General features: G+C 67.9%; 48 protein-coding genes, 1 tRNA gene and 2 pseudogenes (1 of these 51 running past the window's edge). 34 read left to right on the forward strand and 17 right to left on the reverse strand.

The window, feature by feature from the left end; translation table 11 throughout:
- On the reverse strand, positions 1 to 434 hold the 5' portion of the coding sequence (gene gspG, locus SAZ01S_RS03705; protein ID WP_245824576.1) for a type II secretion system major pseudopilin GspG. The gene continues 37 nt to the left of window position 1, outside the view; the window shows 434 of its 471 coding nt (coding positions 1-434); its start codon is at positions 432 to 434; its stop codon lies off the left edge, out of view.
- 45 nt (positions 435 to 479) lie between these two features.
- Between gspG and gspL the strand changes: the two genes are divergently transcribed.
- The 5 genes from gspL (at position 480) to SAZ01S_RS03730 (ending at position 5397) form a co-directional block, all read left to right on the forward strand.
- Complete coding sequence (gspL, locus tag SAZ01S_RS03710) at positions 480 to 1595, forward strand: type II secretion system protein GspL (RefSeq protein ID WP_084580189.1); 1116 nt, start codon at positions 480 to 482, stop codon at positions 1593 to 1595.
- Positions 1592 to 2092, forward strand: a complete 501-nt coding sequence (locus SAZ01S_RS03715) for a type II secretion system protein M (RefSeq protein ID WP_084580191.1) — start codon at positions 1592 to 1594, stop codon at positions 2090 to 2092. The genes gspL and SAZ01S_RS03715 overlap by 4 nt, the downstream gene beginning before the upstream one ends.
- Positions 2089 to 3555 carry a GspE/PulE family protein gene (locus tag SAZ01S_RS03720; protein WP_084580193.1) on the forward strand — a complete coding sequence of 489 codons (1467 nt, stop codon included), beginning with the start codon at positions 2089 to 2091 and terminating at the stop codon, positions 3553 to 3555. The genes SAZ01S_RS03715 and SAZ01S_RS03720 overlap by 4 nt, the downstream gene beginning before the upstream one ends.
- Before the next feature lie 151 nt (positions 3556 to 3706).
- Positions 3707 to 4933, forward strand: a complete 1227-nt coding sequence (locus SAZ01S_RS03725) for a type II secretion system F family protein (protein WP_084580195.1) — start codon at positions 3707 to 3709, stop codon at positions 4931 to 4933.
- A 65-nt stretch (positions 4934 to 4998) separates the two neighbouring features.
- Entirely contained in the window at positions 4999 to 5397 is a 399-nt protein-coding gene (locus SAZ01S_RS03730) for an endonuclease domain-containing protein (protein WP_084580197.1), read from the forward strand.
- 16 nt (positions 5398 to 5413) lie between these two features.
- Here SAZ01S_RS03730 and gspN read toward each other — a convergent pair whose 3' ends face one another.
- Positions 5414 to 6046 (reverse strand): type II secretion system protein N, encoded by a 633-nt coding sequence (gspN, locus tag SAZ01S_RS03735; protein ID WP_084580199.1) that lies wholly within the window; start codon positions 6044 to 6046, stop codon positions 5414 to 5416.
- A gap of 83 nt (positions 6047 to 6129) precedes the next feature.
- On the opposite strand from gspN, the gene SAZ01S_RS03740 reads away from it, so the two are divergent.
- The 4 genes from SAZ01S_RS03740 (at position 6130) to SAZ01S_RS03755 (ending at position 9299) form a co-directional block, all read left to right on the forward strand.
- A complete protein-coding gene (locus SAZ01S_RS03740; RefSeq protein ID WP_084580201.1) occupies positions 6130 to 7164 on the forward strand; it encodes an ABC transporter substrate-binding protein in 1035 nt (344 codons plus the stop codon).
- Positions 7161 to 7718 (forward strand): type II secretion system protein GspJ, encoded by a 558-nt coding sequence (locus tag SAZ01S_RS03745; protein WP_084580203.1) that lies wholly within the window; start codon positions 7161 to 7163, stop codon positions 7716 to 7718. Before SAZ01S_RS03740 ends, SAZ01S_RS03745 begins: the two co-directional genes overlap by 4 nt.
- The gene (locus SAZ01S_RS03750) at positions 7715 to 8599 is read left to right on the forward strand and encodes a type II secretion system minor pseudopilin (RefSeq protein ID WP_084580205.1); all 885 of its coding nucleotides are present in this window, start codon (positions 7715 to 7717) and stop codon (positions 8597 to 8599) included. Before SAZ01S_RS03745 ends, SAZ01S_RS03750 begins: the two co-directional genes overlap by 4 nt.
- A 103-nt stretch (positions 8600 to 8702) precedes the next feature.
- Positions 8703 to 9299, forward strand: coding sequence for a hypothetical protein (locus SAZ01S_RS03755; protein ID WP_084580207.1), 597 nt, complete (start codon positions 8703 to 8705; stop codon positions 9297 to 9299).
- A gap of 3 nt (positions 9300 to 9302) precedes the next feature.
- Here SAZ01S_RS03755 and ybaK read toward each other — a convergent pair whose 3' ends face one another.
- Positions 9303 to 9776, reverse strand: coding sequence for a Cys-tRNA(Pro) deacylase (gene ybaK / locus SAZ01S_RS03760; protein WP_084580208.1), 474 nt, complete (start codon positions 9774 to 9776; stop codon positions 9303 to 9305).
- 139 nt (positions 9777 to 9915) lie between these two features.
- Here ybaK and SAZ01S_RS03765 point away from each other — a divergent pair, with 139 nt between their 5' ends.
- The 4 genes from SAZ01S_RS03765 (at position 9916) to SAZ01S_RS03780 (ending at position 14077) form a co-directional block, all read left to right on the forward strand.
- Positions 9916 to 10638, forward strand: coding sequence for a S8 family peptidase (locus tag SAZ01S_RS03765; RefSeq protein WP_084580210.1), 723 nt, complete (start codon positions 9916 to 9918; stop codon positions 10636 to 10638).
- A 146-nt stretch (positions 10639 to 10784) separates the two neighbouring features.
- Entirely contained in the window at positions 10785 to 11192 is a 408-nt protein-coding gene (locus tag SAZ01S_RS03770; RefSeq protein ID WP_439951212.1) for a DUF2147 domain-containing protein, read from the forward strand.
- A 50-nt stretch (positions 11193 to 11242) separates the two neighbouring features.
- Positions 11243 to 12532: an OmpP1/FadL family transporter gene (locus SAZ01S_RS03775; RefSeq protein WP_084580212.1), complete on the forward strand. Its 1290-nt coding sequence runs from the start codon at positions 11243 to 11245 to the stop codon at positions 12530 to 12532.
- A 174-nt stretch (positions 12533 to 12706) separates the two neighbouring features.
- On the forward strand, positions 12707 to 14077 hold the full coding sequence (locus tag SAZ01S_RS03780; protein WP_084580214.1) for a protein arginine N-methyltransferase: 1371 nt from the start codon (positions 12707 to 12709) through the stop codon (positions 14075 to 14077).
- A gap of 129 nt (positions 14078 to 14206) precedes the next feature.
- Here the strand turns inward: SAZ01S_RS03780 and SAZ01S_RS03785 are convergent, their stop codons facing one another.
- Positions 14207 to 16705 (reverse strand): TonB-dependent receptor, encoded by a 2499-nt coding sequence (locus tag SAZ01S_RS03785; RefSeq protein WP_245824578.1) that lies wholly within the window; start codon positions 16703 to 16705, stop codon positions 14207 to 14209.
- 150 nt (positions 16706 to 16855) lie between these two features.
- Between SAZ01S_RS03785 and SAZ01S_RS03790 the strand changes: the two genes are divergently transcribed.
- Positions 16856 to 17578: a response regulator gene (locus SAZ01S_RS03790; protein ID WP_084580218.1), complete on the forward strand. Its 723-nt coding sequence runs from the start codon at positions 16856 to 16858 to the stop codon at positions 17576 to 17578.
- Positions 17579 to 17625: 47 nt separating this feature from the next.
- The gene (locus tag SAZ01S_RS03795; RefSeq protein ID WP_245824581.1) at positions 17626 to 18942 is read left to right on the forward strand and encodes a sensor histidine kinase; all 1317 of its coding nucleotides are present in this window, start codon (positions 17626 to 17628) and stop codon (positions 18940 to 18942) included.
- A gap of 170 nt (positions 18943 to 19112) precedes the next feature.
- Here the strand turns inward: SAZ01S_RS03795 and SAZ01S_RS03800 are convergent.
- Positions 19113 to 19189 (reverse strand) — tRNA-Pro (locus tag SAZ01S_RS03800).
- Positions 19190 to 19374: 185 nt separating this feature from the next.
- Here SAZ01S_RS03800 and pnuC point away from each other — a divergent pair.
- The 3 genes from pnuC to SAZ01S_RS03815 all read left to right on the forward strand — a co-directional run bounded on the left by pnuC (position 19375) and on the right by SAZ01S_RS03815 (position 22922).
- Positions 19375 to 19929 (forward strand): nicotinamide riboside transporter PnuC, encoded by a 555-nt coding sequence (gene pnuC, locus SAZ01S_RS03805; protein WP_084580222.1) that lies wholly within the window; start codon positions 19375 to 19377, stop codon positions 19927 to 19929.
- Entirely contained in the window at positions 19926 to 20450 is a 525-nt protein-coding gene (locus tag SAZ01S_RS03810; protein ID WP_084580224.1) for an AAA family ATPase, read from the forward strand. Before pnuC ends, SAZ01S_RS03810 begins: the two co-directional genes overlap by 4 nt.
- 174 nt (positions 20451 to 20624) lie before the next feature.
- The gene (locus SAZ01S_RS03815; protein ID WP_084580226.1) at positions 20625 to 22922 is read left to right on the forward strand and encodes a TonB-dependent receptor; all 2298 of its coding nucleotides are present in this window, start codon (positions 20625 to 20627) and stop codon (positions 22920 to 22922) included.
- 99 nt (positions 22923 to 23021) lie between these two features.
- Here SAZ01S_RS03815 and SAZ01S_RS03820 read toward each other — a convergent pair whose 3' ends face one another.
- A complete protein-coding gene (locus tag SAZ01S_RS03820; protein WP_139809922.1) occupies positions 23022 to 23984 on the reverse strand; it encodes a CsgG/HfaB family protein in 963 nt (320 codons plus the stop codon).
- A gap of 162 nt (positions 23985 to 24146) precedes the next feature.
- Here SAZ01S_RS03820 and lepA point away from each other — a divergent pair, with 162 nt between their 5' ends.
- Positions 24147 to 25955, forward strand: coding sequence for a translation elongation factor 4 (lepA, locus tag SAZ01S_RS03825; protein ID WP_084580227.1), 1809 nt, complete (start codon positions 24147 to 24149; stop codon positions 25953 to 25955).
- A gap of 416 nt (positions 25956 to 26371) precedes the next feature.
- On the opposite strand, the gene SAZ01S_RS03830 is transcribed toward lepA, so the two are convergent.
- Positions 26372 to 27388 (reverse strand): hypothetical protein, encoded by a 1017-nt coding sequence (locus SAZ01S_RS03830; RefSeq protein WP_084580229.1) that lies wholly within the window; start codon positions 27386 to 27388, stop codon positions 26372 to 26374.
- 431 nt (positions 27389 to 27819) lie between these two features.
- Between SAZ01S_RS03830 and SAZ01S_RS03835 the strand changes: the two genes are divergently transcribed.
- Entirely contained in the window at positions 27820 to 28851 is a 1032-nt protein-coding gene (locus SAZ01S_RS03835; protein WP_084580231.1) for a PIN domain-containing protein, read from the forward strand.
- Positions 28852 to 29105: 254 nt separating this feature from the next.
- Here the strand turns inward: SAZ01S_RS03835 and SAZ01S_RS03840 are convergent, their stop codons facing one another.
- The gene (locus SAZ01S_RS03840; protein ID WP_084580233.1) at positions 29106 to 29306 is read right to left on the reverse strand and encodes a hypothetical protein; all 201 of its coding nucleotides are present in this window, start codon (positions 29304 to 29306) and stop codon (positions 29106 to 29108) included.
- 140 nt (positions 29307 to 29446) lie between these two features.
- Between SAZ01S_RS03840 and SAZ01S_RS03845 the strand changes: the two genes are divergently transcribed.
- From SAZ01S_RS03845 to SAZ01S_RS03855, 3 genes are all read left to right on the forward strand, one after another.
- Positions 29447 to 30046 (forward strand): hypothetical protein, encoded by a 600-nt coding sequence (locus SAZ01S_RS03845; RefSeq protein WP_245824583.1) that lies wholly within the window; start codon positions 29447 to 29449, stop codon positions 30044 to 30046.
- A 139-nt stretch (positions 30047 to 30185) separates the two neighbouring features.
- Positions 30186 to 30515 (forward strand): hypothetical protein, encoded by a 330-nt coding sequence (locus SAZ01S_RS03850; RefSeq protein ID WP_084580236.1) that lies wholly within the window; start codon positions 30186 to 30188, stop codon positions 30513 to 30515.
- An 86-nt stretch (positions 30516 to 30601) separates the two neighbouring features.
- Complete coding sequence (locus SAZ01S_RS03855; protein WP_084580398.1) at positions 30602 to 31357, forward strand: hypothetical protein; 756 nt, start codon at positions 30602 to 30604, stop codon at positions 31355 to 31357.
- A gap of 56 nt (positions 31358 to 31413) precedes the next feature.
- Here SAZ01S_RS03855 and SAZ01S_RS03860 read toward each other — a convergent pair whose 3' ends face one another.
- On the reverse strand, positions 31414 to 33888 hold the full coding sequence (locus SAZ01S_RS03860; RefSeq protein ID WP_084580238.1) for a TonB-dependent receptor domain-containing protein: 2475 nt from the start codon (positions 33886 to 33888) through the stop codon (positions 31414 to 31416).
- A 427-nt stretch (positions 33889 to 34315) separates the two neighbouring features.
- Between SAZ01S_RS03860 and SAZ01S_RS03865 the strand changes: the two genes are divergently transcribed.
- The 3 genes from SAZ01S_RS03865 (at position 34316) to SAZ01S_RS03875 (ending at position 39779) form a co-directional block, all read left to right on the forward strand.
- A complete protein-coding gene (locus SAZ01S_RS03865) occupies positions 34316 to 36826 on the forward strand; it encodes a DegT/DnrJ/EryC1/StrS family aminotransferase (RefSeq protein WP_084580240.1) in 2511 nt (836 codons plus the stop codon).
- The gene (locus SAZ01S_RS03870; RefSeq protein ID WP_084580242.1) at positions 36823 to 37866 is read left to right on the forward strand and encodes a glycosyltransferase family 2 protein; all 1044 of its coding nucleotides are present in this window, start codon (positions 36823 to 36825) and stop codon (positions 37864 to 37866) included. The genes SAZ01S_RS03865 and SAZ01S_RS03870 overlap by 4 nt, the downstream gene beginning before the upstream one ends.
- A 140-nt stretch (positions 37867 to 38006) precedes the next feature.
- Positions 38007 to 39779 (forward strand): HupA family protein, encoded by a 1773-nt coding sequence (locus tag SAZ01S_RS03875; protein WP_084580244.1) that lies wholly within the window; start codon positions 38007 to 38009, stop codon positions 39777 to 39779.
- A gap of 56 nt (positions 39780 to 39835) precedes the next feature.
- Here the strand turns inward: SAZ01S_RS03875 and SAZ01S_RS03880 are convergent, their stop codons facing one another.
- From SAZ01S_RS03880 to SAZ01S_RS03890, 3 genes are read right to left on the reverse strand one after another with little or no spacing between them, the layout of a single operon-like run.
- Positions 39836 to 40432, reverse strand: a complete 597-nt coding sequence (locus SAZ01S_RS03880) for a hypothetical protein (protein WP_084580246.1) — start codon at positions 40430 to 40432, stop codon at positions 39836 to 39838.
- A complete protein-coding gene (locus SAZ01S_RS03885) occupies positions 40429 to 41625 on the reverse strand; it encodes a M48 family metallopeptidase (protein ID WP_084580248.1) in 1197 nt (398 codons plus the stop codon). The genes SAZ01S_RS03880 and SAZ01S_RS03885 overlap by 4 nt, the downstream gene beginning before the upstream one ends.
- Positions 41622 to 42398 carry a hypothetical protein gene (locus SAZ01S_RS03890; RefSeq protein ID WP_084580250.1) on the reverse strand — a complete coding sequence of 259 codons (777 nt, stop codon included), beginning with the start codon at positions 42396 to 42398 and terminating at the stop codon, positions 41622 to 41624. Before SAZ01S_RS03890 ends, SAZ01S_RS03885 begins: the two co-directional genes overlap by 4 nt.
- 247 nt (positions 42399 to 42645) lie before the next feature.
- On the opposite strand from SAZ01S_RS03890, the gene modA reads away from it, so the two are divergent.
- Positions 42646 to 43422: a molybdate ABC transporter substrate-binding protein gene (modA, locus tag SAZ01S_RS03895; RefSeq protein WP_084580252.1), complete on the forward strand. Its 777-nt coding sequence runs from the start codon at positions 42646 to 42648 to the stop codon at positions 43420 to 43422.
- Here modA and SAZ01S_RS24370 read toward each other — a convergent pair.
- A complete protein-coding gene (locus SAZ01S_RS24370; RefSeq protein WP_084580254.1) occupies positions 43409 to 44119 on the reverse strand; it encodes a PEPxxWA-CTERM sorting domain-containing protein in 711 nt (236 codons plus the stop codon). The two genes, modA and SAZ01S_RS24370, sit on opposite strands and share 14 nt — an antisense overlap.
- A gap of 238 nt (positions 44120 to 44357) precedes the next feature.
- Here SAZ01S_RS24370 and modB point away from each other — a divergent pair, with 238 nt between their 5' ends.
- The 5 genes from modB (at position 44358) to SAZ01S_RS03925 (ending at position 50341) form a co-directional block, all read left to right on the forward strand.
- Positions 44358 to 45047 (forward strand): molybdate ABC transporter permease subunit, encoded by a 690-nt coding sequence (gene modB, locus SAZ01S_RS03905; protein WP_084580256.1) that lies wholly within the window; start codon positions 44358 to 44360, stop codon positions 45045 to 45047.
- On the forward strand, positions 45037 to 45648 hold the full coding sequence (locus SAZ01S_RS03910; RefSeq protein WP_084580258.1) for an ATP-binding cassette domain-containing protein: 612 nt from the start codon (positions 45037 to 45039) through the stop codon (positions 45646 to 45648). The genes modB and SAZ01S_RS03910 overlap by 11 nt, the downstream gene beginning before the upstream one ends.
- A gap of 71 nt (positions 45649 to 45719) precedes the next feature.
- Positions 45720 to 47423, forward strand: coding sequence for an Hsp70 family protein (locus tag SAZ01S_RS03915; protein WP_084580400.1), 1704 nt, complete (start codon positions 45720 to 45722; stop codon positions 47421 to 47423).
- Entirely contained in the window at positions 47420 to 49123 is a 1704-nt protein-coding gene (locus tag SAZ01S_RS03920; RefSeq protein ID WP_084580260.1) for a hypothetical protein, read from the forward strand. The genes SAZ01S_RS03915 and SAZ01S_RS03920 overlap by 4 nt, the downstream gene beginning before the upstream one ends.
- Before the next feature lie 204 nt (positions 49124 to 49327).
- Entirely contained in the window at positions 49328 to 50341 is a 1014-nt protein-coding gene (locus SAZ01S_RS03925; protein WP_084580262.1) for an IS30 family transposase, read from the forward strand.
- 41 nt (positions 50342 to 50382) lie between these two features.
- Here SAZ01S_RS03925 and SAZ01S_RS03930 read toward each other — a convergent pair whose 3' ends face one another.
- On the reverse strand, positions 50383 to 52107 hold the full coding sequence (locus SAZ01S_RS03930; protein WP_139809923.1) for a methyl-accepting chemotaxis protein: 1725 nt from the start codon (positions 52105 to 52107) through the stop codon (positions 50383 to 50385).
- A gap of 288 nt (positions 52108 to 52395) precedes the next feature.
- On the opposite strand from SAZ01S_RS03930, the gene SAZ01S_RS03935 reads away from it, so the two are divergent.
- On the forward strand, positions 52396 to 53463 hold the full coding sequence (locus SAZ01S_RS03935; protein ID WP_245824585.1) for a carbohydrate porin: 1068 nt from the start codon (positions 52396 to 52398) through the stop codon (positions 53461 to 53463).
- A gap of 242 nt (positions 53464 to 53705) precedes the next feature.
- Here SAZ01S_RS03935 and SAZ01S_RS03940 read toward each other — a convergent pair whose 3' ends face one another.
- The 3 genes and pseudogenes from SAZ01S_RS03940 to SAZ01S_RS24710 all read right to left on the reverse strand — a co-directional run.
- On the reverse strand, positions 53706 to 54482 hold the full coding sequence (locus tag SAZ01S_RS03940) for a GGDEF domain-containing protein (RefSeq protein ID WP_167693060.1): 777 nt from the start codon (positions 54480 to 54482) through the stop codon (positions 53706 to 53708).
- A 120-nt stretch (positions 54483 to 54602) separates the two neighbouring features.
- Positions 54603 to 54719 (reverse strand): annotated as a pseudogene (locus SAZ01S_RS24705) (PEPxxWA-CTERM sorting domain-containing protein); the annotation flags it as partial.
- A gap of 513 nt (positions 54720 to 55232) precedes the next feature.
- Positions 55233 to 55715, reverse strand: a pseudogene (locus tag SAZ01S_RS24710) (nidogen-like domain-containing protein); the annotation flags it as partial.
- Between SAZ01S_RS24710 and SAZ01S_RS24270 the strand changes: the two are divergent.
- Complete coding sequence (locus SAZ01S_RS24270; RefSeq protein WP_218018016.1) at positions 55608 to 55829, forward strand: hypothetical protein; 222 nt, start codon at positions 55608 to 55610, stop codon at positions 55827 to 55829. The pseudogene SAZ01S_RS24710 and the gene SAZ01S_RS24270 overlap by 108 nt on opposite strands.
- The last annotated feature ends 324 nt before the right edge of the window (positions 55830 to 56153 follow it).

Below are 56153 nucleotides of genomic sequence, written 5' to 3' on the forward strand. Positions count from 1 at the left end.
CCGCCGGGCTTGCCGTCCTTGCCGAACGAGCGAATGGTGAAGCCACCGCCCGAAGACTTGTACTCGTACGGCTTGCCCCAGGCGTCGAGCGGCGGCGCGGAAAGATAGCCGCCCTGCGCCCAGTTTGCCGGAACCGGCGGGACGGTGGGCTTTTCCACCAGCGCCTTCAGGCCCTGCTCGGTAGTGGGGTAATCGCCATTGTCGAGGCGGTACATCTTCAGCGCGCCTTCGATGCTGGAGATGTTGCCCTTGGTGGTGGTCACCCGCGCCTCGTCGGGGCGGTTGATCACATTGGCGGTGATGAGGCCCGCGACCACGGCGATGATCACGAGGACGATGAGCATCTCGATCAGCGTCAGCCCGGCTTCATGCTCGCCGATCTGGCGGACCTTGCGCGGGGCGCGCTGCGATGCGATGTCACAAAATGGTTTCAAACTTATGCGCATCCCTGCCTCATGCGTCCACCCCATGAAGCTTCTATGACACGCGGCGTCCGAACGCCGGACCTGCCGCCGCCGCACGCCGGGGGTGTGTGGACGCTGGCGGGCGACCGGCTGATCATAGTCTCCGCCGAGGGACCCGCAACCATCCTCGTGCCGACCGAGCGCGTGCGGCTGCTTGCCGTCGACCTGCCGTTGCCGAATCGCGCCCGCCGGCTGGCCGCGCTGCCGTTCGCGATCGAGGACCAGGTGGCGGAGCCGGTCGAACTGCTCCATCTCGCGCTCGGCGGCCGCACCGACCCTGCCGACGCGCCGAACCGCTATCTGGTGGGCGTGGTCCGGGCCGAGACCATGGCCGAATGGGCGGCACTCGCCGAGGAACAGGGGCTTGCTGCCGCGCCGATGGTGCCCGACGTCCTGCTGCTGCCGCGCCCGGCGGAAGGCTGGACGGTCGAGGTGCGGCAAGGCCGTGCGCTGGTGCTCGCCGCCGACGGCACCGGCTTCGCCATGCCGGCCGCCCTGCTCGGCGCCGCGTGGGAGGCAGCGGGGCGGCCGCGAATCCATCATCTCGGCGAGCCGCTGGGCGGTGACCTGCAGGTGCAGGCGACGACACCCGATCTGCGCGATGCCGAGGCGCGTGCCGAGATCGCGACGGCGGCGCTCGATCTTCGTCAGGGCGCGTTCGCCGCGCGGCAGGCGCGGGTGGCTAATGGCTGGCGGCGCCTTGGCTGGATTCTCGGCATCGGCGCGGCCGCGCATATCCTGATCGCAGGCGGGGATGCGCTGATGCTGCGGGTGATCGCCGATCGACGTGCCGCAGAAACGCGGGCGCTGGTCTCGACCGCCGCACCGGGCACCGATCTGAGCGGCGACCTCAAGGCGAAGGTCACCGATTTGCTGCCGACCGGGGCCGCCCGCGCGCCCGATCGCTTCGTGCCGCTGCTGGCGCGGGTGTCGACGGCGCTGACCCCGCTCGCCGGCAGCATCGCGGTGCGGGCGGTGCGCTACGAGGGGAGCGTGCTCACGCTCGACTGTGATCCCGGCGCACCCGATCTTGCCGCGCGGATCGCCGAGGCGCTGCGCACCGGCCGCATCCAGGGGCAGGCAACGGCCTCGCCAGACGGCTCGATCCGCATTACGGCGAGCGCGGCATGAGCGATTTTCTCCGCACCCAGCTGCCGACGCTCGACGCCGGCCTCTCGCGCGCCGGCACTTGGTGGCACGCGCGCAGCGCGCGTGAGCGGGGGATGCTCGCGGCGATGGCGGTGCTGCTCGGCGCGGTGGCGCTCGTCTACGGCGTGGTGAAGCCGATCCAGGGCGCCCGGGCGGCGGCGCTGGCCGATATCCGTACCTACGAGACGCTCAATGCGCGCATCCGCGCGGCGGGTACGCTCAGTGCGGTTCGGCCGCAGCGGCGCACCGGCGCGCCCGAGGTGATCGCGACTCAGTCGGCCGGCGGCTTCGGCGTGGCGCTGACCACCACGCCGATCCCCGACGGAGTTCGGGCAAGCGTGGCGGATGCGAGCTATGATTCGCTGGTCCAGTGGCTGGCCGATGTGACGACGACCAGTGACTTGCGGGTCCGCCGCGTCACCTTGCAGCGACTTGGGTCTCCGGGCCATGTCTCGGCCACCGTGGAACTCGGCCAATGATCCTCGACGTGCCGACCTTGCCCTACAGCTTCGCCCGCCGCCACGGCGTGCTGCTGCGCGAGACCCCGCAGGGGATCGAGTGCGTCCACCGCGCCGATGCGCCGCTCGACGGGCTTCTCGAAGTCCAGCGGTTGGCCCCCGGCGCGCGCTTCGTGCGGCTGGAAGGCGCGGCCTTCGATACCGCGCTGGGCGAGGCCTATGGCGGGGCAGGGGGCGCCGCCGCCGATATCGACCTGGGCGACATGGACCTGGCGGCGCTGGCCGACAGCGCGGCCAGCGTCGACGACCTGCTCGATACGCGCGACGACGCGCCGGTGATCCGCCTGATCAACGCGCTGCTGCTGGAAGCGGTGAAGGAAGGCGCGTCCGACGTGCATGTCGAGACGCAGGAGAAGCGGCTCGTCGTCCGCTTCCGCATCGACGGCGTGCTGCGCGACATGATCGAGCCGCCGCGTGCGCTGGCGCCGCTGCTGGTGAGCCGCATCAAGGTGATGGCGAAGCTCGACATCGCCGAGCGGCGCGTGCCGCAGGACGGCCGCGTGACGCTGCGCATCGGCGGGCATGATGTCGACGCGCGCGTCTCGACCATCCCGACCCAGCATGGCGAGCGGGTCGTGCTGCGCCTGCTCGAGAAGGGCTCGCTCAAGCTGGATCTGTCGGGCCTCGGCATGAGTGACCGCGACCAGGCGGTGTTCGGGCGGCTGCTCGAACGGCCGCACGGCATCCTGCTCGTCACCGGCCCGACCGGCTCGGGCAAGACAACCACGCTCTACACCGCGCTCACTCGCCTCAACGACCGCAAGCGCAACGTGATGACGGTCGAGGACCCGATCGAGTACGAGTTGCCGGGCGTCGCGCAGACCCAGGTCAACCCGCGCACCGACATGACCTTCGCCCGCGGCCTGCGTGCGATCCTGCGCCAGGACCCCGACGTGATCATGGTCGGCGAGATCCGCGACCAGGAAACCGCGCAGGTGGCGGTGCGCTCCGCGATGACCGGGCATTTCGTGCTGTCGACGCTGCACACCAACAGCGCGGTGGGATCGGTCACCCGGCTGATCGACATGGGCGTCGAGCGCTATCTGCTCGCGCCGATGGTTGTCGGGCTCTGCGCGCAGCGGCTGGTGCGGCGGCTGTGCCCGAGCTGCCGGCGCGAGGACGTGGCGAGCGAAGCGGATTCGCTGCTGCTCGGTGGCGTGTTGCCGGTGGGGGCGCCGGTGTGGCGCGCGGTCGGCTGCGACCAGTGCCATGACGAAGGCTATCGCGGCCGGGCAGGGCTGTACGAGGTCGTCGCGGTCGACGACACGTTCCAGAAGCTGATCCATGACGGCGCCAGCGAGGCGGAGATCGAACGGCATGCGCGGGCGGACAATCCCAGCCTGCTCGACGACGGCGTGGCCAAGCTTCAGGCCGGGGTAACCACGGTGGAAGAAGTCGCCCGCGTCGTGAGGGACGAGGCGTGAGTGCTTCCACCCGCGTTCCCCTTCCGCTTGCGGGAGGGGTTAGGGGAGGGGCTGAAACCCCACAGCGCTTCTTCCACGTCGATCCCTCCCCCAACCCCTCCCGCAAGCGGGAGGGGAGCGCAAACTGCGACGCACTGCAGGGGAGGATCTGATGCCCGCCTTCGCCTATCGCGCGGCCGACCGCACCGGTGCCGCCAGGCGCGGCGTGATCGAGGCCTCCAGCCCGGCCGCCGCCCGCGCGCTGCTCCGCGAGCAGGCGCTGCTGCCGCTCTCGGTCGAACCCGCGGCCGAGCGCGGCCGCTCGATCGGATCGATCACCCTCCCGCGTTTCGGCCGCAGCGGAGTGAGCGCCCGCGCGCTCGCCACCGTCACTCGGCAGATTTCCACACTGGTCGGCTCGGATATCGCGATCGAGGAGGCGCTACGCCTTGTCGCCAGCCAGTCCGAGCAGCCGGCGGTGAGTTCGCTGCTGCTCGACGTGCGCGGCGCGATCCTCGACGGGCGCAGCTTCGCCGCCGCGCTGGCGCAGCACCCCAAGGCGTTCCCCGAATTCTACCGTGCCTCGGTGGCGGCGGGCGAAGCCTCGGGCCGGCTGACCGACGTGCTCAACCACCTCGCCGAGTTCGTCGAAAATCGGCAGGCCAACGGCCAGAAGCTGCAGCTCGCGCTGCTCTATCCGGCGCTGCTCGCGCTCGTGTCGTTCGGCATGATGGTGTTGCTGATGGTCTATGTCGTGCCGGACATCGTCAAGGTGTTCGTCTCGCGCGGTGCTGACCTGCCGTTGCTCACCCGCGCGCTCATCGCGATCAGTGCCTTCTTGCAGGGCTTTGGGCTATATCTGCTGATCGCGATCGGGCTCGGCATCGCCGGGTTCGGGCGCTGGTTGCGGGTGCCGGCCAACCGGTTGCGCGTCCACCGCTTCTTCGCCGAGCGTCGCCCGTTCCGACGGTTCAGCCGCCAGATGAACGCCGCACGCTTCGCGGGCAGCCTCGCCACGCTGGTGGGGAGCGCCGTGCCGCTCGTCGAGGCGCTGCATGCAGCCGCCGCAGTGACGCCCAACCATTTCGTCCGCGAGAAGGCGTTGGGCGTGGCGATGCGGGTGCGAGAAGGGATCAGCTTGCGCGCAGCGATGCAGGAGGCGGATGTTTTCCCCTCGATGCTGGTCGCGATCGTCGCCTCGGGCGAGAGCTCGGGCAAGCTCGCCCCCGCGCTGGGTCGCGCCTCGGGCGAACTGGAGCGCGAACTGGATGCGCTGGTCTCGACACTGGTCGCGCTGGTCGAGCCCCTGGTGCTGCTGGTGATGGGCGGTCTGGTCCTGCTGATGGTGCTCGCGATCCTGCTACCGATCATCAACCTGAACAACCTGGTGGGGGTGTAAGCCAAAGGCCCTCTCCCGCCTGCGGGAGAGGGTTGGGTGAGGGTGCTAGGGGGAAGCGACGCGAGATGCCTGCAATTCGTCCGACGAACCCGCATGCGAGGACACTCCGCCGTGAAGCCACCGATGCGGAACGCGCGCTATGGGCGCGGGTGCGGAACCGGCAGGTGGACGGGCACAAGATCCGCTTCCAGGCGACGCTGGGCCCGTATGTGGTCGACTTCCTCTGCGCGGCGAAGGGGCTGGTGATCGAGCTCGACGGCAGCCAGCATGGTGAGGAGGCGGATCGTAGCCGGACGGCGTGGCTGGAAGGGCAGGGGTATCGGGTGATGCGGTTCTCGAACGTCGATGTGCTCCAGAATCTCGAGGGCGTGCTGGAGGCGATCCGGCTGCAACTGGCGTCACTGCCCGACGTGCACGACTCACCCTCACCCAACCCTCTCCCGCAGGCGGGAGAGGGCTTTTAAGAAGAGGGCTTTTAGCTCACATCTTCCCCTGAATTCTCGCGCCGCCGGGCAGGCCGACGAACGGCAGTGCCGCCGCGCCGTCCTTGCTCATGCCGAGGTCCAGCGTCCCGTCCTCGCCCAATACCGCGTCCAGCAACACCTGCCGCCGCTGCGTCGCCGGGGTCAGCCGGATCGTCGTGCGCGGGCCGACATGCTCTGCCGTCAGCAGCAGCGCCGGTACCGCCGTCGGGCCGCCGCCCGCCTTGGGGCGGCAACTACCGGGATCGGTCGTCACCTTGCCGTCCATCATCTGGCTGCCCCCGCGCACCGCGATCCGCGCCATCTCCACCTGCATCACCAGCTGGCAGGTGAAGGGCAGGTCGGGCTGGATCGCCTGGAGCAAACTGGCATCCGCCGCGCCGCTGACATGGTCGAGCACCGTCCGCCCGCCGAGGTGCACCAGCGCGCGGCCGCCCAGATCGGTATCCGGACCGGTCGCCTTCCAGTCCGCCGCCAGCCCCAGGCTGGTCAGCGAACGCAGCGGCGCCAGCTGCCATTCGAGCTTGCTGCCCCCGGCGACGCCGACTTCGCCGTTCCAGATCGTCCCCGCCACGCCGCTGCGCCAGGGCACGTTGCGGACGAGCAGGCTCGCCGGTGCGGTGGCCAGCATCGCCAGTGCATAGGCCCCTATGCCCAGCCCGGCGAAGACGATAAGACGCCGCCGTGCCTCATTCGTTGAATCCGGAGTTTGCAATGGACCGTCGGTCCCTGCTGCGGCTGCTGCCCTCGGGCCTCGTCCTATCCGCGGCATCGCTTTCCTCCAACGCATGGGCGGGCGAGAAGAAGGACAAGCGCCCCATCGCCCTGTTGCTCCCGCTCAACGGACCGCGAGCGGACCTGGGCCGTAGCATGCAGCAAGCGGCCTTGCTCGCGGAAAACGCCGAATATGTACTGGCGTTCGATACCGGCGGCACCGCCGAGGGCGCGGCGCGCGCCGCCGGCGAGGCACTGCGCCGCCACCCCGCGCTGATCCTGGGCCCGCTCACCGCCACCGAAGTGCCGGCGGTCGGCAGCACGGTCGCCAATCGCGTGCCGGTGATTTCGTTCAGCAACGATACGGTGCTGCGCCAGCCGGGCGTTTGGATCTTCGGGATCACCGCTGCGCAGGTGACGAGCGCGGTACTGCGCTATGCGCGGACGCGGGGCGTGCGATCGGTGGTGATGATCGACGACGGCTCGCCCTGGTGCGCGGCGTCCAGCCTCGCGGCGGGGCGGATGGAGAGCGAGATCGGCCTGAGCCTGCGCGTGCTGCAGGTGAAGCCCGGCCAGCCGCTGCCGCAGGCGGGCGACGCACCGGACGCCGTTCTGCTGCCCGGCAGCGGCGAGGGCGTGCTCGCGGCGGCGCGGGCGCTGAAGGGCAGCGGGGTGCAACTGCTCGGCACGCTGCAGGGGCTCGACAACCGGCCGGAATCGCTGGAGGCACTCGACGGCGCCTGGCTCGCCTGTCCCGATCCGGCCGCCTTCGCCTCGTTCGCACAGGCCTTTGCCGCGAAGAATGGCGGCGACCCGGGGACGATCACCGCGCTCGCCTATGACGCGGCGGGCGTCGCCAACAAGCTGCGCGAGGCCAATGCGCTCAACATGAACGGGCTGGTCGACGCCAAGGGGTTTCACGGCGTCACCGGGCCGGTGCGGTTCCGCACCGACGGGTCGGTCGCGCGCGACTTCGCGATCGTCGTCGCCTCGCGCGACGGCTATGCCAGCGTCGCGGTGAGTTCGGGGTCGTGATCGAGCGCCGCGAAGCCGGCGAGACCGGCTTCACGCTGATCGAGCTGATGATCTCGCTGGGGCTGTTCGCGCTGATCGCGGTGGCGGGGCTGGCGCTGGTCGACGGGATCCTGCGCGTCAACGGGCGCACCGAGGCGCGGCTCGATCGGCTGGCGGCGCTCCAGCGGACGATGTTCGTGCTGACCAGCGACCTCGACCAGATTTCGAACGGCCCGATCGAGGGGCGGGCGGACCGCCTGTCCTTCGCGCGGACGGCGCCCGGCATCGGCGGGACGGCGATGCCGGTGCGCTATGCCGTCGCCGCCGGCGTGCTGGTTCGCGCGGCACCTGCGCCGCAATTGCTGCTGCCGGGCGTGCTCGCTGCCCGGTGGCGCTTCTGGGACGGCGGCTGGCGCGATCGCTGGCCGGTCGACGACAGCGCCGAGGCCAAGGCGCGCTGGCCGCGGGCGATCGCGCTCGACGTGCAGGCGGCGGGCCCCGGCGGCGCGCCGGTGACGCTGCGGCGCGTCGTGACGCTGCCGACCCGCGCACAACAGGAGCAGCAGCCGCAATGACACGCCAGCGCGAGCCCGGCGCGGCGGAGCAGGGCATGATCCTGGTCAACGTGCTGATGTTCGTCGCGATCGCCAGCGGGCTGGTACTGCTGATGATCGATCGCGAGGAATTGGCGCTCGATCGCGGCCTCCGGATGCGCGAGGCGGCGCGGGCGCAGGCGATCGTGCGCGGCGGCGAGCTGTCGGCGGTGGTGGCGCTGCGGCGCGACGGCGAGGTCGCCGGCGACGTCGATCACGCCCGCGAGCCCTGGGCCAAGCTCGCGACCACCGCCGCGCCGATCGAGGGCGGCACCTTCGACCTCGCGATCGGCGATGCCGAGGGGCGCTTCAACATCAATTCGGTGCGCAACGGCGAAGCGGGCGCGGTGGTGCTGCTCCAGCAGATCGCCAACGATATCGACATGCCGCCCGAGCAGGTGATCGCGGCGATCCAGTATGTCCGGCTGCAAGGGCCCGTGACAGATCTGCGCCCGTTGCGCCTGGCGGGGCTCGAACCAAAGGTCGCCGATCGGCTGGAAAAGGTGGTGACCGCGCTGCCGGGCATCACTGCCATCAACCTCAATGCCGCCGAGCCCGAACTGCTGCGTATCCTGTTCCAGGATCCGCTGGTGGCAAGCCGGCTGGTGCAGGTCCGCGCGCGGCAGGGCTTCCTGACCCTCAAGGATCTCGACGACCAGCATGTCACGCTGCCCTGGGGATGCTCGTTCAAGTCGAGCAGCTTCTGGGTGCGTACGCGCGCCACCATCGGCGGCACCACGCAGCAGGAGGCGACTCTGATCCAGCGGCGCCGCACGCGGGACGGCAAGCTGGAGACCGTGCCGGTCGAGCGCTGGCGCAACGCTGCCGTGCCGCCGGGGGTGCCGGCATTCGGCACGCTTTGACGTGGTCTTGCCAGCGGCACGCGGCCGTGCTCGCGCAATAGAGTGTTGAGGCGCGGCGGAAACTCTGGTGTGATCGGGTGCCAGGACAAGGCGGAGCGGCACGTTGGACTTTCTACCGTTTTTTGGCCGCCGCGACGTTCGCCGCTGGCGCGACCTGCATGTGGCGATGGCCCGTGCGGTGTTGCAGCAGGCTGCGGCCGATCTGGTCGAGGCGTTCGATGCCGACCTTTCCCAGGCCGATTGGCAGGACGGGCTGATCGAGCAGACCCGCTTCGTCGCCACCCGCATCGCCCCGGTCGTCCGCCAGGTGGCCGAACCGCTGGCGCGCCGCGTGATAGAGGAGGCGGATCGCGCGCTGCAGCCGATCGCCTATCACCATCTGCAATGGCAGCCGCTGCCGATCGATGCGAGCCTGATGCGCGACATGATGGAGGAACTGGGCGACTGGGCCGCCGCGGGCGGCACTGCGCTCACCGGGCTGGTGCGCGGTGCGGCGACGACCCTGCCGATCGCCGGCGGGCTGGGCAAGGTCGCCGCCTCGGGGGACTGGATGCGGCTGCGGGCCGAGGCGCGGCTGCGTGCGAAGGTGCAGGCCTATATCCAGGCGACGGTGGTGCAGGGGCCGAACGGTCGTCCGGCGCTGCTCGAACATGTCATCGGCCTATTGCGGGACGCGGCCCGGCACGCCCGGCCGCTATGACATTCAGGCGCTGATAGCGGTTACCGTCGCCTCCAGAACGCGCACCGCATCGGCCGGCGAAAGCCGCAGCTGCAAGCCGCGTTGTCCTGCGTTGATAAACACATAGGGCTCGCTGACAGCGGTTTCCTCGATCACCGCGGGGAGCGTGCGCATCTGCCCGAACGGGCTGATGCCGCCGACCTTGTAGCCGGAGAGGCGCTCGGCATCCACCGGCTTCATCATCTCCGCCGATTTGCCCCCGAGCGCCGCCGCCAGCTTCTTCATCGCCACCTGCCGGTCCGAGGGCAGGATGGCGAGCACCGGCTTGCCGTCGACCTTGGCCATCAGTGTCTTGAGAACGCGCGCGGGCGGTTCGCCCAGCGCTTCGGCCGCTTGCAGCCCGATCGCGTCGGCATCGGGGTCATAGGCATAGGCGTGCACCGTGAACGCGATCTTGGCCGCTTCGAGCATCCGCGTGGCGCGGGTAGCCTTCGACATGGTTGCACTTCCCCTTCCAGGGCATGCCCCGTGGCATGCGTCGCACCTCCGTGCAAGCCCGCATGCCCGGGGAAGTACCTGTTAACCCTGCTGTTCTAGCATCCGCGAGATCTCCCTTGGGGGGAGGCGGAGTCCCGATATGTCCTTGCTCGGAATGGCGCTGTTCGCTCTGGTTGCGGGAAGTTCGCCCGTCGCAACGCCGCGGGTCGCGATCATCGACAGCGGGGTGGCGGAAACCCCCGAACTGCGCGGAAAGCTGATCGCCGAATATGACCTTGCCGGCAACGGGCGAGCGCCGTTCCGGCCGCGCTACGACCATGGCACGATGGTGGCGACGATCCTTACCCGGGCGGCGGCGGGGCAGGTCGCGATCGTGTCCCTGCGGATCGACGACCCGGCGGGTTGCCGGCCCGGCGCCAATCCGCCCTGCCAGCCCAGCGCGACGCCGATCGTCGCGGCGATCCGGAAGGCGATCGACCTGCGCGTCGATGCGATCAACATCTCGCTGGCACTGGCCGATGATCCCGCGATCACCAGCGCCGTGCACGACGCCGCCACGGCCGGTATCTTGGTGGTGCTCGCCGCCGGCAACAACGGCCTGCCACACCCCGGCAACCTGTCGATGGCGCGGCGGGGCTATCCGAATGCGGTGCTGGTCGGCGCGCTCGATCCGGCGGGCAAGCCCTGGGCCGGCACCAACCGACCGGACGCGGACCGGCGGGATTACGTCTATGTCTGGCAGCGCGGGGTCGACGTGCCGACCAGCCTCGCCGACGGGCGCGCGGCGACCGGCACCGGGACGTCCTTCGCGGCCCCGATCGAGACCGCACGGCGCATTGCCCATCGCCGGCACACGGCCTGAAATTTTCGGAAACATCCCTGGCATTGCGGAACTTTGAGGAATGGGTATGGTTCCAGCCCAGGAGAGGCTGCAGCGTAAACATACGACATGCCTGTCCTCGTTTCGGCTTTGCCGGAACGGGAACATGAGACAATGGAAAAACAAGTATGTGGATGAGTTTGCTTGTCGCGATGCTGGCAGCAGCACCGCAAGCCGGAGAGGGTGTCGAAGGTCGCTGGAAGACCCAAACGCGCAACGCGATCGTCGAGATCCAGCGCTGCGGGCCATCGATCTGTGGCCGGATCCTGACCTCGGATGCGCTGCGCACCAACCCCGATCTGCGCGATGCCAATAATTCGAATGCGCAGCTCCGCACCCGACCGCTGAAGGGGCTGCAGATCCTGAACGGCTTTACCCCGTCGGGCACCAACTGGAGTGGCGGCAAGATCTACAACGCCGAGGATGGCAAGACCTACAGCGCCGACATCACGCTGGCGGGCCCCGATCAGCTGAAGCTGCGCGGCTGCGTGTTCAAGCCGTTCTGCCGTACCCAGACCTGGACCCGGGTTCGCTGACGCGGCGCTTCGGCGCCGTTTCGCGACACCCCAGTAGCGTGAGAAACATCATGAAAAAGCTTAACCTCCTCCTCCTCGCCGGCAGCACGCTGGCGACCGGTACCGGCTTTGCGGGCGTTGCCCATGGCCAGGCCTTCTATCTCCAGGAACAGTCGGCGCGTGGCGCCGGGCGCGCCTTTTCGGGCGAGGTCGCCGATACCGGCGCGGCCTCGCTGTGGTGGAACCCCGCCGCGATCGCCGATGCCGAGCGCATCGAGGTCAACCTCAACGCGGCGGCGATCCTGCCGCGCGGCGAGGTGGTCGATACCGGCACGCTGATCCGCCGCCCCGGCGGCCAGCCGTTCGCGCCGATCGGCGGCGACAGGACCAGCCGCAATCCGATCAACAACGGCGTGCTGCCGTCGGGTGCGGTCGCCGTGCCGCTCGGCCACCGGGTGGCGCTCGGCCTGGCGGTGACCTCGCCCTACAGCTTCACGACCGATTATGCGTCGAGCAGCTGGGCCCGCTACAGCGCCGACAAGACCCGGCTGCGCACCGTCGATATCCAGCCCTCGATCGCGGTATCGGTGACCGACTGGCTGCGCGTCGGTGCCGCGGCCAATGTCGAATATACCGATGCCAGCCTCAGCAATGCGCTGCCCAACCTGGTCGCCAGCCTGCCCGATGGCCGGCAGGAACTGAAGGGCGATGGCTGGGATGTGGGCTGGAGCGCCGGCTTCCAGATGCACAGCGACCGGGTGACCGCGGGCTTCAGCTACAAGTCTGCCATCCGCCACAAGCTGAAGGGTGACCTGACGGTGAGCGGGCTAGTCGGGCCGCTCCAGACCGGCAACCTCGCCCTGTCGAACGTGCAGGCGGACTTCTACACGCCCGCCCAGCAGATCGCGGGCGTGCGCTGGCGCGCCACCAACAAGCTGACGCTCAACGGCCAGGTGGTGCATTATAACTGGGACAAGTTCGATGCGATCCGCCTCGGTGCGCCGGTCAATACGGCGATCCCCGAAAACTATCGCGAGAGCTGGAGCTATGCCGGCGGCGTCGACTATATGGTCACGCCCGCGCTGACCCTGCGCGCCGGCGTGCAGCGCGCCACCACGCCGACGCAGAACGGGCAGCGCGACGCCCGTGTGCCCGATTCCAACCGCTGGAATTTCGGTGCCGGCGGCTCCTATGCGGTCACGCGCAACATCGTGCTCGACGCGGCAGCCAATTATGTCGACTTCGCCAATGCCCCGATCGACCGCGCGACGATCGCGGCGGGATCGACTATCCTGACGCAGGGGCAGTTGCGCAACGCCCGGGCATTCGTGTTCTCGCTGGGTGGTCGCGTGCATTTCTGAGGCGACTTGAACGGAACGATTGCGACGCCGTCGGCCCCACGGGTCGGCGGCGTTTCGCTTTCTCAGCCTTTATCCGAAGGGGAGGGCTTAAGGGCAAACGCGGGACTATCGCGCGAGACCGCGAGCACCTATCCGGAACGACCGGTATCTACACCAAGTCTTAAGGATGTTCCCGTGACCGACCTCGAGTCCCCCGATCGCCTGAGCGAGGCCCGCACCGCACTGGCGCAGGCGATGGCGCTGCACGAGCAAGGGGATCTGGCGGCGGCGGAGGTGCGCTACCGCGCGACCCTCGCATATGGCTATCGACCGGTGGAGGTACTGCCGCTGCTGGCGGGCCTGCTCGGGCGGCTGTCGCGGCCCGAAGATGCGCTGGCGGCCTGGGACGAGTTGCTGGCGATCGAACCCGATCATGTTGTCGCGCTGCACGAGAAGGGGCTGACGCTGCACTGGCTCGGCCGCAGCGATCAGGCCATCGCGCCGCTGGAGCGGGCCTGCGCGCTCGATCCCGGCAATCCCACGGCGCTGGGCAACCTGGCCGTCGTGCTCGCCGATGTCGGGCGCACTCTGGAGGCGTTGACGCTGTTCCGGCGCGCGCTGGCGCTGCAGCCGGACAATCTGCACCTGCGGCACCAGGCCCGGCGGCTCGGCGCGGCATCGGTGCCCTTCTGGCATATCCCCATGATGAACGACACGCCGCGCAACGACGCGTTCGAGGCGGCGATCCGGGCGGCGATCGCGGTTGCCGGGCCTGAAGCGGGCGTGCTCGATATCGGCGCCGGCAGCGGGCTGCTCTCGCTGATGGCGGCGCGGGCGGGCGCGCGCAAGGTCGTCGCCTGCGAGATGGAGCCGATGATCGCGGAAATGGCCGCGCAAATCGTCGCGCGAAACGGCTATGCCGATCGTATCACCGTGCACGCCATGCCGTCGACCGAGCTCGCGGTGGGCAAGGAACTCGACGCGCCGGCCAAGATCCTGGTCTCCGAGATCCTGTCGAGCGACCTGTTGACCGAGAAGGTGCTCGACACGTTCGAGGACGCGCACCGCCGCCTGCTCGCGCCCGATGCCATCGTCATCCCGCGCGCCGCCAGCGCGATCGGATGCCTGGTCGCGAGCGAGACGCTGGCGGACTATGCGTTCGTCGGCGAGGTTTCCGGTTTCGATCTTTCACCGTTCAGCGATTTCGCGCCGCAGCGCCTGCCGATCCACGGGACGATGACGGGGTGGCAGCGTCTGTCCGACGATGTGGAACTGGTGCGGCTGAACCTGACCGAGAAGAAGCACGACGCGACGCTCGCCCGGCTGCGCATTCCGGTTACCGCCAGCGGTCGTGCGATCGGCATCGTGCAATGGATGCACATCGATCTCGCCGAGGGGATCGTCTTCGACAACCATCCAGACGGCTATCAGGATGGCGGCTGGCTGCAGGTGCTGCACAGCTTCCCGGCACCGATCGACGTGCAGGCGGGCGACACGCTCGACATTGCCGTGGGCCATGATCGCATCACCCTGATCCTGTGGCCGTTGTCGGCGACGCGCGACTAGGTGTCTGGTTCGAGCGCCCGAGAACACAGGCCTGATGGGGATCCAGGATCGCCTGACGCGATGCCATCCAGGGATGAACGGTCAGGTCTGGGCAATCGTCAGACCCCATCAAAAGCCGGGACGAAACACCTAGAATAGCTTGCGCAGCGTGAAGCTCAGCGTTCGGCCCAGCGGATCGAGATACGCCGGCTGATAGCTGAGCGGCGTGTTCCCCGCCTGGTCGCGGACGGACGGCCGCGTGTTGAACAGGTTGGTGATGCCGAGGGTGGCGCGCGCACCTTTCAGCCATTTGGGCGCTCGCGCGCCACCCAGGCGCTCGGCGAGGTTCGCGAACAGGGTGAGGTTCACCACGGCGATGTCGTCGAAGTGCAGATCGCCCTCGGCACTGCCCCACCCGCGTATCTCCGTCCCGCTCTGCCAGTTGACGGTCATGCGGGCGCCGAGCCCGCGCTTGAAGGCACCAGCCTGGAACTCGACCTCGTGGCGACGGCGGCCGCCGCGCACATCCACCGCGCCGCCGTCCAGCAGGTCGAGTCGAGGTACGCCCGCCCGCGGCAGGATGGAGTCCTCGAAATACCAGTTGTGATAGAGGCTGAGGAACAGCCGGCTGGAAAGATTGCCGACGCTGCGCGCCGCGGCGCTCCCCGGATCGGGATGGGCGAACACGGCGCCCGGAAACGCGCGGCGCGCTTCCGCCTCGCTTCCGAACACCCGGACGCCGGCATTCTGCAGGCCGGCCGGAACGTGGCCGAGCGGCCGGGCAAAGTTCACGCCCCAGCGCAGCTGCTTCTGCCGGGCATCGGCGAAGTTCAACGGCCGCCCGTCGATCGCGGACAGGACCCCGTCCGCGCTGCGGGTGAACCGGTCGGGGAATGCATCCTCGAGCTGCGGCGTCAGGATCGGAAACGCCGCAATGGGCCTGTCGGTGCGCGACGCCACATAGTCGATGCTCAGGATGAGGTCGGTCCGCCGGATCGGACGGAGGGTCATGCCCAGCTTGAAGAGATGCCGATCCTCCGCGCGCAGCCCAGCATTGCCTCCGGAGGTCCGCGTGACATCGACGACATCCTGCCGAACCAGGTCGAAGGTGCGGACGTTCGGCGTCACCAGCAGCGGGGCGCCGAGCTGCTCCAGCGTCGGCGCGGTCTGCTCGTCGGCCGCGGAGATGAGGACGCCGATGGCCGAGGACGGGCTCCAGCGTAGCCCATAGCCGAAGCTCCGCAGGCTCCCCGCATCGGAAAGTCGCTCCAGCGCGAGGTTCATATTGGCCGAGAGATTGCCGAGCGCCGCCCCGTGTCTGTCGCCGCGGTGTAAGATCGGCAGGTCGAGATCCAGTTGCGCCGTCCCGCGCTGGCGCGAGGGGGCAACCTGCCCGGCAGAGGCACCGCGGTCCCAGCGACTGTCGAACGTCGAGAACTCCACGGCCGCGTGCGCGCTGGCGGACAAGGGGCCCGCCGGCAGTTGCACGATCGGGCCGTTGAGCAGCAGGTCCGCCAGGGTGCGCGCGTCCGTCGATCGTGCCTGCTCCCTTCCTGCGGCGCCGTCGTCCAGATCGGTGCGGGTGTTGCTGGTCGAGCGATCGTGGCTGGCGGTTACGGTCCAGAGCCAGGGGCCGCGGCGCCCGCCGAGAGTCGTGCCGAGATGGGCGACGCCTCGCTCGCTATGGCGGCGCAGCGGACGGGTGCCCACCGCGCCCAGCAGGCTTTCGGTTCGCGTCGCCTCGAAACGGCCGTTCAGCGTCGCGGCGATGTCCCCAGGGATCTGCCCGCTCACCCCGCCTTCGAGTGCGGCCTGGTCGCTGCTGGGCAACAGCGTGCGAAATCGCCCAAGCTCGGGCGTGGCGGCAAACTGCCGCAGGTCGCGTTCGCTCTCCAGCAGCGACGCGGCGCGGGTGTAGGTCGCGCCCAGCGAAAGCCGGGTATCGCCGCGGATCGCGAGATAGTCGACCTTGCCCGTGCCGCTCTCTCGCCCGCCTTCGGTCGGCGCAACCAGGCTCAGCTGGCCGATCCGGGACCGGAAGCGCTCCAGCGTCACTATGTTCACGACCTTCTGGTCGGCGCGATAGCCATAGCGGAGCGCCAGTTCCTCGGGAAACACCTCCAGCCGCTCGATCGCTTCGGAAGGGATCCGCGCGACCTCCAAAAGGCTGGAGACGCGCCGCCCGTTCAACAGCACGACAGGGCCGCCATCCTCCCGCCCACGGGCGCTGGCCAACTGCGGTCCCAGTATCTCGAGCAGCGCACCGATATTATCAGCACCCAGCGCGCGGACATCGAGCCGGCCGAGCGTTCTTTCCGGGGGCACGTCGCCCACCACGGCACCGCGCGCCTGGCGGGTCGTGACCAGAATATCGCCTCCGGCGCCGGCCTGTTGCCGCGCGTTCGGTCCCCCCAGCAGCGCGGAGGGGTTGCTGCGAAGCTGCGCTTCCAGCTTGCGCTGGATCTCCGGCGGCAGCGGCTTGCCGTCCGCCCCCCGGAACTGGATGGTGGCGGGGCCGCCCTGCTCTGGCTTCGCGGCCTCGACGGGCTGCTTCGCCGGGGCGGATTGCGCCGTGCCAGGCTCCGGCGGTGCGACACCCGCCGGGGCTGCCTGCTGCGCCACTACCATGCCGGGGGCGACACTCGCCATCACACCGACAAGCCGTCTGATCGTCCGCCCCATGTACACCTCCCGCACCTGTGTTGGCCGGGGTTGCAGCAGAGGGGCGTAGCCTGGGGATGGCCGCTCGGTAGCGCGCGCTGTTACGCAAATGCTACAATGCGCTGCTACCCACGGAGCATGCATGCAGAGGTGATCGCCACGAACACGGTCCTCATCGTCGACGACGACGCCAGTATTCGCGACGCGCTCGCCGATTTCCTGCGCGGCAATGGCTATGCCGTGCGAACCGCCGCCAACGCCGCCGCCTGCGACCGCGCGCTCGCCCAGGCGCCCGCCGATCTGATCGTGCTGGACGTGATGATGCCCGGCGAGGACGGGCTGTCGCTCTGTCGCCGCCTGTCGAGCGCAAGCACGCCCATCCTGATGCTCAGCGCGCTCGACGCCGTTACCGACCGGATCGTCGGCCTGGAAGTCGGCGCCTGGGACTATCTGACCAAGCCGTTCGAACCGCGCGAGCTGCTGGCGCGGGTGCGGGCGCTGCTGCGGCGGCCGTCGCCCACACGGGACGAGCAGCGACCACCCCGCGGCGGCGTGACCTTCGCGGGGTGGTGGCTCGATCTGGAGGAGCGGCGCTTGCGCGATCCTGCCGGGCGCGCCGTCTCGCTCAGCGAGGGCGAACACGCGCTCCTCGCCGCCTTCGTCCAGCGTGCTGGGCGGATTCTGACGCGCGATGCCCTGCTCGATCTGGCACGGGGCCTGGACGCCGCCTCCTATGACCGCGCCATCGACGTGGCGGTCAGCCGCTTGCGCCGCAAGCTCGCCGAAGCAGACCCGATGCCGTTGATCGAAACAGTCCGTGGCGTCGGCTACCGCTTCCTGCCGACGGTGCGCGCGGCGTGAAGCGGGCGCCCAGCGCGCTCGTCGCGATCGGCAACTTCGGCGTGGCGGTGGCGACGCTGAGCGTGGCGACCACCGCCGCCATCGTGCTTCTTGCCCCGCAGCCCCCAGCCGTCCGTGTCAGCGCCGCCGAAGCGATCGCCGCGCTGCGCAAGCCGATGCCGGGCTTCGAGCGCCGGATCGTTTCCGAGCCGCTGCCCGGGCCGCGCACGATGGTGCTGGAAGCGATCATCGCCGCCGAACTGCGGCGGCCGATCGAAGAGGTTCGGGTCGTATCGTCCGGCACCAGGCCGCTGACCGACAAGGCCGCAAGCGTCGTGGGGACCGTGCTGCGCGCCGACAAGACCGATGCTCCCCCGTCCTTTGTCCTGGTGCAGCGGGGCCGCCGTCGTTTCGAAATGGTGGCACCCGGCACGGTGAGCAGCACCATCCGCAATGCCATGATCGGCCTGCCGGTCCCCGCCTTCACGGCAAGCGTGCGGCAGGCGGACGGCCGCTGGCTGAGCGTGGCGCCTGTCCGGCCGTTCTTCGCGCGGTGGCAGGTGAACATTCTCATCGCGCTGGCCGTCAGCCTGATGCTGCTGGCACCGATCGCCTGGATCTTCGCGCGCCGACTGACCCAACCGTTCCGCACCCTTGCCGACGCGCTCGATTCCGGTGGCGCGGTGCATATCCCGGAGGAGGGGCCGCGCGAGTTGCGCGAAGCCGCGGCGGCGATCGCCGCGATGCAGGCGCGGCTTGCGGCGGAAGCGGCCGAGCGGGCGCGCATGCTCACCGCCATCGCCCATGACCTGCGCACGCCGCTGACCGGCCTGCGGCTCCGGATCGAGAGCACGCCCGAGCCACAGCGTGGGCGGATGGTCGCCGATGTCGAGCGCATGCAGGCGATGATCGGCGAGGTACTGGCCTTCGCACGCGCTGCAGCGACACCGCCAGAAGTGCTCGACGTGCGCGCGCAATTGCATGCGATCGTGGAGGCCCTGGGCGAACGTAGCGCTGCGATACGGCTGCTGCCCGGCGACGAGGCCCGCATCTGTGCGCCCGAACCCGCCTTCCGCCGCGCCATCGAGAACCTGCTGCGCAATGCCATCGACTATGCCGATGGCGGGGAGGTCTGCGTGCAGAGGGTCGAGGATCGGGTGCGCATCTCGGTGACCGATGCAGGGCCGGGGGTTCCCGCCGCAGATCGCGAACGTCTGCTGCTGCCATTCGAGCGGGGCGAGGCCTCACGAAGCCGCGAAACGGGCGGGGCGGGTCTGGGCCTGAGCATCGTCCGGGATTTCGCGGTCCAATGGGGCGGGGACTTTTCCTTGGGTGAAGCCCGCGGCGGCGGCACTGCTGCGAACCTGTTGTTGCCCATCGCTTAATTCTACGCGCGCCGCGGATGGCGGAATTCAGGACTTCGAGGCGTGGCCGCCAAGGCCGCGATCCGGCGTGGGAGCGCTGGAGGTTCGATCTGCGCCTTCAACCCTGTCGTTCAGACGCAGATCTCCGCCGCCGAAGCGGCGGATTTCTGCAGATTTCCAATGTGGAAATATGGTCGGGGAGAGAGGATTCGAACCTCCGGCCCCTGCCTCCCGAAGACAGTGCTCTACCAGGCTGAGCTACTCCCCGACGGAGTCCGGTCTACGATGCTTTCGGGAGCAGACCGGCTTGAGCTTGGAGGCGCGCCTATAAGGGTGGGTTGGCCGAGCCGTCAAGCGCTTCGTTGCAACAAAAAGACGCTCCCTGCATTTTTTCCCATTCGCCCGGACGGCACCGCTCGACCGGCCCCGCTCGGCGCGATAAGCCTGCGCCCCGTGTCGCCCATCGAAGCCGTCGCAACCCTGTTGGGGATCGCCAATGTCACGCTCGTCGTGCGGCGGAGCCTGTGGAACTACCCCTTCGCACTGGCGATGGTGTCGCTCTACGCGTGGATCTTCCTGCGCGAGCGGCTGTACAGCGATGCGCTCCTCCAGGGCTTCTATTTCGTCGTAAACGGCTATGGCTGGTGGAACTGGCGGCAGGCAAAGGCCTCGTCGGGCGAGGTACCCGTCACCCGGCTGGGCGCGCGGGCGCGGCTGATCTGGGGCATCGGCATGGCGCTGGCGGCGCTCGCCTGGGGCGCGCTGATGTACCGCGTGACCGATGCCGCCTATCCCTGGTGGGATGGCACCATCGCCGTCATCAGCATCACGGCCCAGCTTCTCCAGTCGCGCCGAGCCTGGGAATGCTGGCCGTTATGGATCGCTGTCGACCTGCTGGCGATCCCGCTGTTCGCGGTGAAGGGGCTGTGGCTCACCGCTGGCCTCTATTGCCTTTTCCTCGCGCTTTCGGTGTGGGGCGCCATCGACTGGAACAGGGCCCGCGCATGATTCCCCGAACCATCTGCCTGCATGGCCCCGAAAGCACGGGCAAGACCACGGTCGCCGCGCGGCTGGCGACGGCGCTGGGCGGCACGGTGCTCGACGAATATGGCCGCGAATATGCGGAGACCCGCGGCACCGACTTCACGATGGCCGATCTTGTCGAGATCGCGAAGACGCACGATGCGGGTACCCGGATGATGCTGGAGACCACCGCGCCGCCGCTGATCCTCGACACCGATCCGCTGATGACGGCGGTATGGGCCGACATGCTGTTCGGGACCCGCGACCCCTGGTTCGACGCATGGGACGGCACCGCGGATTTCTACCTGCTGTTCGACATCGATCTGCCCTGGGTGGCCGACGGCACCCGGCTGTTCGGCACGCGCGAGGCGCGGCAGCGCTTCTTCGATCTTTCCCGCGCCGAACTCGAGCGCCGCGGCGTTCCCTGGGCGCTGGTGCGCGGCGAGGGCGAGGCGCGGACGGCTGCTGCCCTGGCGGCAATTGCGGCTTTCGCGCAACAGGTTTGAGGAACCGGCGCCCGCCCGATTTGCGTCACAGGAAGTTCACAATCGAGGCCTAGCGCCGCCGCGACGGTAACGGGGAAGCTTCACAACAAGTCCTTGCAGCAGACGGTGAATTGCCGCGCTGCATGTCCGCGCGCCGTTCAAACACAAGACCAAACATCCAAACGGGGAATTCCAATGCTGCATCTCGCGCGCGACAAGCGCAGCCTGCTGATCGGCGCCGCCTTGGGCGCGCTGCTCCTGTCCGATACCGCCTCCGCTCAGGATACGCAGAGCAACGACGGGCTTGCGGAGATCGTCGTCACCGCCGAGCGTCGTCCGGAAAACCAGCAGGACGTGCCGGTGTCGGTGGCCGTGCTGCCCGCCGCGCAGGCCCGTGACTATACCGCCGGCGGCGACGATACGCTGCTCGCGCTCTCCGGCAAGGTGCCGGGCCTCTATGTCGAATCCTCGACCGGCCGCATCTTCCCGCGCTTCTACATTCGCGGTCTCGGCAACGTCGATTTCTACCTCGGCGCGTCGCAGCCGGTCTCGATCATCCAGGACGACATCGTCCTCGAGCACGTCGTGATGAAGTCGAACCCGGTGTTCGACGTCAACCAGATCGAAGTGCTGCGCGGTCCGCAGGGCTCGCTGTTCGGCCGCAACACCACCGCCGGCATCATCAAGTTCGACTCGATCCGCCCGACGCAGCAGTTCGAGGGCCGTGCGACGGCGAGCTATGGCAGCTATAACAGCGTCAATGTCGACGCGGGCGTCGGCGGTCCGATCATCCAGGACAAGCTCGCCTTCCGCATCTCGGGGCTCTACCAGCACCGCGACGACTATATCGACAACACCTATACGGGCCCGACCTTCGACGGCACCCGCGTCGGCCGCAAGGATGCCGCCGGCGGCTTCAACGAGCGCGACGTGCGCCTGCAACTGCTCGCGACGCCGAACGAGAGCCTGTCGATCCTCGCCTCGGGCCATGCCCGCTGGTATGACGGCACCGCCACCGTGTTCCGCCGCGGTGCGCTGCCGCTCGGTTCGAACCAGATCACCGGCGTGCAGTTCACCCGCGCGCGTTGGGACGAAGGCGCCGACAACCCGCAGAACTACAAGACCGCAGGCGGCTCGGTGCATGTCAACTGGGACCTGGGCCCGGTCACGCTGACCTCGATCACCGGTTACGAGACGCTCTCGGGCTATAGCCGCGGCGACACCGATGGCGGCGCGGCGGCCGACTTCAACAACGCCGGCTATGGCGAATCGATGGGCCGCGTGCGCGGCCTCGACCAGTGGACCGAGGAATTCCGTGTCGCCAGCAACGGCGAGGGCCCGCTCAAGTGGCAGGTCGGCGCGATGTATTTCGATTCGCGCGACATCACCGAATTCTATCAGCGCGCCTACTTCCTCACGCCGCCGGCCAACAACCCGAACAACTGGGTGCGCCTGCACAACCAGAACACTAGCTGGGCGGGCTTCGGCCAGGTGAGCTACGAGGTCGCGCCGAAGCTGACGATCACCGCCGGCGGCCGGGTGACGAAGGATACCAAGACCACCGATCTGCTGAAGACGGCCGACAGCGCGGCGGGGCTCGTCACCTATGGTGGCCGTCGCCACGTGCGCCTCTCGGATACCCAGCCGAGTTGGGATCTGAGCGCGCGCTATGAATTGAACCCGGACGTCAGCGTCTATGCCCGTGTCGCCAAGGGCTTCCGTGGCCCGACCATCCAGGGTCGCTCGGCGGTGTTCAACTCGGACTTCACAACCGCGAATTCCGAGAAGATCCTGTCATGGGAAGCTGGTGTGAAGACCCAGATGGGCCGCACGCTGCGCTTCAACCTGACCGGCTTTTATTACACGGTCGATGATATCCAGTTGAACGGCAACGACATCAACGGCAATGGGGTACTGCTCAACGCCAACAAGGCACGCGCCTATGGTCTGGAGGCCGATGCCGATTGGCGTCCGGTGCGCAACCTTTCGATCCAGGCGGGCTTCAGCCTGCTGCGCAGCAAGATCCAGGACAAGAATGTCCAGGTGCAGACCTGCTTCTTCGCGGGGGTGATGCCCTGCACACTTCTGCAGCCGACCGTGGCAGTGAAGAACAAGGCTGGGGCCACCACCGCGTTTCTTGCCAATATCGACGGCAACCCGCTGCCGAACGCTCCCGACTATAGCTTCAACATCAACGCGCGCTACGACATCCCGATGGACATCGGTGGCAAACTGTTCCTCCAGACGGACTGGAATGTGCAGGGCTACACCAACTTCGTGCTGTACCGGACGAAGGAGTTCACCGCAGACGGCAACTTCGAAGGCGGCCTCAAGATCGGCTACACCGCCGAGAACGACGCCTGGGAAGTCGCTGGCTTCATCCGTAACCTGACCGGCGAGAAGAACCTGAAGGGCGTGATCGAGAACTATCGCGCCGCCGTGCTCAACGAGCCGCGGGTGTTCGGCCTCTCGCTGAGCGGCAAGTTCAAGTAAGCCAAACCGGCTGCACCTCTCTTTCGGGAGGTGCAGCGGGCTAAAGAAAAGGGCCGCCGCGGGGATCTCCGCGGCGGCCCTCTTTCTGCCTGCGTCCGATCAGTTCGACGGGGCCAGCTTGGTGTTCAGCACCCAGCCGACATTGTCGTTCTCGTCGGCGACTTCCCACCACAGGCCGTCCTTCTTGCCGGTGGGATAGACGATCGCGCCAACGGGCAGCGTGCGGATCACCTTGCCGGCGGCCGCGGGGGTGGCGTGCATCGCCACCGGCGCCTGCGCGGTGAAGGTCTTGGTCGGCGCCGCCTGCGCGGTGCCCTCGTCGCCCGGCCGCACCAGCCCGAGTTCGTTGACCATCTTCGAATAGGCGTCGATGAACGCAAGCGTCACGATCCGGCCGATATCGGTGTTGTCATAGCCGCCGCCGACCGCGCCGAGACCACCGCCGATGAAGCCGACGCCACCGCCGGCACCCCAGGACACGCTGTTCTTGGAGGCATAGCCTTCCTGCGTCGCGATCGTCTCGGTGGTGCGCACGTTGGTGAGCGACAGGACGGTGTTCGCCTCCATCTTGCGCGTCTTGATGCCGCCCAGCAGGCCGCCGATCGACCCGCCGATCACGCTGCCGGCCGCCCCTGCGACGGCGCTGCCGCCAGCGTTGCGGTTCGATGCCTGCACCTCGGCGACGAGGACATAGTCCGCCGCCTTGATCTGGCCCTGGCCGACATTCGCGCCGCGCTGGTGGCCGAGATCGCCACCGATGTTCCGCTCCAACTGCGCCGCCTGCAGGCCCGAGCCACGGTCGACCAGATTGAAGCAGCCCGAACGCTGCACCAGCACCTTCAGCAGCTTCTGCGGCGGCGCCAGCGAATACTGGGTCCAGCCGCGGGGATCGTCGCCGTCGACGATCGACAGCGTGCCGAGCTTGCGCGCGCAATGCGGCACGTCCTGCACGGCCTGTTCCTGGGTGCGCTGGGTCTTGGTCGGCTTGCTCTGGGCGAGGGCGGGAACGGCGCCCACGCACAATGCCATCGCCCCGGCGGCGCCGAGCAACTGCTTCATCATTTTACTCTTTCCTCCCTGTACAACCTGCGGGCGCCTGCCTGGACAGGAGCGCACCCCGGCGGCACGCGTACCAGAATGCGGCGCCGGGGCCTAGCGACGTCGCGCCACCGTACAATCGGGTACTTTGGCTTTTCTCACCAAGCTGCTAACGCGCGCGGAATCATGGCCACCGATATCACCAAGATCCGCAATTTTTCCATCATCGCGCACATCGATCATGGCAAGTCCACGCTTGCCGATCGGCTGATCCAGCGCACCGGCGGCCTGGCCGACCGCGAGATGTCCGAGCAAGTCCTTGATAACATGGACATCGAGAAGGAGCGGGGGATCACCATCAAGGCGCAGACCGTGCGCCTGGAATGGAAGGGCCATGTCCTCAACCTGATGGACACGCCGGGCCATGTCGACTTCGCCTATGAGGTGAGCCGCAGCCTCGCCGCCTGCGAGGGCGCGCTGCTGGTGGTCGACGCCGCCCAGGGCGTCGAGGCGCAGACGCTCGCCAATGTCTACCAGTCGATCGAGCATGACCACGAGATCATCCCCGTGATCAACAAGATCGACCTGCCCTCGGCCGAGCCCGAAAAGGTCCGCGCCGAGATCGAGGACGTGATCGGCCTCGACGCCTCCAATGCCGTCCTCGCCAGCGCCAAGAGCGGCATCGGCATCGAGGAGATCCTCGACGCGATCGTCGAACGCATCCCGGCCCCCAAGGGCGACCCCAATGCCCCGCTCAAGGCGATGCTGGTCGACAGCTGGTACGACCCCTATCTCGGCGTCGTCATCCTCGTCCGCGTGATCGACGGCTCGATTCGGAAGGGCCAGCAGGTCAAGTTCATGCAGACCGGCACGACCCATCTGGTCGACCGGGTCGGCGCCTTCCGCCCCAAGATCGAGCAGCTGCCCGATCTCGGCCCCGGCGAGATCGGCTTCATTACCGCGCAGATCAAGGAAGTCGCCCAGGCCCGCGTCGGCGACACGCTGACCGACGCCAAGAAGCCCGCCGCCGAGCCGCTGCCGGGCTTCAAGGAAGTCCAGCCGGTCGTCTTCTGCGGCCTGTTCCCGGTCGACGCCGCCGATTTCGAGAAGCTGCGCGAGAGCATCTCCAAGCTGCGCCTCAACGACGCGTCGTTCAGCTTCGAGATGGAGACCTCCGCCGCGCTCGGCTTCGGCTTCCGCTGCGGCTTCCTCGGCCTCTTGCACCTGGAGATCATCCAGGAGCGGCTGATGCGCGAGTACGACCTCGACCTCATCACCACCGCGCCGAGCGTGGTCTACAAGATGCGCCTGACCAAGGCGGCGGGCGAGGCCGAGGCCAAGGAGATCGAGCTCCACAACCCCGCCGACATGCCCGATCCCAACCGGATCGAGGAGATCGAGGAGCCGTGGATCCAGGCGGTGATCTACGTGCCCGACGAATATCTGGGGCCCATCCTCAAGCTCTGCCAGGATCGCCGCGGCATCCAGAAGAACCTCACCTATGTCGGCGGCCGCGCCCAGGTGACCTATGAGCTGCCGCTCAACGAAGTGGTGTTCGACTTCTACGATCGCCTCAAGTCGATCAGCCGCGGCTATGCCAGCTTCGACTATGAGCAGATCGGCCACCGCGCCGGCGACCTCGTCAAGATGAGCATCCTCGTTAACAACGAGCCGGTCGACGCGCTGAGCATGATCGTCCACCGCTCGACCGCCGAGAGCCGCGGCCGCGGCATGTGCGAGCGGCTCAAGGACCTGATCCCGCGCCATCTGTTCAAGATCCCGATCCAGGCGGCGATCGGCGGCAAGGTGATCGCGCGCGAGACGATCGCCGCGCTGCGCAAGGACGTGACCGCGAAATGCTATGGCGGCGACGCCTCGCGTAAGCGGAAACTTCTCGACAAGCAGAAGGAAGGCAAGAAGCGGATGCGCGAGTACGGCAGCGTGCAGATTCCGCAGGAAGCCTTCATCGCCGCACTGCGGATGGGCGAGGAATAAGGGGCGGGGGGCTCGCGTCTCCCGCGGCATGCCTCCCCGGCAGGGCAGGGCAATCGCATTTGGAACCTCGCGACGACGGCACGTCCAAAACAATCGTCATCCCGGCGGAAGCCGGGATCCATTCGCGCTGAAATGGCGGTTCTTTCCCCCCGCGTCGAGGGCAATGGATCCCGGCTTTCGCCGGGATGACGGAGCAAATTTGCCAAATGCGATAGCCCTGCCCGGCAGGGGGGGGCTTGCATATCGCCGTCAAAATACGTCGTCATCCCCGCGAAGGCGGGGATCCATTGGCGCTGAAATCGCGGTTCTTTCCCCCAGCGCCGAGGGCAATGGATTCCCGCCTTCGCGGGAATGACGATGGGTTGGGTGGCGCCGCCGTCCCCCAAAATCCTCCCCGTGCCGGGGAGGAATTCAGGCTACCGCCCCCGCGCCACCTTCCATTCCGCCCAGCTGTCCGACCGCGCCGCCGCTTCCCATTCGGCCTGCGCCTCGGCCATGCGGCGTTCGGCGTCCTGGCGGGCGCGGTCGCGTTCGTCGCGGTCGGGGCCGCCGACCAGCGCGGTGCCGGGCGAGCGCGCGTACATCGGCAGCGGCGGGCGCGCCGGTTCGCCGCTTTCGGCCCAGGCCTTGCGGCGCAGCGCGTCGAGCTTCGCGGTCATCGGATGCGCGAATTCCTGCACGCGGCCGTTCGGGCCATAGTCCGTCGTGAACAAGGTGATCATCGCGTCCGACATGCCGGCGTTGGCGAGGATCAGCTCGATATGGGTGAGCTGGCGCAGCGTGAAATCGGCCGCGACGATCTCGCCCTGCAGTCGCAGCTGGCGCTCGCTGCGCACCTTGGCGGCATAGCGGGTGAACAGCGTATCGAGGACCTTGCGCATCTCCTCCGGCATCGGCGCGTCGGGTTCGGCGAGCGCCTGATATTCCGCCTTGCGCCGGGCGCAGACCGGGCAGGGGGCGGGCGTGTCCTCGGGCCCGGCGCCCTCGCGCGCGACCGTATCGGGATGGCGGGTGCCGGGCGGCAGCGCGGCGAGCGCGCCATATTTGTCCGGCGCGCGGTGGCGCAGGATGAACATCAGCAGGCGATCATTGTGCCAGCGTTTCTCGCCGCACTGCTCGCCCTTGTAGAAGACCGGCACCGGCACGCCGTCGATCGCGCGTTCGATCGCGATGTCGCGCAGCCGATCGAGCCCGGCGGTGAGCGCCGCCTCCCAGGCGGCGCGGAAGCTGGCGCCTTGCGGGTGGAGGCGCAGCATATAGGCGCCCTCCTTGGCCATGTTGATCGACCGCGCCGCCGCGGTGACCGATCCGGTGGCGGCGAGCGCGGCGATGAACGCCCGCTGTCGCGCGGGCGTCCAGCCATCGACGCGATGTTTACGGGGTACCGGCGTGAAGTCCGGCACGACGAAGTCGGGGTTCGAGCGGTTCTTCATGGCACCGCATATAACCAAATAGGTTCGTGTAGGAAAGGGGAGAATGCGGCAGGTGTTAGGGGGCGCTCTCGACTCACATATGCTTTTCCGAAGCAGTGCTGGGAATGTCGGCTAACGCCGCAAGTGCCTTTTTGCTCGTGGTCGCCGGGGAGTAGGGTTCGCCCGCTCTAGTTGAGCAGCGTTTTTAGAATGCAATCCCGAAAGTATACGTTCGTTCATTCAACGTGATCTAAAACCTTTGATGGACTACGGTCCAACCGCTTCGGGGCGCAACAGCCTTTGAAACCTTTCGGTGCAGAATTATCAGGAAGGGCGGTAACGATATCCCTAACGTTGCAGAAGCCCGCTTATTCGGATTTTCTAATCACTCCGAAATCCTGTTCCTTATGCCATTTGGTTCGCTTACATGAGCGCAAACGTGGGGAGGCTTCATGCTGAGAATTTTGATCGATACGTGTGTCTGGATCGACCTTGCCACCGACTATCGTCACTTCAAGACACTCGACGTGCTCATCGATCTGATCCGCGATGGCGAGGCCGAACTGGTTGTGCCCCAACAAACGCTGGACGAATTCGATCGTAACAAGGGGCGCATTATCAAGGAAACCAACCAAGGCATTAGTGCGATCTTCAAACGGGTCAGGGATGCCATTCGCGAACATGGCGAAGAGGAAGGCCGTGACAACTTGCTCCAGCAGTTGGGCGACATGGATTACCGTATCGGTAAACAGGGAGAGTTCGCCAATTCCAATATCAATCGTATCGAAAATTTGCTAAACGAAGGGAGGATCGTTCAGACTTCGGACGACGTGAAAATCAGAGCCGCGCAACGCGCAATCGATAAGCTCTGCCCGTTTCACAAAAACAAGAACAGCATGGCAGATGCGGTGTTGGTGGAAATCTACCGCGACATGCTGGTGGGCAGCAGCAGCGAAGAGCACCTCGCCTTCGTAACCCACAATAAGCGCGACTTCTCGAACATGAACGTTGATGAGCGAGAACCGCATCCTGATATTGCCGAACTATTTGCAGAGGCGGGCTCCACATACGCCCTCGCTCTCGGGGAGGTGCTGAACACTTACGCTCCCGACTGGATGGAAGAACTGAGGTGGGATTTTGAGTATGAGGAAAAACCGCGCAGTTTGAGCGAAATATTGGAGGCGCAACACCTGCTTTTCCGCCAGATCTGGTACAACCGCCACATCGATCTCATGCATCGTGTCGAGATTGGCGAGATCGAGGTCGTGGATCAGTTGGGCAAGACCGAGAAAGGCTACTACCGTCAGGACCAGATCACGCGTGGCACTTTAGAGTTAGCACTCGCTGCCGGTGAGCGGGCGAGGAACGAGGTTGGCGAAGAAAACCTCGGGCCTTGGGACGATTTCGAGTGGGGGATGCTCAACGGCAAGCTGAGTGCATTGCGCTGGGTAACTGGTAGCGAATGGGACTTCCTCGATACCTAGGAGCGCGCCAGACGATTTGTGCAATCTTCTCCCGTGCTGCCATCCTGACCAGTTCGGCGCGGCAAGGAGCCGGAAGCTCTGGTCATCGCCCGATGTCGTATAACCGGTGAGGTCGATTACCACGGGCACACCGTCAGTGTAGTCGCCGGCAATGTCCCGCAAGCGCGGGATGTCGGCACCTGGCAAAAAATACTGTCCAAAAAGTCGCTTGGGAACGGCGAGGTTTGTCCCCCACTCAGCTGCTCAAACCGCATCTACAACCTACCCCCACCACGCCGCGCCGCCCGAACAATCACCGCCGACCCCAGCAGCGCCGCCGAGACGATCGCCGCCACCGCCACCAGCCCGCCGGTGGTGATCCGCGCCTCCAGCGCCACGCTGTCGCCGACGCGCAGGGTGGCATGGGCGCCGGTCGGGGCGGCGCGGGGTGCATGGGTGGGGAGGGGATCGGCCATGGCCGCTTCTACCGCGAATCCCGTTTTGAGGCACGCGCCGTGTGCTGGTCGCGCGATCGTTCCGCGCCCGGGTGAACCATTCCGGCAGACCAACGTTATGGGGCCGTCCGTATCAGATGGTTTCCAGCGTGAGTCAGAACGTGTCGCAGCCCCGTCCCTCCCAGCCAGCGCGGTCTCGCCGCTGGGGGATTCCGGGAGTCGCAGCGGCGCTGGTCTGCGCCGCGCCGGCCCTCGCGCAGGGCTATGCCGCCCGGCAGCTCGGCGACTGGACGGTCGCCGCCAGCAAGGACGGATCGGGCTGCTTCATCAGTCGCAGCTTCGAGCAGCCGGGCGGCACCACGCTGCTGCTGGGCGTGGACCGCGACGGCAGCAACCATTTCTCGGTGCTCAACGAGAACTGGTCGATCCGCCCGCAGGACCGGCTCAAGCTCACCTTCCGCCTCACCCAGGGCGGCTACCCCAATCACCAAGCGATCGGCATCGTCGCGGACGGCAAGCAGGGCTTCGTCGCGGCGTTCGATCCCAACTTCCCGACCGCCTTCGCCGGATCGAAGGCGCTGCACATCGATCGGGGGTCGACGCCGGTCGCGCGGCTGCCGCTCGACGGCAGCGGGGCGGCGGTGGCCGAGCTCCGGCGCTGCGTCGCGGTCCAGCACGGGCCGGCCAAGGCGGCGGCGAGCGACGACGGGATTCCCCGCGATCCCTTCGCCGAGCGCCCCAAACCGAGGCGCAAGCGGTGATGCGGGAACACTTCACCCCGTGTGCGGCTCGGCCCGACGGACATCCGGCACAGCCGGACCGAATCGGGATTGTTGCGGGCACGTTGCTCCGGCTTGGTGGCCGGGCCTTAAGTTTCATTAACGAGTGAAAGGTGTGTTTATGCGTACTGGTATCAAGTTTGCTCCCCTCGCGGCACTGATGATCGGCGGCGTTGCGCTGAGCGGTTGCGCAACCAAGTCGTTCGTCCGCGAGCAGATCGCCCCCGTCAGCCAGCGCGTCGATGCGCTGGAGACCCGTCTCCAGGAAACCGACGGCACCGCCAAGCAGGCGCTGTCGCAGGCCCAGGCCGCTGCCGGCCAGGCCCAGCAGAACGGCCAGCGGCTCGACCAGCTGAACGGCCGTGTCGACACGCTGGACCAGCAGACCCAGCAGCTCTCGCAGCAGGTGCAGCAGCAGAACGCCAAGCCGCGCAAGCGCGCCCGCAACTAAGCGGGCCTGCCGCATCGCCTGAATCGCGATGCATCCGGGTGGCCGCGCTTCGGGGCGGTCACCCTTTTTCTTGAGCGATGGAAAAGATGATCCAAGGCTTTCTCGCGCTGGCCGGGCTGGCGCTGCTCGTTCCGCCCGCTGCCGCCGTTCCCCTCCAGGATGCCAAGCCCAAGGTTGCCGCGCCGAAGAAGGCGGCGGCGCCCAAGAAGGGCAAGCACGCGCCGGCCAGGCCGAAGACCAAGGCCGCGGCCGCCAAGCCCGCCGCGCCCGAGCTCCAGCCCTCGGCGGAGACGCTGCGGGTGCAGGATTGGGTGGTCTCGGCCGGGGACAATCACGGGCTGCCCTTCCTGATCGTCGACAAGCCCCATGCCGCGCTGTTCCTCTACGACCCGAGCGGCAAGCAGCTCGCCGCGGTGCCGGTGCTGATCGGCATCGCCCCGGGCGACGATGCGACGCCGGGGATCGGCGCCAAGCAATTGTCCGAGATCGGCCCGGCCGAGAAGACCACGCCCGCCGGCCGCTTCCTCGCCAAGTTCGGCCTGGCAGTGGGCAAGGAGCGGGTGCTGTGGGTGGATTACTACACCTCGGTCGCGCTGCACCCGGTGCCGACGGGGGCGGCGGCGCGCAAGGAGAAGCGGCGCGAGCGGCTCGCCTCGCCGACGCCTGACGACAACCGCATCACCTTCGGCTGCATCAACGTGCCGACCGGCTTCTACACCCAGCTGCTCAGCCCGATGTACAGGAAGAAGGGCGGCTATGTGTACGTGCTGCCCGACAGCAAGCCGATCGAGGACGTGTTCCCGGCGCTCCACGTGCAGGCGGTGGCGAACCGCGGCCGATAAAAAATGCCCGGCCGCTGGGGAGCGACCGGGCAGGGGGTCTTCGAGGGGGACGAAGATCAGAAGTTGACGCGCACCGCGGCGGCCAAAGTGCGGCCCTGGACCGAGCGCGCCCAGCCGATGCCGGTGGTGGGCATGGTGGCCTGGCTGATGTCGAGGAAACCCTTGGCGTTGAACAGGTTGGTGCCGTTGAGCGACAGGTCGATCGCCTTGGTCGGGTGCAGGATCACGAAGCCGCCGACGGTGGTGAAGCCCGGCATCTTCAGCTGGTTCACGTCCTGCGCATAGCTGCTGGTGATCGTCACCACGCTGGCACCGATCGTGGCGTAGCGGATGTCGACCTGCGGGGTGGCCTGCAGCGTCCAGGCCGGCTGGTGGCGCGGCTGCTTGCCGGTCTGGGTCGGGTCGAAATAGTCCTTGGTGATCTTCGCCTTGGTGTAGGTGGCGCCCGCCGCCAGGCTGAACGGACCGCGCTTGATGCCGCCCTCCATCTCCAGGCCGTAGGTGCGGTACTTGCGGTAGGTCCAGGTCACCGAACCGTTGAGCAGGTTGTGATCGTCGGCATGGGCAAGGAAGGCGGTGGCGTTGAAGGTGATGCCGTTCTTGCGGAACTTCAGGCCGCCTTCGAGCTGCTTCACCGCGTCATAGGCCTGGCGATCCTCGATGATGTCGCCGGTGGCGGTGATCGCACTGGTGAACAGGATCTTGTCGGCATTCACCCGTCCGCCACGGCTGTAGCGCGCGAACAGCGCCAGCGGCTCGGCCACGCGATAGTTGATGCCGGCGGAGTAGCTTAGATATTTGAAGTCGTAATTCACCGGCGCCGGCTGGCTGAGCGGCAGGATCGAGGTGCGCGTTTCCGGCGCGCTGATCTTGCCGTCACCGTTCATGTCGACCGTGCCGGTGCCGACGCGGCCGCCGCCCAGGTCCGAACCGATCATCGTGCCGCGGGCATGGCCGGTATCGTAGCGCAGGCTGCCGCCGATCGCGATCTTGCCGAAATGATAGTTCACCGAGGCATAGGGCGCGAAGAAGGTGTAATCGACGTCGAACGAGCGGCGCAGGCGCGGGCCGTTTCGGCCATAGGCGTAGACGCCGTCCTGCGTCTGGGCGACGCCGTTCGCCGCCGTGAGGTTGACCAGCGCCGCCTTGCCGCCGCCGACCACGTCGGTCACCATCGAGACCTGCATCGCATCCGCCGCCACGGTCTGGCTGGCGAGGTAGAGGCCGCCGGTGACGGTGAGGTCGCCCTGGCCGACCTTCCACACGCGGGTGCCGCGGAAATCATTGGCGAAATGGTCGCCGTTCCGCAGATTGTAGCTGTTGACGTAGAAGTTGGAGAGCAGCCCGTTGCCGTTCGCATTGACCGGCACCGCCTGCCCGGCATTGGGGCCGTTGGCATAGGTGGCGGTAGCGCCGGCACCCGCCAGCGAGGCGGCGACGGTGGCGATCGGCGCGACCGTGCTCGGGAAGCCGCGGAGGAACTGGCCCGAGGCGGTCGAATAGCGGATGCGATCGGTGAGCGTCCAGCCGCCCAGGTCGAACTGCGCCTCCAGCCCCAGCGACTTGGCCTCGGCGTGCTGGCCGTCCTTCACCGAATAGGCGGTGACTTGGTTGGTGCTGTCCAGCCCCAGCATCGTGCTGATGTTGGGCGAGAGCATCGTGTCCTTGAGGATGTCGAAGCCCGGGATATTGCCCAGCACCGGCTGGTCGTTGGTGCCGGTGAGCGTCACCGGATAGGTGGCATAGCTCGGCGCGCGATCGTCGAGCAGCTTGGCATAGGCGCGGATATAGCCGTTGGAAAACGTCTTGGTGACGTTGAGCTTTACCTGGCCGCCGCGGAACGAGGTCATGCCGGTCGTGCGGGGGCCTTCGCCGGCGCGGTAGAAGCCGCCGACATGGAAGCGCAGGTCATCGCTGAGCTTCGCGCCATAATCGAAGTCGGCGCGCTTGAGATCGTAATCGAGCCCGGTGGTCAGCTGGAGCGAGCCGCCCTCGACGTCGCCGGTTTTGGAGATGAGGTTGATCAGGCCGCCCGGCGAGCCCGAGGCGAAGGTGGAGGCCGATCCGCCGCGGATCGTCTCGATCTGCGCCAGCGTGGAATCGGCGCGGAAGAAGCTGTCGCCCGCGATGTTGAAGATGTCGTTGAACTCGAGGGCGGGCAGGCCGTCTTCCTCGATCTGGACATATTTGGAGCCGCCAGAGCCGATCGGCAGGCCGCGCACCGTGTAGTTGTTGTTGCCTTCGCTGATGCCGCTCTCGACGCGGATTCCGGCCATGGTGCGCAGGATGTCGGCGAGGCCGACCGGGCCCAGCTTCTGCGCCTCGCTGCCCTTGAGCGAGCTGGTCGAGGTGGCGCTGTCCAGCCGGTCGCGGCCCTTGGCGACGCCGGTGGAGAAGACTTCCTTCTCGGGCGCGGGCTGCGCTGCTGCTGCCTTCGTCTTGCCGGCCGCTTCTGCCTTGGTTTGCGCTACTGCATGGCTTGATACCGATGTGCTTGCAATCAACGCGAGAATGAGACCAGAAATCTTCACGAGTGCACCCCTTGTGGTTCGTTGCGTTGGCGATCCCTACCCGCCTTTATAGTGCCAAGGGGTCGCCGCCCGGCCGTCGGGATGTGCACTTTTGTGAATAAAAATAGGTTCTTAGGTATTTGTCCGGAGGTGGTGCGCTGCCTCTGGTGACGCCGTTCCATGGCCTTGATGGCGCGTAAAAGGCTTGCGTCGTGTGAAGTTGTCGGCCGTTCTGCGCAAGACGTGACGCGCGCGGGCGCGCGATCGTGCAAGTCAGCGTGTTGCCATCGCAGATCTTCTTGCGGTTCCCGTCGATGATCGCGCCGGTGTTCGCCTTCGAAACGCCGCCGAACACACCCGCATTGCGTACTTTACCGTTTTCTAAGCCGCGCCTGCGATAGTGCTGGCTCTGCGCCGTTCCCGGCGAACGAGGATCAGGGAGACAAGCATGCAGCGCCTGCCGCTCATCGCCCCGCGCCCGGCGCGCCTGAGCGCGATGGTCGACGAACTCCGCGCCATCGAGGCGCGCGGCATCTATTCGAACGGCGGCCCGATGGTGCGCGGATTCGAAGCGGCGGCGACCGATCGGTTGTTTGGCGGGCAGGGCGCCTGCCTTGCCGTGAACAACGCCACGCTGGGCCTGATGCTGGCGATCCGCCAGGCCGCGGGGCCGCGCGCAGGCACGGGGGCGCTGGCGCTGGTGCCCGCCTTCACCTTCGCCGCGACCGCGCAGGCGGTGCAATGGGCGGGCCTGACCCCGGTGCTGTGCGACATCGATTCCGACGACTGGACAATGCGCGCCGATGCCGAGGCGGCGGCGTTCGATCGCCATGGCGATCGCATCGCGGTGGTGGTGCCCTATGCCACCTTCGGCGCCGCGATCGACCTTGGCCGTTACGAGGGCTATCATGCGCGCGGCATCGGCGTGGTGGTGGATGCGGCCGCGTCGCTCGGCGCGATCGATTCGGCCGGGCGGCAGTTCGGCGCGGGCGCGCCGTTCCCCATCGTCTATTCGATGCACGCGACCAAGGTATTCGCGACGGCCGAAGGCGGGCTGATCCACAGCGGCGACACCGGGCTGATCGAAAGCTTGCGGCGGCTGAGCAATTTCGGCTTCGACGGCGGGCGATCGGCCGAGGGGCCGGGGCTCAACGCCAAGCTGCCCGAAGTGCTGGGCGCGCTCGCCATGGCGAAGCTGGGGGAGCTGGAGGGCGTTGCCGCGCATCGTGCGGCGCTCGACCAGGCCTATCGCGCGCGGCTGGGCGGGTTCGCGCGCGACTATGGCTTCCAGTTCCAGGCGCTGCACGGATCGCGGCCGGCGCTGCAATTCCAGTCGCTGCTGCTGCCGCGCCCCTTTGCCGGGCACCGCCCCGCAATCATCGCTTCGCTCGCCGAGCAGGGGATCGGCGCCGGCCAGTATTTCAGCCCGCATCTGGGCGAGCAGCCCTGGTTCCGCAGCAGCTGCGTCCTCGACCGGGCGCTGCCCGTGGCGGACGATGTCTCCGGCCGGATCCTGTCGCTGCCGGTGACCGACGGGATGACCGAGGCCGACGTCGACCAGGTCTGCACCGCGCTGGTCGACGCCTGCCGTACCGCGGGACTCGACGGATTGCGCGTCGAACGGCGTGGTCGGACAGTGCATTCGGCGCTGATCATCGGCGGCGGGCCGGCGGGCACTGCGCTGCTGACCGCGGCGACCAAGGGCGACCAGCTGGTCGGGCTGGCGCGGAGCGGGCTGGCGGTGGTCGAGCGCGATGCGGTGCTGGGGCGGGGCGAGATCGGCAGCTACGCCATCACCTCGGACAGCACCGCGGAGACCTTCCTCACCGCGGTGAAGGACAATGTCCACCAGGATATCGCCGCGCTGACCGCGCACCATAGTGGCCGTGAAGTGGCGCTATACGCCGGCAAGCTGGGCGTGCCGCTCTCCCGCTCGACGCCGCTGCTAGAGGCGACGGGCGCCCGGCTCGGCACGCTGGTGGCCGAGCATGGCGGCGTGGTCGCCACTCGCTCCGAGGTGATCGACGCGCGCCGGACGCCGCAGGGCGACTGGGCGGCGCGGGTGCGCAACCTGCTCACCGGCGAGGAACGGGTGATGCGCGCGGCCAATCTGGTGATCGCGACCGGCGGCTATCAGGCGCGGGAGCATGTCGCGGCCGAGGACGTCGCCGGTGCACCGATCGGTGACCTGGCGGGCGACCGGCTGGTGCTGGGCGACGATTTCCTGCGGCTCGGCGGCCTGGAGCGGCTGCGCGCGCGGCTGGAGGCGGTGCGTGCGCCGCGGATCGCGATCGTCGGCGGGTCGACCAGCGCGATGGCCGCGGCGGTGCTGCTGCTCAAGGCCAGCCCGGCGTTGCCGCTGGGAGCCGGCGCGATCCGGCTCTACCACCGCCGGCCGCTGCGGCCCTTCTATCGCTCGGCCGAGGAGGCATATGCGGACGGCTTTACCGATTTCGGGCCCGACGATATCTGCCCGTTGAGCGGCTTCGTCTACCGCCTCGCCGGATTCCGGCTCGAGGCGCGCGAGCTGGTGCTGCGGATGCTGGGCGTGGGCGGCCGCGCGCCCGATCCGCGCATGGCGCTGTGCCGGCTGACCGGCGCGAACGATGCGGCGATGCAGGCCGAACTGCGCGCGGCCGATGTGGTGATCGGTGCGCTCGGCTACCGGCCGCGGGCGCTGCCGCTGTACGACGTCGAGGGCACGCGGATCGCGCTGATGGCCGATCATCCCGGCCGGCCGCGGCTGGTCGACCAGCAATGCCGGGTGCTGGATGCCGAGGGGCGGCCGCTGCCCGGCGTCTATGGCCTTGGGCTCGCCTCCGGCCATGTGCCCGACGGGCCGCTGGGCGGCGAGGCCAGCTTCAGCGGCAAGGCCAACGGCCTGTGGCTGTGGCAGAACGATATCGGCCGGATGATCGTCGACCAGATCCTCGCCGACCGCGCCCGCGTCGCCGCATGAGCGGGGTGCCCACGATCTCGGTGGTGATGGCCACCTATAATGGCGCCGCGCTGCTGCCGGAGACGCTCGCCAGCCTGCAGGCCCAGTCGTTCGCCGACTGGGAGCTGGTGGCAGTGGACGACGGCTCGCGCGACGACACGGTCGCGGTGCTGCGCGGGGTGGGCGATCCGCGGATCCGGGTGATCGAAAGCGCGGTCAATGGCGGCCCGGTGGTGGCGCGCAACCGCGCCTTTGCCGAAGCGCGCGGACGCTATGTCGCCGGGCTGGACCAGGACGATCTCAGCCTGCCCGATCGCTTCGCCCGGCAGGTCGCCTGGCTCGACGCGCACCCGGGCACGGTGCTGGTGAGCACGGCGACCGACTGCCTGGTCGACGGCAGGGTCCGCCCCGGCCAGTGGATCCGCCCGCTGACGCCCGGGCTGATCGACTGGCTGATGCTGGTGCAGAACCCTTTGGTCTGGTCGTCGGTGCTGTTCCGCGCCGAGGCGGCGCGCCAGCTGACGCCGTTCGAGCGGCCCGAATGCCGCTATGTCGAGGATTTCGACCTCTGCCACCGGCTGCGCGCCTTTGGCCGGATCGACCAGATCGACATGGTGCTGACGCGCTATCGCCAGCATGAAGGCGGCGCCTCGCAACAGTTCAACGGCACGATGACCGCGAATGTCGAGACCCTGTTGCGCGCCCGGCACCAGGCGGTGCTGGGCACGCGCGCGCCGGACATCGCCGGGCTGCTGGTGCGGCATGTGATGGCCAAGGCACCGATCGGGAACCGCGCCGAACTGCGCCGCCTGTTCGACGGCATCGCCGTGCTTCGTGCGCATTTCGGCACCCTCGGCCACGACGCGGCGACGCTGGCGCGGGTCGACCAGGAGATTTCGCGCGCCTGGTGGCGGCTCTGCCGCACCGGCATCCGCGCCGGCCGGCTGCCGCTGCATCATGCGATCACGGCGCGTCCGGCAGCGGCGGCGCTCGGCGATGCCCGCGCCGCCGATCTGGTGGCGAGCGGGATGATCGGCGCCGTGCGCGCGCTACGGCGATAGCGCCTGCCGGCGACGGCGGCGTGGCAGCTACGACTGCCACGCCGCTGGAATCTTCGAAGATTGACAGCGTGGGGCCTTGCCTTAATCCTCCGTTCCGGGAGCTGCCGGGGCAATCGGGGGCCGCCAGGGGGAATTGGAGCATGTCGTCTTTCACGCCGCGCCTCGTGTGCGCTGCCACCATCCTGCTGTCCGCGTGCAGTGGTGGTGGGGGAAGCGGGGGTGGCGGCGGCATCGCTCCCGCGCCCGCGCCGCCCGTCAACACCAGCATCACCAACCTCACTTCGAGCCAGAGCTTCACCGCGACCGGCAGCGCCACCACGGTGGCGTTCGAGCTGGTGAACAGGACCGTGACCAGCAGCGCAGCGGCCGACCAGACGCTGATGGTCAGCTACGACGCGGGCTCGAAAAGCTACACGATCACCCAGCCCGGCGGGGCGACGAGCTTCCAGAGCAGCGACATCGAGCGGAGCGGCAATGGCGAGACACGCTATGTCCGCAATGCGAGCGGCGGGCATGACTATCTGACCATCGCGACCACGCCCTATTCGGGTGGCGGCAGCAACCGCTATGTCGCGCTCGGCTATATCCAGCACAATGCGGTGAGCGGCACCGCGCAGAACACCGGCTTCGCCGCCTTTCCCTTTGGCTTCGAGACGCCGCTCTCCGCCGTCCCGCGCACGGGCACGGCGAGTTGGCAGACCGACGTGTTCGGCCTGTACAGCGCGCCGGGCAACACGCCGCGGACGGTGAGTGGCGGCGGCGACTTCAGCATCGATTTCGCCAATGGCCTGTTCAGCACGAAGACGTCGCTGATCCAGGCCGATTTCGTGACGGGGGGAACGCTCTCCGGCGGCGGCATCGAACTAATCGGGCAGGGCAGCTTGCGCAGCGACGGCAGCTTCGCCGGCAATATCGCCTATGAAGGATCGCTAGGCATGGTGGCCGGCCCGCTGGCGGGGCGCTTCTATGGTCCGGGTGCGGAGGAAATCGGCGCGTCGTTCCGTGCGGACAATGCCGCGGGCGTGACGCTCACCGGGGCGCTCACCGGCCAGCGCAAGCCGACCGCGACCCAGACCAACTTCACGCTGTCGTCGATCGCCAGTGACCAGCTTTTCTACTCCATCTGGGCGCGGCTGGACGAGCTGACGAGCGCCTCTGGCGGCCAGACCTTTGTCCAAACGCCGCTCCATGCGCAGATGACCTTCCGGCCCGACGGCAGCTTCCAGCTCGGTACGCCGGTTTCCGACATGCCGGGGGCGACCTTCACCGCCGCCGACAAGCTGCCGTCGAACCGGTCCGACTTCACCAGCTATCAAAAGCTGGTCAACGGCAACCCGGTGCGCGTCGACCTCTATGCGCCCGGCAGCGGCAGTCAGGCGATCGTGCTCAGCTATGCGGGCTTCGGCATGTGGGGCTGGACAAACCGCACGTCTTCCTACCCCTACACGACAACCGGCTATTTCACCTACGGCTTCACCACGCCGCGCGAGCTTCTCTCGCGCCGTATCGGTACTGCCAGCTATGACGGCCCCGCCTATGGCACCGCCGCTACCGCGGTCACCGCGACGGCGGCGAGCACGCGCTACACCGTCAGCGGAACCTCCCACTTCGACATCGACTTCACGCGCCAGAACTTCAGCGGCAACCTTGTCCTGAGCGCGGCACCGGAGGCCGGAGGCAGCAGCGCGTCCCTCGGCACGTGGCAGTTCAGCGCGCCGATGTCCTATGGCCTGATTACCTCGACCGCGCTGACCAATCCGTCGACGCCGTCGCCATCGACCAACATGATCGTGCCCGAGCTGTTCGGACCGAACGGCAATGAGATCGCGGCGACCTTCGCGATCGCCAACGGTGCGAAGATCAACGGCCAGAATGTCTGGGTGGCGGGCGCCACGGTAGCAAAGCCAAAGTAACGGGGGCGGGCGTCCTCCCGCGATAGATCCTCCCGCCATCCCGGGCGCACCCGGACCTACAGCGTCGCCGAGCCCATCAGCGCGCGGGCGTCGTCCACGACCTGGTCGAAATAATGGAGGCGCGGGGCGTCGAAGGTCACCAGGTAGAGCTTGCCGTTGACGGCCGCGGCGCGCGCCTCGCCCTTGCGGATCAGCCCTTCGCTGTCGGTTACCTGATAGGCGAAGGTCACGCCGTCGCGGCCGAGGAACTTGCCCGGCGCCGCGCCGCTGAGCTGGAAGTCGCGCGCGTCGCGGCCGGTACGATAGGTGCGCTCGAGCAGTTCGGGCACTTCCGCAAGCAGCATGTCCTGGCGGAACTTGGGTAGCGGATCCTTCTTCTTGCTGCGTTCGCGCAGCAGCGGCTCGCCCGGCGCGACCCCGGCATAGAAGGTGACGTCGTTGAGCTGTTCGCCGTCGAGCGTCCAGCGCTCGGCATGGGCCCCGATCCGCCCGCTCAGCCGATTCCAGTCGCGCGTGGGGGTGACCGACAGCGTCGAGTCCGCGATCGTCACCGGCGTGCCCTTTTCCGCCAGCTTATGGGCGTTGGCGGGCAGGGGAAGGGCGGCGATCGCCGCGAACGCGAGCATCCGGCGGAGAGTGCGGTGGCGGGTCATTGGGGTCCTCCCGGGATAATCGTCTGGATCATGCCCGCGTCGACGGCGTCGGGCCGCAGGCGAAGATAGGTTTGCAGCGGTGCGACCGCCTCGGACGGCCGGCCGGTCTTCATCAGCGAGAGGCCCAGCCCGCGATGCGCCTCGGCCAGGGTCGGATCGAGCTGGACGGCATGGGCGTAGAAATCGGCTGCGGCCGCCAGGTCGCGGGGGGCGCCGCGCGTTCGATAGAGATCGCCGCGCTTGAGCCACAGCGTTGCCGTCCATCCCGCCGTCGCCAGGTTCTGGATCAGATACTCGCTGGCGCCGAAATCGTTGAGCTTGATCTGATCGTCGAGGAACTGCGCGAGGAAAGGGGCAAGCGCGGCGCGATAGCGTTCGGTGCCGTCGTCGCGATCGGCGCCGTCCGGTGCCGCGAGCTCGGCAAGATAGGCGGCGCGTTCGGCATAGGGTGGATGCGACGCGGCAAAGGCGATGTAGCGAAAGTTGGGCTTTTTCAGGCCCTTCGCGCTGGCGGATGCCTCGGCTTCGGCCATCATGTGCTGCCAGACGACCGTTGCCGACTGGGGCCGGAGGCTGCTGCGGTTGAGATAGGCGATGCCGAGCTTGTCCGCCTCGCGTTCCTGATCGCGGCCATGGCGGAAAAAGCCGCCATAGACGGCCAGCTGGAAATTCTGGAAGTTCTGCATCGTCTGGTAACTGGCGCCGAGGCTCGTCAGCAGCGCCATCCAGGCAACGGCATCGGTCCCCGAGCGCCGCTCCTTGAACGCCGCCAGGGTATGCCGGCGCTCGTAATGGCCGAACTCATGGCCGAGCACGGTCGCCAGCTCCGCTTCGTTGCGGAGGCGCAGCAACAGTCCCGAATAGACGCGCATGGTGCCGTTGGGCGTCATGCTCGCGTTGAACATCGGCGCGCGGATCACATAGACGCGCACCGAACCGCAGCGATCGTCACCCACCGTGGCGCAGAGCACCGACGTCACATAGCCGGTGAGCCGCTCGTCGCGGATGCGCAGCGGCGAGGCGGCGAGCTGGCGCTCTTCCTCGTCCGCCTCGTGCCACAGGCCGATCTCGTCCACCCCGTGCGGCTGGTATGCGCCCTGATAGGGCGGGGGCAGCGCCGCCGGTTGCGCGGCGGCCGGGCCGGCGAGCAGCAGCCCGGCGGCAGCCGCCCACCACGTCGATCGCCGGATCATGGCTTGGCCTGGGCCGGACCTTGCGGCTGCGCCTTGGGCGGGGTGCTGCCGGGGAAATCCTCGAGCAACTGGTGGATGCGCTTCTCCGAGCCTTCCGCGTCGCGGACGTCGCCGCCCATCGCGGCATCGGCGTTCAGCCACAGCAGATCGCCGGTGCGCAGGTCGACCAGGCCGGCATAGCCTTCATGCTGGCCCGACTTGACCGCCAGCCCCGGCCCGAACGCGGCGAGGACCTGCAGCACCTTGCGGCCGGTGGAGCCATAGGCGTCGCGGGTGAAGAGGAACAGGCCGTAATCGGCGTCCTTCGCACCGGGCAGATCGGCGACGCCCTTGCCCAGCGACCAGTCGAACACGGCATGCTTGTTGTCGCGCTTCTTGGTGGGCAGGCGGTTGCCGACGAAGAACTGGTATTTGATCACCGCATCGGAGACAGCGGCGAACAGCTGGAGATGCTCCTGCAGCGTCTGTGCGTCGTCGCCATAGGCTTCGGGGGCGGCGATCACCGCGTTGCCCAGCGATGCCTGGGCCTTTTCGAGGGCCGCCTGAAGGTTGGTCCTGGCCTTGTCGGTCCAGTCGCCGTTCGGTTCGAACAGGCCACCGGTGGATTGCGCGCCGACGCTGATCGACGGGCGGAACACCAGGATCTTCTTGCCGCTATTGGGCGCGAGCTCGAAGCCCTGGCGCGTCGCGGAGCGTTCCTGTGCCTGTGCCGGGTTGCCGACGACGAGCGTCAGCCCGGCCGCAAGCAGGAACGCCCAAAACAAGCCTTTCATGATCCCCCCTTTGTGCTGCGCCCCCTGTTTGCGCAACGGGATCAGGTTAATCCTCGTTTCATGACCGTATCAACCTGTTTCTTTGATCGACTGGAAGCGTTTCGAGACCAGCTTTGTCGTCGTTCGCACGCGGGGCCCGCGGACGCTACGGCCTCCACGCGTCCCCGCTTGGTCGCCAGCCGCGCTTGACAGGGCGGCACCGGCGCGCGCACCGCTGGGCCTCGCTTTTGCCGGAGGGTGTGCACGCATGGCTGTTTCGCTGGTCCCCACGCGTCGCTGGCTACTCGCCGCGTTCGGCACGCTGCTCGCGGTGCCCGCCCATTCCGCACCGCGCGCACCGCTGGTACTCGCCGCTGCCAGCCTGCAGGAATCGATGAACGCCGCCGCCGATGCCTGGGTGCAGATGGGGCATGTGCGGCCGATCCTGTCCTTCGCCGCCTCGTCGGCGCTTGCCCGGCAGATCCAGTCGGGCGCGCCGGCCGACCTGTTCGTCTCGGCCGACGAACCCTGGATGGACGCGGTCGACAAGGCGGGGAAGCTCGCGCCGGGCACCCGCACCGCCTTTCTCGGCAATCGGCTGGTGCTGGCCGGCGCGTCGGCGGATCGTCGTAGCGTGCCGCTCGATCGCGCCGGTCCGCTGCTTGCCGCGATCGGGCCGGCGCGGCTGGCGATGGCCGATCCCGATGCGGTGCCGGCCGGGCTCTATGGCAAGGCGGCGCTACAGAAGATCGGGGCCTGGGACCGGCTGGCGCCCCAAGTGGTACGGGCCGAGAATGTCCGCGCGGCGCTGGCGCTGGTCGAGCGCGGCGCGGCGCCGTTCGGCATCGTCTATGCCACCGACGCGCGCGCCTCGGTCAAGGTACGGATCGCGGGCGTATTCCCGGCGGGCAGCCATCCGCCGATCCGCTATCCCGTCGCCCGGCTGAAGACCGCCGCCAGCCCCGATGCCGAGCCGTTCCGCCGCTTCCTGATCAGCGCCCGCGGCAAGGCGATCTTCGCGCGCTACGGCTTCACGCCGCTGTAGGGCGGTCGGCGCGAAGCCGGGGCGATCCGGGAACGCTGGAGCGGCGACGCCGCAGCGCGCCACCGGCGGCGCCGAACCCGACGATCATCAAGCCCCAACTGCCCGGTTCCGGCACCGCATCACCGAGTATGCGGAAGCCGATGTTCAGGCTGTCCTGACGCCAGCCCTGGCGCTGGAGCGCGCCGCCCGGGCCCGTGGGGGTGAGTTCGGTATGGGCATAGGCGATCGCCGGATGGGCGACAGTGTCGCTCATCAACGCGTGATCATAGTCGCCGCTGAGGAAGCTGAAGCCGATCCAGTAGATCGCGCCGACCGTCACCGTCTGGTGAATCGTGCCGCCGATCGGCGTTTCATTCGGAGGGTAGGGCAGATTGGGAATGAGCGGCGCGTCGAACGCGACGCTGGCGAGCGGATTGGCGAAATCGGGCAACCCGTTGTTGTCGGCATAGAGCGACGCCAGCAACCGTGAACTCAGGGTCTGCCGGAAATAGCCTTCGAGACCGGTGATCGTGGCCGTCGTTGCCCTGAATGCTCCATAGATCTCCGACTGTTGCGCGAGCCCGACAAAGTAGCCGGCGTTCACGGTGGGTGTGCCCGTGTCGTAAATGACCGTCGTTCCCGCGTGTGCGTCGGATCCAGGCAATGTAAGCGCACAGAGCAGGCACGTGGATGCAAGCGCTATTCGTACGGTGATCATGGATTTGTCCCCCCGGAACGCATGATGGTCCAACGAATTTATGTGCTGTTAACTATATATGATTCGCTAGTGTAATGAAAGAATTTTTTGTTGCTTTCGGCGGGGTAGTGCGGCCGATTTGCGCGGCAACGTGGAGCGTCGGATCGATCTTGCGTCCGACGCCGGAACCGCGGAAGAGTCCGGCGATGCATGTGCGGCCCGCCTTTGTCCCATCCCTGCTCGCGCGGGTGTCGCCAGCATGCTGAGCGGCGAGGAATGGGGAATCGTTCTTCTCTCGCTGAAGGTGGGGGGCGTGGCGGTGCTGGCGGTGCTGCCGCTGGCGTTCGCGCTGGCCTGGCTGCTTGCCCGGGTGCGCTTTCCCGGCAAGCTGCTGCTCGACGCCTTGGTTCACCTGCCGCTGGTGGTGCCACCGGTGGTCACCGGCTGGATGCTGCTGCTCGCCTTCGCGCCGGCGGGGCCGATCGGCGGGCTGCTCGAGCGCTGGTTCGGCGTGACCGTGCTGTTCCGCTGGAGCGGCGCGGCGATCGCGGCGGGGGTAATGGCGCTGCCGTTGATGGTGCGGGCGATCCGGCTGTCGCTCGAGGCGGTGGACCAGCGGCTGGAGCAGGCGGCGCGCAGCCTGGGGGCAGGGCCGGTGCGGACCTTCGCCACGATCACGCTGCCGCTGGCGCTGCCCGGCGTGCTGGCGGGGCTGGTGCTCGGATTCGCGCGGGCGCTCGGCGAATTCGGCGCGACGATCTCGTTCGTCTCGAACGTGCCGGGCGAGACCGAGACGCTGCCGCTGGCGATCTATTCGGCGCTGCAGGTGCCGGGCGGCGAGGGGCAGGTGCTGCGGCTGGCGGGCGTGTCGATCGCCATCGCCTTCGTCGCGCTGCTGGCATCGGAACTGGTCGCGCGGCGGGCGGGGCGGGGCACGCATGTCCTTTGACATCGACGTCCGCTGTCGGCTCGGCGACGCGGAGATAGACTGCCGGATCGAGCCCGGCGCGGGCGTGACCGTGCTGTTCGGTCCCTCGGGCGCGGGCAAGACCAGCGTGCTCAACATGGTGGCCGGGCTGCTGCGGCCCGATGCCGGCCATATCCGGGTGGGCGCGGATACGTTGTTCGACGCCGCCGCCGGCATCGACCTGCCGCCCGAGGCGCGGCGGGCGGGCTATGTCTTCCAGGAATCGCGGCTGTTCCCGCATCTGCGGGTGCGTGCCAACCTGCTCTATGGCCTGCCCAAGCGGGCGGCGCTGGACGTCGACGGGGTGATCGGGCTGCTCGGCATCGCGCCGCTGCTCGATCGCTGGCCGCGCACGCTTTCGGGCGGCGAGGCCAAGCGGGTGGCGATCGGCCGGGCGCTGCTCCGCGATCCCGCCTTCCTGCTGCTCGACGAGCCGCTCGCCTCGCTCGACCGTGCCCGGCGCGAGGAGATCCTCGGCTTGCTCGAACGCTTGCGCGACGGCATCGGCTTGCCCATCCTGCTCGTCACCCATGAGCGCGACGAGGCCGAGCGGCTGGGCGATCGGATCGTCGCGTTCGGCTGAGCCGGTCACGCTTTGGCAAGCATTTCCGGCAAAATGGGTGCGAAGCCAGGGACATGCGGGGGGAAATTGGGGTGATCATCGGGATCGATCTGGGGACGACGAACAGCGCGGCGGCGATCTGGCGGGACGGCCAGTCGGTGCTGGTGCCCAATGCGCTGGGCGACCTGCTGACCCCGTCCGCGGTGAGCATCGCCGACGACGGCAGCGTGCTGGTGGGCATGGCTGCGCGCGAACGGCAATCGACCCATCCGCGCGACACCGTCACCGCGTTCAAGCGCTATATCGGCACCCAGCAGACGGTGAAGCTGGGCAAGCGCAGCTTCGATGCCGAGGACCTTTCGGCGCTGGTGCTGCGCAGCCTGAAGGCGGACGTCGAGGCATTTACCGGCGAGGCGGTGACCGGGGCGGTGATCACCGTCCCCGCCTATTTCAACGATCGCCAGCGCAAGGCCACCCGCCGCGCCGGCGAGATGGCCGGGCTCGACGTGCGCCGGCTGGTCAACGAACCGACCGCCGCCGCGCTAGCCTATGGCATCCAGTCGCGCGAGCAGGAGCCGTTCCTGGTGTTCGATCTGGGCGGCGGGACCTTCGACGTGTCGATCGTCGAGGTGTTCGACGGCATCGTCGAGGTGCGCGCCTCGTCGGGCGACAACCGGCTCGGCGGCGAGGATTTCAACGAGCGGATGGTGGAGCTTGCCCGGCGCACGCTCGATCCCGCGGGCAAGCTGGCCAAGGCCGATCCGGTAGCGCTGGGCGAACTGCTCCGCGCCGCCGCCGAGCGCGCCCGCCGCGCGCTCACCGATGCCGACAGCACCGAGTTCAGCCTGGTGTGGAACGGCGAGGTGTTCGCGACGCCGGTGACGGCCGATGCGTTCGAGGAGGCGGCGCAGCCGCTGCTCCAGCGGCTGCGCGATCCGGTGCTGCGCTCGCTGCGCGACAGCGATATCCGCGTCGATGCACTCAGCGAGATCGTGCTGGTCGGCGGCAGCACCCGCATGCCGGTGGTGCGCCGGGCGATGACGCGGATGTTCGGCCGTTTCCCCAACACCAGCGTCCATCCCGACCATGCCGTGGCGCTCGGCGCGGCGGTGCAGGCGGGGCTGCTCGCGCGCGATTCGGCGCTGGACGAGGTGCGGCTGACCGATGTGTGCCCGTTCACGCTGGGCATCGAGCATGCCGAGGCCGATGGCCGCGGCGGCTATCGCACCGGGCTGTTCTCGCCGATCATCGATCGCAACACGCCGATCCCGACCAGCCGATCGAAGGTCTATTCGACGATCGCCGACAACCAGCGCGAGATCCGCTTCGGCATCTATCAGGGCGAATCGCGCGAGGTCGCCGGCAATGTCCGGCTGGGCGAGCTGCGCGTGCAGGTGCCGCTCAAGCCTGCCGGCCAGGTCTCGGCCGAATGCCGCTTCACCTATGACAGCTCGGGGCTGCTCGAGGTCGACATCTCGGTGCCGAGCGCGAACATCACCCGCAACCTGGTGATCATGGACGAGACCGACACGCTGACCGAGGCGCAGATCGCCGAGCGCCGCGCCGCGCTCGCCGCGCTCAAGGTGCATCCGCGCGAGGAGAGCGAGAACGTCGCGGTGCTGGCCCGCGCGCAGCGCTGCTACGAGAATTTCCTCGGTGTCCAGCGCGAGCAGGTGAGCCACTGGATCACGCTGTTCGAGCAGGTGCTCGAACGCCAGGATCCGCGCGCGATCAAGGAAGCGCGGGACCAGCTGGTCCTGTCGCTCGACAGCCTGGAAGGGGAGCGCTTCCTGTGACCGCCGGCTGGCCGTGGCGCCTGCTGGACATCGAACCGACCCCGGACCGCCGCGCGATCCGCTCCGCCTATAGCGCCAAGCTCAAGGCGATCGACGTCGATGCCGACAAGGACGGCTTCATCGCGCTGCGCGAAGCCTATGACCAGGCGCTGGCGCTCGCGCCGCATCTGGCGACCGTCGACGAGGAGAATGGCGCGGCACCGGCGCCGGAGGAACTGCCGGCTGCTGCGGAGACCCTGGCGACGGAACCGGAACGCGAGGGCGCCGGGCAGGATGTCGGCGCCTTGCTGGAGCGCTGGCGCGATGCCGGCCCCGAGGACGATGTGCCGCCGCACCGCATCGCGGCGGATGCGCGCTGGCAAGAACAGGGGGCGGACCTGCCCGAACCGCCGGCACCGCTTCCGCCGCCCCAGCCGTGGCGCGAGGCCGAGGTCGCTGCCGCACATGCCGCCGCCGAAGCGCTGCAGGGCCTGCTCTACCGGCTCGGCGATCCCGAGGATCCGCTTTACGAGACCGACCAGACGGCGACGCTGTTCGCCCACATGCAGACGGTGTTCGCCGATCCCGACGCGGAGACGGTGGACGGCTTCGCCGCGGCCGAGCGCTGGTTCGAACGGCTGTTGATGGGTACCGCGCCCGCCTCCGATCCGCTGCTGCGACCGGTGTCCGAGCATTTCGGCTGGGAGGCGCGCGAGGGTTCGATCGAGCAGGGGCCGATGGCGACGGCACTGATGCGACGGCGGCGCGGCCTCGAATTCTACGACGCGGTGCGCCAGCCCGGCCATCCGCTGCATGGCGCCTGGCAGGAACTGACCACCCCCGCCAACGAGCGCAGCCGCCGCGGCATCGTGTGGAAGCAGAACATCCAGAAGCTGCTCGCCATCGTGCGCAACGAGCATCCGATGCTGGAGGGGTGCTTCGATTCCTATCGCGTGTCGCTCTGGGAGCAGGGCGGGGCGCGCTTCCCGGTTCGCTGGGTGGTGTTCGGCATCTGGGTGCTGGTCACGCTTGCGCGCTGCGCCAGTTCGATGCCCGAGCCGCCGCGACAGACCTCGACCATGAGCATGCCCTGGGAGACTCCGTTGCAGAACCCGGCAGCGGATATCGATCCGATGCTGCAGCGGCTCGCCGGCGAAGGCGTCAGCTTCGCGGCGTTGACCAAGGCCAATCCGGCGCTGACGGCGGCGTTGCTCGACAAGTGGCGGGAGGGCAAGGCCGAGAAGATCACGCTCGCGACGTTCAACGGAACGCTGCACCACGAGCTCAACCAATGGTTCCTGAACGGCGTGTACCAGACGCCCGAGCTGCTGCGCGACTTCCAGCAGATCCGGCTGGAGCAGGCCGAGACGCTGAAGGACGATCCGGAGACCTGCAACCGCTTCCTGCTCGGCGCGATCCCCTATCCGACGACGACCAAGCCGCTGCCCGAGGCGATGCAGGCCCGGCAGAAGGCGCTGTACGCCCGCGCGCTGCTGGCGGCGAAAAGCGCCGACTACCGCCTGGCGGAGCAGGCCAAGATCCCGCCGGCGGTGGGCGCCAAGGCGCTGCGGCTGTCCGGGCTGACGGTCGAGCGGTTCAACATGGTGATCAAGCGCGAAGGGGCGACCGACGCGGAAGGTTGCACCGTCCGCCGGATCCTGCTCCGCACCGCGCTGGAGCGGAACAAGCCCGACGTGGTGCCGCTGTTGCAGATGCTGTGACGGGGTGAACGGGGGAGGGGGCAGGCCCGCCCCCTTGGCTCAGCCCAAGTTGCACGGGTGAGAAATCCTTGCTGCCCCCCACAGCGTCACCCCGGCGAAAGCCGGGGTCCATTGGGGTCTCGCTATCGGCTTTTGCCGGCACCGAGCGGCGAATGGATCCGCTGAGTTCACAAACGAAGTGCAACACCAGGTTAGGGTGTTGCGATGGGAGAGCATTACCGCCAGCTCAGCCTTGAGGAGCGGTGCACGATTGCCCGGCTTCGCGAAGCCGGGCAATCGTGCCGGCAAATCGCGGCAGCTGTGGATCGCCCGGCATCGACGATTGCTCGGGAGTTGAAGCGCAACAGCGGCAAGACGGTCGGCTACAAGCCGGTCTATGCCGAGGAGCAGGCGCGGGCCCGGCGCTGGACGGGCAGCCGTCTGGAACGCGATGCGGGCTTGCGCGAGAAGGTGCTGGGCGGTCTCGCGGCGGGCTGGTCGCCCGAACAGGTCGCCGGGCGCCTCGCCCGCGAGGCCGGCGAGCCGTGCATCAGCCACGAGAGCATCTATCGGTTCGTCTATGCGCAACTACGTCGCACCAACGACGGCGCCTGGCGTCAGTATCTGCCCCGCGCCAGGGCCAAGCGGGGCTGGCGGCGCAAACCCGGCGGCTCACCCGCCAGCTTCATCCGCCTGCGCACCCCCATCACCGAGCGGCCGGCCGATGCCGCCAATCGCCAGACCCCCGGCCATTGGGAAGCCGACTACATGCTGTTCGCCCGCTATGGGCACAACATCCTCGTTGCGCACGAACGCGCCTGCCGGGTTCTCCTGCTGACACAACCGCCAGACCGGAAAGCAGCGCACACCGCAGAGGCGCTGGGCAGCCTCATCGGACCATGGCCGGAAACCTTGCGTACCACCCTTACCATCGACAACGGCACAGAGTTCGCCGAACACCATCGCCTCATCGACCAGTTCGGCATCCGAACCTTCTTCTGCGATCCCCACGCCCCCTGGCAGAAAGGCGGCGTCGAAAACGCCATCGGCCGCCTGCGCCGCTACCTACCGCGCAGCACCAACCTTGACGACCTCGGCCCTGAACAGCTCGGCGCCATCGCTGCCAGATACAACAATACGCCGCGCAAGTGCCTAGACTTCAAGACCCCAGCCGAGGCATGGGCTCAACATCTGTTGCACTTCGAATGTGAGTCCACATCCCGGCTTTCGCCGGGATGACGGCTTGCGGCGGAACGAGTCCGCCACAACGTACCTTGGTGTCAGACCCATTCGCCTTCCGCGACCTTGGTGACGACCGGCAGCGCGGCTGCGCTGCCGCCGCGCCGCGCCGGACGGGGCATCAGGGACTCGGTGCCGGCGTCGATACGGAACTGCCCGGCATGCTCGACCAGTTGGCCGATCTCGGCCATCAGGTTGCGCGCCGCGGCCGAGGTCTGCTCGACCATCGCCGCATTCTGCTGGGTGGAATGGTCCATGACCCGGATTGTTTCGCTCAGCCGCGAAATCGAGTCCGACTGAACGCGGTTGTCGGCCGCGACCTGGCCGAGCAGCGTGTGCACCGACTGCGCGTTTTCCGAGATCGAGGTGAACGCGCCGTCGACATCCTCGACCGCCGACACCGCGGTGCCGATCTCGACCTGGGTGACGGTCAGCTGGTCGCGGGCGCGGCCGGCCTCCTCCTCGGCGCGCATCGCCAGCGCCGAGACGAGATCGGCAACGACGGCGAAGCCGCGGCCCGCCTCGCCGGCACGCCCGGCCTCGACGGCCGCGTTCATCGCGAGCACGCGGGTCTGGAAGGCGATCTTGTCGAGGCCCTCGATCACCGCGTCGATGCCCTTGGCGCTGTCCGACACTCGGCGCATCGCGGTCACGGCGTTGCTGACGCGCGAGCGGCCGGCGGTGACCGCCTCGATCGTCTGGTCGGCGCGGCCGACCGTCTCCGATGCGGCACGGACCGAGGTCTTCAGGCGCTGGTCGATCTGGGTGACCTCGGTGGCGGTCGTCTCCAGGCTGGCGGCATTGGCCTCGGTGCGGCGCGCCAGGTCCTCTGCCGCCGCAGTGATTTCGGTGGAGGCACGCCGCAGCTGGCCGGCGCCGCCATGCACCGACGTGATCAGCCCGCGCAGGCTGTCGACCGCGACGTTGAAATCCTGCTTCAGCCGCGCGAACGGGCCGCTCAGTTCGGCATCGACCCGGGTCGTCAGGTCGCCGCCCGCCAGGTTGCGCAGGCCCGAGCCGACCGTTTCGACGATCAGCTCGGTCGTCGCCTGCTTCTCATCGTTCGCCGCGTCGATCTGCGCGCTGAACTGGGCGATCGCGCGGGCGAGGTCGCCGAGTTCGTCCTCGCGAGTGGTTTCGGGCAGCGCCGTTCCCGGCGTGTCGATCAGATGCTGCACGGCCTGGGCGAGATCGATCAGCGGCTGCACCAGGCGGCGGTTGGCGAGCCGCGCCGCATACAGGGCGCCGCCGATGGCGGTTAGCAGGGTCGCGCTCAGCAAGGCGATGGTGATCCAGCCGAGCGTGCTACCGCTGCTGGCGGTCGCGTCCGAATAGCGCTCGATCGCGTCCGAGGCGGCCGCCATCGAGTCCTCGAGCACCGAGAATTGCTGGAAGAAGGACGGCAACGCGCGCTTGGCAGCGGCCGGATCTGCTCCCGCCGCCTCGCCGATCTGCTTCGCCGCATCGGCATAGGCGTTCATCGGCGCGGCAACCTTGACGGCGGCCGCCTCGATCGCGGCATCGCCGCGGAAGGCGGCGTCCTCGGCAATGCGCTTGCGCAGCGTGGCAAGGTGTTCGTCCAGGTCCTTGCGGGTATCGTCGAGCTTCAGGCCCGTCGCCGGATCGGCGGATGCCAGCGCGGCGAGCACGTCGCTGCGCACGGCATCGTGCATCATGTCCGCTTCCATATGGTTGCGCAGCAGCGCCGCCGCGCTCGCCTGGCGCTCGAGCGCGGCGCCCAGCATCCAGGAGGCGGCGATGCCCATTCCCCCGCAGAGCAGGAAAAGCAGGATGATTGCGATCGTTAATTTCCGTGTTGAATAGGCGATCGATTGCACGACGTTGCTCCAGCCTTTGAGATCCTCTTCCCCCAAATATCTGCATCCGACCCAGAAAAATTATAGACAAAATTTGGTCACCTCGAATCATTCATCCTAAAAACCGTGCGAGGGGAAACGGGATGCTTGAGTATGAAGCGAATTCTGTTTACCCTACTTCTGGGTTGTATTTATCCTGACTACGTATTTGCCCAGAGTGCCGTCGAGGTGCATCTGGTGGAGACGATCGACGTCGTCAGCGTGATGCGCGGCGGCGATCGGGATCGCGCTTATGTGCTCGATGATACCGATCTCACCGCGGACGCCGATCTCGCCAAGCTGGTGGGATGGCAGGGGGCGCGCGCGCACGTCCATGTCATGAACACGATGGGCGGCAGACCCAATGAGGCCGCGGGAACGCTGCAGGGCATCAACAACATCGAAGTCGCGCGCCCCCGGCTGCGGCTGTTCGAGGCCTGGGCGGAGCAGCGGCTGGGCGAGCATAGCACGGTGCGCGCCGGCGTGTACGACCTCAACAGCGAATTCTACGTCAACGGATCGGCCGGCCTGCTGATCGCGCCTGCGTTCGGCGTGGGCGCCGAACTTGCGGCGACGGGGCCGAACGGACCATCGATCTTCCCGTCGACCGCGCTGGCGCTGCGGGTGGAGCATCGCTTCGGCAAGGTCGGCTATGTCCGCGCAGCGGTGCTGAACGGATCGGCCGGGTGCCTGGGCGATCCGCAGGGGGTGGATTTCAGCTTCCGCTCGGGCGTGCTGGCGATCGGCGAGGCCGGCGTGGAGCGCCCGGGGCTGAAGCTCGCGGCTGGTTATTGGCGCTATAGCCAGCGGCATCACGACTATACCCGGGTGGATGCAGATGGCGCGCGGGTCCGGCGCATCGATCAGGGCGGCTATGCGCTTGCCGAGGTGCAGCTGTTCGGCGGCGAGGATCGCCGGTCGCTGACCGCGTTCGGGCGGGCGGCACTGTCGGGCGGATCCACCACGCCGTTCCAGGGCGGCTGGCAGGCCGGGTTCCTGCTCGAGCGCGTGGTTCCCGGCCGCAAGGATGCGTCGCTTTCCTTCGGCGCCAGCCGCGGCATCACGACGCACGGCTATCGGGCGATGCTGGTCGAGGACGGCAAGCGCGCCGCCCGCGCCGAGACCTCGTTCGAGCTTACCTATTCGGACCGGGTGGCGAAATGGCTGACCGTGCAGCCCGACCTGCAGCTGATCGCGGATCGCGCGGGCGTGGAGAAGGCGCGATCGGTGCTGGTGGGCACGCTGCGGCTGACGATGGACTTCTAATACCAAGGTGCGCGGATAAGAACCCATCGCTGCTCTATATCGTCACCCCGGCGAAAGCCGGGGTCCATGGGGGTCTCGCTGTCGGCCTTCACGGTGGCCGGGAGGCGAATGGATCCCGGCTTTCGCCGGGATGACGGTGTGCGGCATGGTGAGTCCGCCTTGGTATAAGAGCCCGTTTGGAAATGCGCCGCAGCGCATTTCCAGACAAACTCTAAGCCTGGAGCGGCGCGCCGCTCCAGCCGTCAGGCGGTGCGCTCGAGATCGGCATGGTGGAAGCGCCAGGTGCCGCGCCGATCATCCAGTGCAGCGTGCAACGCCACATCGGCGCGGCGCAGCAATTCGGTCGCATCGATGCCGGCGGCTTCGGTGTCGAGTGCAATCCCCAGCCGCGCCTGGACGCGGTGCTGGCTGCCGTCGATCTCGATCGGCGCCTCGATCGCCCCGCAGATGCGGCGTGCGACGATCTCGGCAGCGGACGCGCCGGCCACTTCCGGGAGCAGCACGGCAAACCGCGCCGCATCGACGCGGGCGGCAAGATCGCTGAGGCGTACCGCCGCTTCCAGCCGCCGTGCCACCACTTTCAACGCCGCGCGGGCGGTACTCTCGCCATTCAGCGCTTCGATCTGCCGCAGCCCATCAAGCTCGAGCAGGATCACGGCGATATGGGTGTCGGCAGCAAGCGGCGCGTCGATCAACAGTTGCAGCTGTTCCTCGGCGGCAGCGCGGTTGGCGATGCCGGTAAGCGGATCCTCATGGCCAAGCAGCGCGGTACGCGCCTCGGCGGCACGCTGGCGCGCGTCATGCGCGCGGCGCTCGTTCTGCTGGTGCAGTCCGTACCAGCCGAGCACCAGCAGCATCGCCGCTGCCCAGAGCAGCAACTCGCCGCCTTCGATGCGGGCAGGATGCGCCTGCGCGCCTTCGTGCAGCACGTCGAGCGCCCATATTGCGTAAAGGCCGCCCACCGCGAGCAGCAGGGGCAAGCCCAGCGCGGGCAGGTCGATCCGGGGGCGCCAAGGCATCATAGCGTCATTATAGAGACACAAGGGCGCAATGGACGCAATTGCTAATGCAGCGGGCGAGGATCCTCGCAACGGCGGCGCGGCCACGGCCCGGTCGGGCAGCGTCCGCGCCGCATCAGGTCACGCGGTCGCGGGGGCCCACCCTGCCGCGCGGCGGCGACGGAGCGCGGTTCCGATCAGGCCGAAGCCGGACAACAGCATCGCCCAGGTAGCGGGCTCCGGAACACTGGGGCCGGACGTGTCGAAGGGGAGCGCCGTCTGGGTCATGCTGACCGACGTCTGCCCGGTGACGTCGAAGGTGAGACCGGCGACGAACGCTGCGGTGTTGGCGGGGTCAAGCCCGAGCGCGGGGTTGATGCCCGCCACGCGGAACCCCCGCACGCCCCCCACGCCCGAGAAATCGACGAGGAAGGGATTTCCGCGCGCACCGACATAGCTCGCAAAGGGGTGGAGGAGGTCGCTGAGCAGGTAGACGGCATAGCCGTCGGGATCGCCCAGGTCCGGCAGCAGCACCGACAGGATGTTCGGTCCACCCGCAGCGACGAGATAATCATAGCCGACCGCGACGATCGGATCGATGTAGATCCGCTGGTTGGGAAGGATGTCGAACGTAAAGCTGTAGTGGCCGAACCCGGTTGTGGTCGGCTGAATCGGGGCCGCCGGCGACGAACCGTCTCCCAGCACGGTGCCGTTGCGGATCGAGAACCGGTATTCGCCCGGCTGCCCGTTGGTGACGTTGGTGATGTTGGTGATGTTGGCGAAGTTCAGCGCGCCGGTCGACGAGAAGGAGCCGGGCAACGAATAGAAATGCTGGCCGTCGCCGGCATCGAACCCGGCCTGGGCCGGCACCCCGCCCAGGCCCTGGCTGCCCCCGCTGGCATCGCCCGTCGTCCATTGGAGGCGGTCATAGCGGAATTCGATATCGAAATCCCCGGTGTTGCCGGGGGTGGCGGTCAGGGTCAGCTGGAAATTATTCAGCTTGTCGGAATGCGTGGCGAAATAGCCGACATTGTTCCAGGTCACCGTGAAACTGTTGCTGCTCCGCGAGCCGAGATAGACAGCACCGCAATTGCTGCAGCGGGTGTCCACGTCTGCCCAGAACGGCGCGATCAACGGCGCGGATGCATGGCCGTTGAAGAGGGTCGGGGTAAAGCTGGAAATCCCGCTGCCGAAGCTGATGCTGCCGTTATTGTTAACGAAAAAGGAGGATCCCGAATAGCCGAAGAAATTGATTACGAAGGGGCTGGTCTGTACCGAGCTGAAATCGTCATCGTTTGGCTGGAGTGCAAGTTGCCCATAGCCGGCGGGACCACCCATATTACCGCGAAGGGTCGCCGCTTCAGCTGATGCTGAAAGGGAAAGCGCGATCAAGCTGACTGTACATGTCCAGAATCTTGTCATGATGCCCTCCTGTTGAATCACACTGCACGATATCTCAATATGAGTATCATGAAGTCGATGTCTGGTTGAGGGGCGTGCCCGCCGCTATCGGCGCCATTATGAACGGTGATGGTCCGGGCTCGATGCGGGTAAACGGAAGAAATCCGTGCGAAGTTTCGCGCACCAGTGCACGATGCTTGCGAAGAGCATCGGTTTCAGATCTATCAGCTGCACGTCGCGGATAGCTGGAATGAAGAAAAAGCCGCCGCCCGGCATCCCGGGCGACGGCTT

It is taken from the genome of Sphingomonas azotifigens NBRC 15497, assembly GCF_002091475.1.
Classification (GTDB): domain Bacteria; phylum Pseudomonadota; class Alphaproteobacteria; order Sphingomonadales; family Sphingomonadaceae; genus Sphingomonas; species Sphingomonas azotifigens.

Bases quoted from the DNA above. Each gene is read 5' to 3' on its own strand.
- SAZ01S_RS03880 (WP_084580246.1), bottom strand. From the start codon at position 40,432: ATGACCCGCCACCGCACTCTCCGCCGGATGCTCGCGTTCGCGGCGATC.
- SAZ01S_RS03925 (WP_084580262.1), top strand. From the start codon at position 49,328: ATGGGAGAGCATTACCGCCAGCTCAGCCTTGAGGAGCGGTGCACGATT.
- SAZ01S_RS03870 (WP_084580242.1), top strand. From the start codon at position 36,823: ATGAGCGGGGTGCCCACGATCTCGGTGGTGATGGCCACCTATAATGGC.
- SAZ01S_RS03715 (WP_084580191.1), top strand. From the start codon at position 1,592: ATGAGCGATTTTCTCCGCACCCAGCTGCCGACGCTCGACGCCGGCCTC.
- SAZ01S_RS03910 (WP_084580258.1), top strand. From the start codon at position 45,037: ATGTCCTTTGACATCGACGTCCGCTGTCGGCTCGGCGACGCGGAGATA.
- SAZ01S_RS03940 (WP_167693060.1), bottom strand. From the start codon at position 54,482: ATGCCTTGGCGCCCCCGGATCGACCTGCCCGCGCTGGGCTTGCCCCTG.
- SAZ01S_RS03740 (WP_084580201.1), top strand. From the start codon at position 6,130: ATGGACCGTCGGTCCCTGCTGCGGCTGCTGCCCTCGGGCCTCGTCCTA.
- SAZ01S_RS03770 (WP_439951212.1), top strand. From the start codon at position 10,785: ATGTGGATGAGTTTGCTTGTCGCGATGCTGGCAGCAGCACCGCAAGCC.
- SAZ01S_RS03840 (WP_084580233.1), bottom strand. From the start codon at position 29,306: ATGGCCGATCCCCTCCCCACCCATGCACCCCGCGCCGCCCCGACCGGC.
- SAZ01S_RS03785 (WP_245824578.1), bottom strand. From the start codon at position 16,705: ATGGCGAGTGTCGCCCCCGGCATGGTAGTGGCGCAGCAGGCAGCCCCG.
- SAZ01S_RS03790 (WP_084580218.1), top strand. From the start codon at position 16,856: ATGCATGCAGAGGTGATCGCCACGAACACGGTCCTCATCGTCGACGAC.
- SAZ01S_RS03865 (WP_084580240.1), top strand. From the start codon at position 34,316: ATGCAGCGCCTGCCGCTCATCGCCCCGCGCCCGGCGCGCCTGAGCGCG.
- ybaK (WP_084580208.1), bottom strand. From the start codon at position 9,776: ATGTCGAAGGCTACCCGCGCCACGCGGATGCTCGAAGCGGCCAAGATC.
- SAZ01S_RS03775 (WP_084580212.1), top strand. From the start codon at position 11,243: ATGAAAAAGCTTAACCTCCTCCTCCTCGCCGGCAGCACGCTGGCGACC.
- SAZ01S_RS03725 (WP_084580195.1), top strand. From the start codon at position 3,707: ATGCCCGCCTTCGCCTATCGCGCGGCCGACCGCACCGGTGCCGCCAGG.
- SAZ01S_RS03930 (WP_139809923.1), bottom strand. From the start codon at position 52,107: ATGGGCATCGCCGCCTCCTGGATGCTGGGCGCCGCGCTCGAGCGCCAG.
- SAZ01S_RS24270 (WP_218018016.1), top strand. From the start codon at position 55,608: ATGGCCGTTGAAGAGGGTCGGGGTAAAGCTGGAAATCCCGCTGCCGAA.
- SAZ01S_RS03810 (WP_084580224.1), top strand. From the start codon at position 19,926: ATGATTCCCCGAACCATCTGCCTGCATGGCCCCGAAAGCACGGGCAAG.
- SAZ01S_RS03835 (WP_084580231.1), top strand. From the start codon at position 27,820: ATGCTGAGAATTTTGATCGATACGTGTGTCTGGATCGACCTTGCCACC.
- SAZ01S_RS03815 (WP_084580226.1), top strand. From the start codon at position 20,625: ATGCTGCATCTCGCGCGCGACAAGCGCAGCCTGCTGATCGGCGCCGCC.
- SAZ01S_RS03885 (WP_084580248.1), bottom strand. From the start codon at position 41,625: ATGATCCGGCGATCGACGTGGTGGGCGGCTGCCGCCGGGCTGCTGCTC.
- SAZ01S_RS03750 (WP_084580205.1), top strand. From the start codon at position 7,715: ATGACACGCCAGCGCGAGCCCGGCGCGGCGGAGCAGGGCATGATCCTG.
- lepA (WP_084580227.1), top strand. From the start codon at position 24,147: ATGGCCACCGATATCACCAAGATCCGCAATTTTTCCATCATCGCGCAC.
- SAZ01S_RS03765 (WP_084580210.1), top strand. From the start codon at position 9,916: ATGTCCTTGCTCGGAATGGCGCTGTTCGCTCTGGTTGCGGGAAGTTCG.
- SAZ01S_RS03830 (WP_084580229.1), bottom strand. From the start codon at position 27,388: ATGAAGAACCGCTCGAACCCCGACTTCGTCGTGCCGGACTTCACGCCG.
- gspL (WP_084580189.1), top strand. From the start codon at position 480: ATGACACGCGGCGTCCGAACGCCGGACCTGCCGCCGCCGCACGCCGGG.
- SAZ01S_RS24370 (WP_084580254.1), bottom strand. From the start codon at position 44,119: ATGATCACCGTACGAATAGCGCTTGCATCCACGTGCCTGCTCTGTGCG.
- SAZ01S_RS03890 (WP_084580250.1), bottom strand. From the start codon at position 42,398: ATGAAAGGCTTGTTTTGGGCGTTCCTGCTTGCGGCCGGGCTGACGCTC.
- SAZ01S_RS03720 (WP_084580193.1), top strand. From the start codon at position 2,089: ATGATCCTCGACGTGCCGACCTTGCCCTACAGCTTCGCCCGCCGCCAC.
- SAZ01S_RS03730 (WP_084580197.1), top strand. From the start codon at position 4,999: ATGCCTGCAATTCGTCCGACGAACCCGCATGCGAGGACACTCCGCCGT.
- gspN (WP_084580199.1), bottom strand. From the start codon at position 6,046: ATGCTGGCCACCGCACCGGCGAGCCTGCTCGTCCGCAACGTGCCCTGG.
- SAZ01S_RS03820 (WP_139809922.1), bottom strand. From the start codon at position 23,984: ATGATGAAGCAGTTGCTCGGCGCCGCCGGGGCGATGGCATTGTGCGTG.
- modB (WP_084580256.1), top strand. From the start codon at position 44,358: ATGCTGAGCGGCGAGGAATGGGGAATCGTTCTTCTCTCGCTGAAGGTG.
- modA (WP_084580252.1), top strand. From the start codon at position 42,646: ATGGCTGTTTCGCTGGTCCCCACGCGTCGCTGGCTACTCGCCGCGTTC.
- SAZ01S_RS03875 (WP_084580244.1), top strand. From the start codon at position 38,007: ATGTCGTCTTTCACGCCGCGCCTCGTGTGCGCTGCCACCATCCTGCTG.
- SAZ01S_RS03850 (WP_084580236.1), top strand. From the start codon at position 30,186: ATGCGTACTGGTATCAAGTTTGCTCCCCTCGCGGCACTGATGATCGGC.
- SAZ01S_RS03855 (WP_084580398.1), top strand. From the start codon at position 30,602: ATGATCCAAGGCTTTCTCGCGCTGGCCGGGCTGGCGCTGCTCGTTCCG.